The sequence below is a fragment of the Achromobacter aegrifaciens genome (assembly GCF_902859735.1).
GTDB classification, from domain to species: Bacteria; Pseudomonadota; Gammaproteobacteria; order Burkholderiales; family Burkholderiaceae_B; genus Achromobacter; species Achromobacter aegrifaciens.
Window position 1 is genome coordinate 1 of the sequence record NZ_CADIJY010000009.1, and the last position, 55,448, is coordinate 55,448.

Annotated in this window: 57 protein-coding genes and 1 tRNA gene (1 of these 58 running past the window's edge); 35 read left to right on the plus strand and 23 right to left on the minus strand. The window is 65.7% G+C overall.

The window, feature by feature from the left end:
- The 4 genes from HV766_RS21840 to HV766_RS21855 all read right to left on the minus strand — a co-directional run.
- Positions 1-1,076 (minus strand): thiamine pyrophosphate-binding protein (locus HV766_RS21840; RefSeq protein ID WP_254593348.1); only part of this gene is annotated, 1,076 nt, incomplete at its 3' end.
- Positions 1,073-2,809, minus strand: coding sequence for a hydantoinase B/oxoprolinase family protein (locus HV766_RS21845; RefSeq protein ID WP_175181835.1), 1,737 nt, complete (start codon positions 2,807-2,809; stop codon positions 1,073-1,075). The genes HV766_RS21840 and HV766_RS21845, both read right to left, overlap by 4 nt.
- Before the next feature lie 10 nt (positions 2,810-2,819).
- The gene (locus tag HV766_RS21850) at positions 2,820-4,895 is read right to left on the minus strand and encodes a hydantoinase/oxoprolinase family protein (RefSeq protein ID WP_175181836.1); all 2,076 of its coding nucleotides are present in this window, start codon (positions 4,893-4,895) and stop codon (positions 2,820-2,822) included.
- Positions 4,896-5,029: 134 nt separating this feature from the next.
- A complete protein-coding gene (locus HV766_RS21855) occupies positions 5,030-5,974 on the minus strand; it encodes a LysR family transcriptional regulator (protein WP_054453496.1) in 945 nt (314 codons plus the stop codon).
- A gap of 129 nt (positions 5,975-6,103) precedes the next feature.
- Here HV766_RS21855 and HV766_RS21860 point away from each other — a divergent pair, with 129 nt between their 5' ends.
- Both HV766_RS21860 and HV766_RS21865 read left to right on the plus strand, forming a co-directional pair.
- A complete protein-coding gene (locus HV766_RS21860; RefSeq protein WP_054453494.1) occupies positions 6,104-7,075 on the plus strand; it encodes a Bug family tripartite tricarboxylate transporter substrate binding protein in 972 nt (323 codons plus the stop codon).
- 189 nt (positions 7,076-7,264) lie between these two features.
- Positions 7,265-8,770 carry a tripartite tricarboxylate transporter permease gene (locus tag HV766_RS21865; protein ID WP_054453493.1) on the plus strand — a complete coding sequence of 502 codons (1,506 nt, stop codon included), beginning with the start codon at positions 7,265-7,267 and terminating at the stop codon, positions 8,768-8,770.
- A gap of 112 nt (positions 8,771-8,882) precedes the next feature.
- On the opposite strand, the gene HV766_RS21870 is transcribed toward HV766_RS21865, so the two are convergent.
- The 3 genes from HV766_RS21870 to HV766_RS21880 form a co-directional block, all read right to left on the minus strand.
- Positions 8,883-10,232: a heavy metal sensor histidine kinase gene (locus HV766_RS21870; protein ID WP_175181837.1), complete on the minus strand. Its 1,350-nt coding sequence runs from the start codon at positions 10,230-10,232 to the stop codon at positions 8,883-8,885.
- Positions 10,232-10,921: a heavy metal response regulator transcription factor gene (locus HV766_RS21875; protein ID WP_054453490.1), complete on the minus strand. Its 690-nt coding sequence runs from the start codon at positions 10,919-10,921 to the stop codon at positions 10,232-10,234. The genes HV766_RS21870 and HV766_RS21875 overlap by 1 nt, the downstream gene beginning before the upstream one ends.
- A 152-nt stretch (positions 10,922-11,073) precedes the next feature.
- A complete protein-coding gene (locus HV766_RS21880; RefSeq protein ID WP_175161644.1) occupies positions 11,074-11,415 on the minus strand; it encodes a DUF4148 domain-containing protein in 342 nt (113 codons plus the stop codon).
- A gap of 227 nt (positions 11,416-11,642) precedes the next feature.
- Here HV766_RS21880 and HV766_RS21885 point away from each other — a divergent pair, with 227 nt between their 5' ends.
- Genes HV766_RS21885 through HV766_RS21905 form a run of 5 tightly spaced genes read left to right on the plus strand, consistent with a single transcriptional unit; the run spans position 11,643 to position 19,877 of the window.
- Positions 11,643-12,905: a TolC family protein gene (locus HV766_RS21885; RefSeq protein ID WP_175181838.1), complete on the plus strand. Its 1,263-nt coding sequence runs from the start codon at positions 11,643-11,645 to the stop codon at positions 12,903-12,905.
- A 15-nt stretch (positions 12,906-12,920) separates the two neighbouring features.
- Positions 12,921-14,105, plus strand: coding sequence for an efflux RND transporter periplasmic adaptor subunit (locus HV766_RS21890; RefSeq protein WP_119449590.1), 1,185 nt, complete (start codon positions 12,921-12,923; stop codon positions 14,103-14,105).
- A gap of 13 nt (positions 14,106-14,118) precedes the next feature.
- The gene (locus tag HV766_RS21895; protein WP_175181839.1) at positions 14,119-17,289 is read left to right on the plus strand and encodes a CusA/CzcA family heavy metal efflux RND transporter; all 3,171 of its coding nucleotides are present in this window, start codon (positions 14,119-14,121) and stop codon (positions 17,287-17,289) included.
- Between the two features lie 21 nt (positions 17,290-17,310).
- A complete protein-coding gene (locus HV766_RS21900) occupies positions 17,311-18,336 on the plus strand; it encodes a glycosyltransferase family 2 protein (protein WP_119449592.1) in 1,026 nt (341 codons plus the stop codon).
- Positions 18,327-19,877, plus strand: coding sequence for an ArnT family glycosyltransferase (locus tag HV766_RS21905; RefSeq protein WP_175181840.1), 1,551 nt, complete (start codon positions 18,327-18,329; stop codon positions 19,875-19,877). Before HV766_RS21900 ends, HV766_RS21905 begins: the two co-directional genes overlap by 10 nt.
- Here HV766_RS21905 and ggt read toward each other — a convergent pair.
- Together ggt and HV766_RS21915 are read right to left on the minus strand one after the other, a co-directional pair.
- Complete coding sequence (ggt, locus tag HV766_RS21910) at positions 19,826-21,421, minus strand: gamma-glutamyltransferase (protein ID WP_217472166.1); 1,596 nt, start codon at positions 21,419-21,421, stop codon at positions 19,826-19,828. The genes HV766_RS21905 and ggt overlap by 52 nt on opposite strands.
- Positions 21,422-21,446: 25 nt before the next feature.
- Positions 21,447-22,421 carry a Bug family tripartite tricarboxylate transporter substrate binding protein gene (locus tag HV766_RS21915; protein ID WP_054453478.1) on the minus strand — a complete coding sequence of 325 codons (975 nt, stop codon included), beginning with the start codon at positions 22,419-22,421 and terminating at the stop codon, positions 21,447-21,449.
- A gap of 174 nt (positions 22,422-22,595) precedes the next feature.
- Between HV766_RS21915 and HV766_RS21920 the strand changes: the two genes are divergently transcribed.
- Entirely contained in the window at positions 22,596-23,252 is a 657-nt protein-coding gene (locus HV766_RS21920) for a GntR family transcriptional regulator (protein WP_013395291.1), read from the plus strand.
- 52 nt (positions 23,253-23,304) lie between these two features.
- Entirely contained in the window at positions 23,305-23,793 is a 489-nt protein-coding gene (locus HV766_RS21925; RefSeq protein WP_175181841.1) for a cupin domain-containing protein, read from the plus strand.
- Here HV766_RS21925 and HV766_RS21930 read toward each other — a convergent pair.
- Positions 23,790-24,674: a DMT family transporter gene (locus HV766_RS21930; RefSeq protein WP_054453736.1), complete on the minus strand. Its 885-nt coding sequence runs from the start codon at positions 24,672-24,674 to the stop codon at positions 23,790-23,792. The genes HV766_RS21925 and HV766_RS21930 overlap by 4 nt on opposite strands.
- Positions 24,675-24,946: 272 nt before the next feature.
- On the opposite strand from HV766_RS21930, the gene HV766_RS21935 reads away from it, so the two are divergent.
- On the plus strand, positions 24,947-26,209 hold the full coding sequence (locus HV766_RS21935) for an MFS transporter (protein ID WP_054453472.1): 1,263 nt from the start codon (positions 24,947-24,949) through the stop codon (positions 26,207-26,209).
- Positions 26,210-26,291: 82 nt separating this feature from the next.
- On the opposite strand, the gene HV766_RS21940 is transcribed toward HV766_RS21935, so the two are convergent.
- Positions 26,292-27,164, minus strand: a complete 873-nt coding sequence (locus HV766_RS21940) for an NAD(P)-dependent oxidoreductase (protein ID WP_175181842.1) — start codon at positions 27,162-27,164, stop codon at positions 26,292-26,294.
- Positions 27,165-27,323: 159 nt separating this feature from the next.
- Here HV766_RS21940 and HV766_RS21945 point away from each other — a divergent pair, with 159 nt between their 5' ends.
- Entirely contained in the window at positions 27,324-27,752 is a 429-nt protein-coding gene (locus HV766_RS21945; RefSeq protein WP_054453468.1) for a PaaI family thioesterase, read from the plus strand.
- Positions 27,753-27,765: 13 nt separating this feature from the next.
- Here the strand turns inward: HV766_RS21945 and cls are convergent, their stop codons facing one another.
- The gene (cls, locus tag HV766_RS21950) at positions 27,766-29,223 is read right to left on the minus strand and encodes a cardiolipin synthase (RefSeq protein ID WP_175161679.1); all 1,458 of its coding nucleotides are present in this window, start codon (positions 29,221-29,223) and stop codon (positions 27,766-27,768) included.
- Positions 29,224-29,407: 184 nt separating this feature from the next.
- Here cls and HV766_RS21955 point away from each other — a divergent pair.
- A tRNA-His gene (locus HV766_RS21955) sits at positions 29,408-29,483 on the plus strand.
- A 188-nt stretch (positions 29,484-29,671) separates the two neighbouring features.
- On the opposite strand, the gene HV766_RS21960 is transcribed toward HV766_RS21955, so the two are convergent.
- On the minus strand, positions 29,672-30,763 hold the full coding sequence (locus HV766_RS21960; RefSeq protein WP_175181843.1) for a S24 family peptidase: 1,092 nt from the start codon (positions 30,761-30,763) through the stop codon (positions 29,672-29,674).
- 109 nt (positions 30,764-30,872) lie between these two features.
- On the opposite strand from HV766_RS21960, the gene HV766_RS21965 reads away from it, so the two are divergent.
- The 23 genes from HV766_RS21965 (at position 30,873) to HV766_RS22070 (ending at position 45,950) form a co-directional block, all read left to right on the plus strand.
- The gene (locus HV766_RS21965) at positions 30,873-31,703 is read left to right on the plus strand and encodes a YdaU family protein (protein WP_175181844.1); all 831 of its coding nucleotides are present in this window, start codon (positions 30,873-30,875) and stop codon (positions 31,701-31,703) included.
- Positions 31,690-32,433 carry a hypothetical protein gene (locus HV766_RS21970; RefSeq protein WP_125472844.1) on the plus strand — a complete coding sequence of 248 codons (744 nt, stop codon included), beginning with the start codon at positions 31,690-31,692 and terminating at the stop codon, positions 32,431-32,433. Before HV766_RS21965 ends, HV766_RS21970 begins: the two co-directional genes overlap by 14 nt.
- A complete protein-coding gene (locus HV766_RS21975) occupies positions 32,426-32,782 on the plus strand; it encodes a hypothetical protein (RefSeq protein ID WP_054453336.1) in 357 nt (118 codons plus the stop codon). The genes HV766_RS21970 and HV766_RS21975 overlap by 8 nt, the downstream gene beginning before the upstream one ends.
- Positions 32,779-33,039 carry a hypothetical protein gene (locus HV766_RS21980; protein WP_054453334.1) on the plus strand — a complete coding sequence of 87 codons (261 nt, stop codon included), beginning with the start codon at positions 32,779-32,781 and terminating at the stop codon, positions 33,037-33,039. The genes HV766_RS21975 and HV766_RS21980 overlap by 4 nt, the downstream gene beginning before the upstream one ends.
- A 319-nt stretch (positions 33,040-33,358) precedes the next feature.
- The gene (locus HV766_RS21985) at positions 33,359-33,892 is read left to right on the plus strand and encodes a phage neck terminator protein (protein WP_175181845.1); all 534 of its coding nucleotides are present in this window, start codon (positions 33,359-33,361) and stop codon (positions 33,890-33,892) included.
- A gap of 4 nt (positions 33,893-33,896) precedes the next feature.
- Entirely contained in the window at positions 33,897-35,375 is a 1,479-nt protein-coding gene (locus HV766_RS21990; protein WP_175181846.1) for a DUF3383 domain-containing protein, read from the plus strand.
- Between the two features lie 9 nt (positions 35,376-35,384).
- A complete protein-coding gene (locus HV766_RS21995) occupies positions 35,385-35,816 on the plus strand; it encodes a phage tail fiber protein (RefSeq protein WP_054453328.1) in 432 nt (143 codons plus the stop codon).
- Position 35,817: 1 nt separating this feature from the next.
- Positions 35,818-36,252 carry a hypothetical protein gene (locus tag HV766_RS22000; protein ID WP_054453326.1) on the plus strand — a complete coding sequence of 145 codons (435 nt, stop codon included), beginning with the start codon at positions 35,818-35,820 and terminating at the stop codon, positions 36,250-36,252.
- A 168-nt stretch (positions 36,253-36,420) separates the two neighbouring features.
- Entirely contained in the window at positions 36,421-38,085 is a 1,665-nt protein-coding gene (locus HV766_RS22005; protein WP_175181847.1) for a phage tail tip lysozyme, read from the plus strand.
- A complete protein-coding gene (locus HV766_RS22010; RefSeq protein ID WP_175181848.1) occupies positions 38,085-38,729 on the plus strand; it encodes a phage baseplate protein in 645 nt (214 codons plus the stop codon). The genes HV766_RS22005 and HV766_RS22010 overlap by 1 nt, the downstream gene beginning before the upstream one ends.
- Positions 38,726-39,025 carry a phage baseplate plug family protein gene (locus HV766_RS22015; protein ID WP_054453319.1) on the plus strand — a complete coding sequence of 100 codons (300 nt, stop codon included), beginning with the start codon at positions 38,726-38,728 and terminating at the stop codon, positions 39,023-39,025. The genes HV766_RS22010 and HV766_RS22015 overlap by 4 nt, the downstream gene beginning before the upstream one ends.
- Entirely contained in the window at positions 39,022-39,903 is an 882-nt protein-coding gene (locus tag HV766_RS22020; protein ID WP_175181849.1) for a baseplate hub protein, read from the plus strand. The genes HV766_RS22015 and HV766_RS22020 overlap by 4 nt, the downstream gene beginning before the upstream one ends.
- On the plus strand, positions 39,896-40,627 hold the full coding sequence (locus tag HV766_RS22025) for an oxidoreductase (protein ID WP_175181850.1): 732 nt from the start codon (positions 39,896-39,898) through the stop codon (positions 40,625-40,627). The genes HV766_RS22020 and HV766_RS22025 overlap by 8 nt, the downstream gene beginning before the upstream one ends.
- 5 nt (positions 40,628-40,632) lie before the next feature.
- Positions 40,633-40,974: a contractile injection system sheath initiator gene (locus HV766_RS22030; RefSeq protein ID WP_244958706.1), complete on the plus strand. Its 342-nt coding sequence runs from the start codon at positions 40,633-40,635 to the stop codon at positions 40,972-40,974.
- Between the two features lie 7 nt (positions 40,975-40,981).
- Entirely contained in the window at positions 40,982-42,193 is a 1,212-nt protein-coding gene (locus tag HV766_RS22035) for a baseplate J/gp47 family protein (protein WP_175161707.1), read from the plus strand.
- Positions 42,190-42,864: a DUF2612 domain-containing protein gene (locus tag HV766_RS22040; RefSeq protein ID WP_175161709.1), complete on the plus strand. Its 675-nt coding sequence runs from the start codon at positions 42,190-42,192 to the stop codon at positions 42,862-42,864. The genes HV766_RS22035 and HV766_RS22040 overlap by 4 nt, the downstream gene beginning before the upstream one ends.
- Positions 42,854-43,774 (plus strand): gp53-like domain-containing protein, encoded by a 921-nt coding sequence (locus HV766_RS22045; protein ID WP_175161711.1) that lies wholly within the window; start codon positions 42,854-42,856, stop codon positions 43,772-43,774. The genes HV766_RS22040 and HV766_RS22045 overlap by 11 nt, the downstream gene beginning before the upstream one ends.
- A gap of 1 nt (position 43,775) precedes the next feature.
- Complete coding sequence (locus HV766_RS22050; protein WP_175181852.1) at positions 43,776-44,027, plus strand: hypothetical protein; 252 nt, start codon at positions 43,776-43,778, stop codon at positions 44,025-44,027.
- Between the two features lie 74 nt (positions 44,028-44,101).
- The gene (locus HV766_RS22055; protein WP_175161715.1) at positions 44,102-44,410 is read left to right on the plus strand and encodes a hypothetical protein; all 309 of its coding nucleotides are present in this window, start codon (positions 44,102-44,104) and stop codon (positions 44,408-44,410) included.
- 34 nt (positions 44,411-44,444) lie between these two features.
- Positions 44,445-44,855, plus strand: coding sequence for a M15 family metallopeptidase (locus HV766_RS22060; RefSeq protein ID WP_175181853.1), 411 nt, complete (start codon positions 44,445-44,447; stop codon positions 44,853-44,855).
- Positions 44,852-45,253, plus strand: a complete 402-nt coding sequence (locus HV766_RS22065; protein WP_175181854.1) for a hypothetical protein — start codon at positions 44,852-44,854, stop codon at positions 45,251-45,253. Before HV766_RS22060 ends, HV766_RS22065 begins: the two co-directional genes overlap by 4 nt.
- A complete protein-coding gene (gene lysC, locus HV766_RS30380; RefSeq protein WP_437340962.1) occupies positions 45,147-45,440 on the plus strand; it encodes an Rz1-like lysis system protein LysC in 294 nt (97 codons plus the stop codon). The genes HV766_RS22065 and lysC overlap by 107 nt, the downstream gene beginning before the upstream one ends.
- 75 nt (positions 45,441-45,515) lie before the next feature.
- Positions 45,516-45,950, plus strand: a complete 435-nt coding sequence (locus HV766_RS22070; RefSeq protein ID WP_175181855.1) for a hypothetical protein — start codon at positions 45,516-45,518, stop codon at positions 45,948-45,950.
- Positions 45,951-46,035: 85 nt separating this feature from the next.
- Here HV766_RS22070 and HV766_RS22075 read toward each other — a convergent pair whose 3' ends face one another.
- From HV766_RS22075 to HV766_RS22120, 10 genes are all read right to left on the minus strand, one after another.
- Entirely contained in the window at positions 46,036-46,287 is a 252-nt protein-coding gene (locus HV766_RS22075) for a hypothetical protein (protein WP_125472828.1), read from the minus strand.
- Between the two features lie 254 nt (positions 46,288-46,541).
- The gene (locus HV766_RS22080) at positions 46,542-47,504 is read right to left on the minus strand and encodes a Bug family tripartite tricarboxylate transporter substrate binding protein (RefSeq protein ID WP_054453299.1); all 963 of its coding nucleotides are present in this window, start codon (positions 47,502-47,504) and stop codon (positions 46,542-46,544) included.
- A gap of 124 nt (positions 47,505-47,628) precedes the next feature.
- Positions 47,629-48,807, minus strand: a complete 1,179-nt coding sequence (locus HV766_RS22085) for a CaiB/BaiF CoA transferase family protein (protein ID WP_225589088.1) — start codon at positions 48,805-48,807, stop codon at positions 47,629-47,631.
- 24 nt (positions 48,808-48,831) lie between these two features.
- Positions 48,832-50,112: a TRAP transporter large permease gene (locus HV766_RS22090; protein ID WP_054453293.1), complete on the minus strand. Its 1,281-nt coding sequence runs from the start codon at positions 50,110-50,112 to the stop codon at positions 48,832-48,834.
- Positions 50,109-50,693 (minus strand): TRAP transporter small permease, encoded by a 585-nt coding sequence (locus HV766_RS22095; protein WP_175181856.1) that lies wholly within the window; start codon positions 50,691-50,693, stop codon positions 50,109-50,111. The genes HV766_RS22090 and HV766_RS22095 overlap by 4 nt, the downstream gene beginning before the upstream one ends.
- Before the next feature lie 3 nt (positions 50,694-50,696).
- Positions 50,697-51,719, minus strand: a complete 1,023-nt coding sequence (locus HV766_RS22100) for a TRAP transporter substrate-binding protein (protein WP_054453290.1) — start codon at positions 51,717-51,719, stop codon at positions 50,697-50,699.
- A 28-nt stretch (positions 51,720-51,747) separates the two neighbouring features.
- Positions 51,748-52,716 carry an SMP-30/gluconolactonase/LRE family protein gene (locus HV766_RS22105; protein WP_175181857.1) on the minus strand — a complete coding sequence of 323 codons (969 nt, stop codon included), beginning with the start codon at positions 52,714-52,716 and terminating at the stop codon, positions 51,748-51,750.
- A gap of 9 nt (positions 52,717-52,725) precedes the next feature.
- Complete coding sequence (locus HV766_RS22110) at positions 52,726-53,664, minus strand: hydroxymethylglutaryl-CoA lyase (RefSeq protein ID WP_175161727.1); 939 nt, start codon at positions 53,662-53,664, stop codon at positions 52,726-52,728.
- A gap of 189 nt (positions 53,665-53,853) precedes the next feature.
- Positions 53,854-54,756, minus strand: a complete 903-nt coding sequence (locus HV766_RS22115) for a LysR family transcriptional regulator (protein WP_054453284.1) — start codon at positions 54,754-54,756, stop codon at positions 53,854-53,856.
- Between the two features lie 69 nt (positions 54,757-54,825).
- A protein-coding gene (locus tag HV766_RS22120; RefSeq protein ID WP_175181858.1) for a hypothetical protein crosses the window boundary here: on the minus strand, positions 54,826-55,448 show its end. Its footprint extends 1,021 nt past the window's final position; only the last 623 of its 1,644 coding nucleotides appear in the window; its start codon lies off the right edge, out of view — the gene reads right to left on this strand; the stop codon is at positions 54,826-54,828.

The window sequence follows — 55,448 nt, forward strand, 5'->3', positions numbered from 1 at the left end:
AGCGCGGGCGCTGCGGCGGCCGCTACAGCGCCCCGGCGGCGCGGCTGCCAGCCCGGCGTCGGCGCCAGTCCCGATGCGGCCTGGGCGAAGCCGTCCACACTGGCGACCATGCCCAGCGCCGGCGTGCACAGCCGCCCGATCTCGTTGGCGTCCGGGTGGATGTGGATCAGCGTCTGGCGCGGCGTGGGCGAGGCCAGCCATTCATAGTTGATGGTCGTCGGTTCGCACAGGCGGGTGCCCAGCGCGATGACGAGGTCGCTGTCCATGACGGCGCGCTTCTGGTGCGGGGGCATGCTGGCGCTGACCTGGCCCACGAAATTGGGATGGTCGTTGTCGAACAGCTCCAGGCGTCGCCAGGCGGTGGCCACGGGCAGGTCGAAGCGCAGCGCGAAGTCGCGCACGGCCTCGCGCGCGGCTTGCGGCCAGCGCGAGCCGCCCAGCAGCAGCAAGGGCCGCTCCGCCGCTTCCAGCAGGTCACGCAGGCGTAGCATGTCGGCGTCGGCCGGACGGGCGCAGGGCGGCTGTGGCGTAGCGGCCAGAGCCACGTCGGCGACGCTGGACAGCATGTCTTCGGGCAGGGAGAGGACCACTGGCCCGGGGCGTCCGCTAGTGGCGATCGCCCAGGCGCGCGCCAGGTATTCGGGAATGCGGTCGGCCCGCTCGATCTGCGCGACCCATTTCGCCAGCGGCGCGTACATGGCGCGGTAGTCCACTTCCTGGAAGCACTGGCGGTCGGCGGTGTCGCCGCCGACCTGGCCGATGAACAGGATCATGGGCGTGGAGTCTTCCCTTGCGGTATGCACGCCGATCGCCGCATTGGTGGCGCCCGGGCCGCGCGAGACAAAGCAGATGCCCGGCTGGCCGGTCAGCTTGCCATGCGCCTCGGCCATGTAGGCGGCGCCTCCTTCCTGGCGGCAGACCACCGCTTCGATCGCGTCGCGCCGGGCGTAGAGCGCATCGATGCATGGCAGGAAGCTTTCGCCCGGCACCATGAACACGCGCTCCACGCCATAGGCCTGCAGCTGCGCGACCAGCAGTTCGCCGCCGCTGCGGGCGCCGGGGGCAGGCGCGTTCATGCCGCGTCTCCTTGCAGCGCCAGCGCCACGCGTTCCGCGCCATAGTCGCGTTCGGCCGCGGCACGGCTGACCTTGCCGCCCAGCACGTCGTTGCGGATGGCGGTCGCGCTACGGTCAGCGGGCGCGCCGTAGCCGCCGCCGCCGGGCGTTTCCAGGCGCACGGACTGGCCGCTGGCCAGGCCGTGGCCGGCGATCTTGTTGGGCAGGCGCTGCTCGTCGGCGCGGCCGGGGTTCTGGATCACGCGCGAGGTGCCTCCCTCCAGGCCGCCGTTCAGGCCGGCCGCGCCAAACAGCGCGGCGTCGCAGCGGATGGTGCAGATCAGCTGGTCATGCAGCGAACGGATCTGGCGCGCGATGCCCATGCCGCCGCGGTGGCGGCCCGCGCCGCCGCTGTCGTTGACCAGCGCGTACTCCTCGACCAGCAGCGGGTACTCGATCTCCAGCGCTTCGGCGGGCAGGTTGGAGGTATTGGTCACGTGCACCTGGATGCCGTCCATGCCGTCGCCCTGCGCGCGTCCGCCCGCGCCGCCGCCCAGCGTTTCCAGGTAGACGAAGGTGCCCTTGCCGTCCTGCATGGGCACGGAGAACAGCATGGAAGGCATGACGTCGTTGCACGAAGCCATGGCGCGGTCTGGCGGCAACAGCTGGCCCAGCGCGCCGATCACCGTGCCGGCCACGCGCTGCGCGGTGGTGACGCGCGCGCCCACCGCCGCCGGAAAGCGCGGGTTGGTAATGGTGCCCTCGGGGGCGGTGATGGTGATGGGCTGGAACAGGCCGTTGTTGGGCATGAGCTCGGGGTCGAGCATGGCCTTCACCGCGAAGTAGACGCTGGCGTTCAGGGCGCTGGCGGGCAGGTTGAATGCGCCGCGCGCCTGCTTGCTGGTGCCGGTGAAATCGACATGGAGCTGGCCGTCGCGCGCCTCTACGTTGGCCTGGATGGTGACGGGATCGCCGCCCATGCCGTCGTCGTCCATGCGCTCGGTGAAGGTATAGGTCCCGGTCGGCAGTTGTGCGATGCGGTTGCGCAGGCGTCTTTCGGTGTACACCATGATGCTGTCGATGGCGGACAGCACGGTCTCCAGGCCCGACTGCTGCACCAGTTCCAGCATCAGCCTGGCGCCCTTGTCGTTGGTGGCGATCTGGGCGCGGATATCGTGCATGCGGTTGTCCGGTTCGCGCGTGTTGTGCGCAATCATCTCCAGCAGGTCCATGTCCAGCTCGCCCTCGCGCACGATGCGCATGGCCGGCAGGCGGATGCCTTCCTCCCAAACCGTCTTCAGATGGTGCGACGTGGAGCCGGGAACGGCGCCGCCGACGTCGGTATGGTGGCCGATGTTTGCCGCGAAGAAACGCAGCACGCCTTCGTGAAAGATGGGAGTGATGACGGTGATGTCGGGCGCGTGCGTGCCGCCAGCCAGATAGGCGTCGTTGCACAGGAACGCGTCGCCCGGGCGCACGCCGGCCGCGCCGTAGCGCCGCAGCACGGCGTCTATGCCGCCGGACAACGATCCCAGGTGCACCGGCACGTGGGCCGCCTGCGCTACCAGGCGGCCGGCGGCGTCGAACAGCGCCACGGAGCAATCCTTGCGTTCCTTGATGTTGGTGGAAAAGGACGAACGGATCAGCGTGTTGCCCATTTCCTCGGTAATGGACAGCAGGCGGTTGCTGAAGACCTCCATTTCGATGGGGTCGAAGGTGTCCGTGCCGGCAGCGGAAGTCGATCGATTGGTCATGGCGTACGCCTTAGCTGTTGAGGTTGACGACGAGGTTGCCGTATTCGTCGGCGCGCGCCTGCTGGCCCGGCAGCACGACGGTGGTCGAGCTCATTTCCTCGATCACGGCCGGACCGTCCACGGGCACGCCCACCGGCAGCAGGGCGCGGCGCAGAATGGGCGTGTCCACCCAGCCCGCCCCTTCGAAGTACACGTTGCGGCGTTCCTTCACGGCGCCGGCCACGCTTTCGCCGCCTTGCACGCGGGCCAGGGGCGCGCGTGGCACCAGGCCGATGGCGCGCACCCGGCAATTGACGATCTCCACCGGACGGCCGGCGGCGTCATAGCCATACTCGCGCACGTGCGCCGCGCTGAATGCCGCGACGAACTCATCCAGCGGCATCAGCTGCATGCCATCCAGCGGCACGGCGATTTCGAAGTTCTGGCCCTGGTAGCGCGCGTCGATCACGGCGGACAGGCGCTGCTCCGAGTCGTTCACGCCTTCGCTGGACAGCCAGGCGCGCGCCTTGCCGGCCAGGGCTTCCAGCGCCTGCCGCACGGCGGTCCAGCCGTCCGCGGTGGCGTGCGCCATCAGCGTCTGCACGAAGTCCATGGAAATGTCGGACAGCAGGATGCCGCGCGCGCACATGGTGCCCGGCTCCTGCGGAATCAGCAGGGTGCCGATGCCGCAATCGCGCGCCAGTTCGGCGGCATGCAGGCCGCCCGCGCCGCCAAAGGCGCAGAGGGCGAACTTGCGGATGTCATGGCCCCGTTCGGTGGAGACCGCGCGTACCGCGCGCGCCATGTTGGAGTTGGCGATGCGCAGAATGCCGTAGGCGGCTTCTTCCACGCTCAGTCCCAACGGGCGGGCGATCTGCGCCTCCAGCGCCTCGCGCGCCTGGCGCGCATGCACGGCCATGCGGCCTTCCAGCAGCGCGACTGGATTCAGCCGGCCCAGCACGACGTGGGCGTCGGTGATGGTCACGACCTGGCCGCCCCGGTTGTAGGCGATGGGGCCGGGCACCGCACCCGCGCTCTGCGGGCCGACCTTGAGCGCGCCCGCGTCGTCGATGCGCGCGATGCTGCCGCCGCCCGCGCCGATGACGTGCACGTCCACCATCTGGGTCTTGACCGGATAGTCGGCCACCAGGCGGCTGGAGGTGAACAACGGCCGCAGCTCGGCCACCAGCGACACGTCGGTGCTGGTGCCGCCCACGTCAAAGGTGATCAGGTTGGGCAGCGCAGCCACGCGGCCCAGTTCGGTCGCGCCGATCACGCCGGCGGCGGGGCCCGAAACGCAGGTGCGCACCGGAGCCGTCAGCACCGATTCCACCGACATCAGACCGCCATTGGAATGCACCGTGGTCGGCTCGGCCGCCACGCCCATGGCGCGCACCGAACTTACCAGGTTGCGCATGTAGCCAGCCATGCGCGGGCCGACATAGGCATTGAGCGCGGTGGTGGACATGCGTTCATATTCGCGGAACTCCGGCAGGATCTCGCTGGACACGCTCAGATAGACGCCCGGCAGGTGTTCGGCCAGGATGTCGCGGGTGCGGCGTTCGTGGGCATCGTTGCGGTAGCTGTGCATGAAGCAGATGGCGACCGATTCGACGCGGGCTGCGGCCAGCTCGCGCGCCACCGCCACCACCTCGTCTTCGTCCAGCGCCTGCAGCACGGAACCGTCGGCGCCGACGCGCTCGGTCACTTCGAAGCGCCACTCGCGCGGCGCCAGGGGTTGCGGCTTGGTGACGTTGTAGTCGTACAGATGGGGGCGTGTCTGCCGGCCGATCTCCAGCACGTCGCGAAAGCCGCGGGTGGTGACCAGCGCGCAGCGCGAACCCCTGCGCTCGATGACCATGTTGGTGGCCACCGTGGTGCCGTGGCCCACGTGCGCCAGCTCGGAGCCGGCGATCTCGTGTTCGCGGATCAGATGGGCCAGGCCCGTCTGGATGGCCTCGGACGGATCGTGCGGTGTCGAAGGCACCTTGAAATAATGCAGTTCACCGGTGTGCTCGGCGAGCAGGGTGAAATCGGTGAACGTGCCGCCTACGTCGAAGCCGACGCGAAAACGGCGGGCGCCCGGGGCGGATGCGGTCTGGGTCACGCTGGTCTCCAGGATGCTGGCGCGCAAGGCGCCGGGAGTGGGATGACCAGAATGCTATTGACGCACCATCATTCGGTCCAATCAAAGATTGGTATCAGTGATTATCACTGTTGTGAATGATTTGTCGGTACGGATCAGTACGGATGGGACTCTGCCGGCTGCGCCTGGTCGAACACCATTCCTTGCGCCTGGCAGACCTTGAGTATCTCTTCGCGCAGCCAGCGATGCGCGGGGATGTTGTCCGAGCGTTCATGCCAGATCAGGTTGACCGTGCGCGGCGCGAACGGGAAGGGCGCCTCGACGGCTTCCAGCAGATGGCTGTAGGGGCTGTTGCGCACGGTGTTCAGCGGCACCACGCAGATCAGGTCGGTTTCGGCCAGCAGGCGCGGCGCCAGGGCGAACTGGTTGATGGTGAGCACCACGTTGCGCTTGTAGCCGTGGGGCGCGAGCTCATGGTCGATCAGGGTCGGCGTGCCCAGCAGGCTGACCATCAGATGGCGCGCGCGCAGGAAGCTGTCCAGCGTGAAGCGTGGCTGCGCCAGCAGCGGGTGGCCCTTGCGCATGGCGCAGACGTAGGTCAGCGTTTCCAGCGGCAGGGTGCGCAGGGACGAGCCGAAGTTCGAATACACGCCCGCCGCCATGTCGACTTCGCCTTTTTCCAGCAGCACGCCGGCGTTGTCCAGCGAGTAGGGATGCAGATGGATGCGGACATTGGGCGCCACTGTCTGCTGCTCCACGAACAGCGGCCGGATGACCTGGTCCGCCACGTAGTCGGACATGGCCATGCGGAACACGGCCTCGGAACGCGCCGGGTCGAAATCGTTGCGCTCCAGCGTGTCGGCGATGCGGGCCAGCGCGTCGCGGATCGGGGGCCACAGCAGTTCGGCGCGCTGCGTGGGCAGCACGCCGCCCTGGATCTTCACGAACAGCGGATCCTTCAAGGTCAGGCGCAGCCGGTTGATGGCGTTGCTGACCGCGGGCTGCGTCATGTGCAGCGCGGAGGCCGCGCGCGTGACGTTGCGTTCGGTCATGACCGCATCGAAGATGCGCAGCAGGTTCAAGTCCATCGAGGTCAGCATCGCAGTCCTGGGTGATTATCAACATTGGTGATAGAGATCTATTTTAATTGTTGATTAGCCATATAACGCGGGACCGCTTAATCTTCCCCGGTGCAAGCGCAGTCGATACACCACGAGGGGAAATCATTGATGGTCAAGCATCTGAAAACTCTGGCCGCTGCCTGTCTGGCGGCCGGGATCGCCGCGCCCGCGATGGCCGCGGACGCCTATCCCAGCAAGCCGATCACGATCGTCCTGCCCTACGCGACGGGCGGGTCCGCCGACATGCTGGCGCGCTTCGCCGCGCAGGCTTTGCAGACTGAACTGGGCAAGCCGGCCATCGTCGAGGCCAAGCCGGGCGCGGGCGGCGTGCTGGGCACCGAGTTCGTCTCGCGCGCCGAGCCGGACGGCTACACGCTGGCGTTGACCGCCAGCGGCACCATGGCCGTCAATCCCTACGTCTACAAGCTGCGCTACAAGCCGCTGGAAGACTTCAAGCAGATCACGGTACTGGTCGACCTGCCTTTCGTGGTGGTCACGAACAATGAATTCCCCGCCAAGAATCTCAAGGAATTCATCGACTACGGCCGCAAGAACCCGAACAAGATCACCTTCGGCAATGCCGGCCTGGGCACCCAGCAACACCTGACCCAACTCATGTTTGCGCGCGCCGCCGGCATGCAGGTCAACATCGTGCCCTACAAGGGCAGCAGCCCGGCCATGAACGACCTGCTGGGCGGCCATATCGACGCGGTGCTGGACAATACCGGCGTGCAGACGCCCTTCATCAAGGCAGGCAAGGTGCGGCCCTTGTTCGTCACGAACCCGGAACGCGTGGCGGCCTTGCCCGATGTGCCCACCGCGCCAGAAGCCGGCCTGCCCGGGTTCTCCGCGGTCGCCTGGTTCGGCCTGGCCGCGCCCAAGGGCACGCCGGACGAGATCGTCGACAAGATCCAGCAGGCCCTGGCGCGCGAGTTCGCCAAGCCGGAAATGAAGCAGCGCCTGCTGGACCTGGCGATGATTCCGCGCGTGTCCACGCCGGCCGAGACCACGGCCCGTGTGAAGAGCGACCTGGAAACCTTTGGCAAGATCGCCAAAGAGGTCGACCTGAAGCCGATGTGACGGGACGGCTTTGCCGCGTCAGCGGCATGGCCTTCTTGCGCGCCACGGCGGATGGCGCGCGCAGCGTTCAAGCGCGCCGATCCGCCCTGATCTCACCGATCTCCAGTCCGTAAAAACCCGGGTTCCTTGGCTTTTTATATCGTACTACGATCTATTTTCGTATGACGATAAAAATACCAAGGAGCGGGGATGGAACTTATCGATAACCTCATGCTGGGGTTCTCCGTGGCGTTCACGCCGGAGAACCTGCTGTATGCGCTGTTGGGATGTGTCCTGGGCACGCTGGTGGGCGTGTTGCCTGGCTTGGGCCCTGTGCCCACCATCGCGATGCTGCTGCCGATCACCTATGTGCTGCCGCCCGTTGCGGGGCTGATCATGCTGGCGGGCATCTACTACGGGACACAGTACGGCGGCTCGACCACCGCCATACTCGTCAACCTGCCAGGCGAGACATCGGCGGTCGTCACCGTGCTCGACGGCCACCAGATGGCCCGCAACGGCCGCGGCGGCGCCGCGCTGTCGCTGGCCGCCATCGGCTCCTTCTTCGCGGGCTCTGTGGCCACCATGCTGATCGCGGCATTCGCGCCGCCGCTGGCCGAGGTCGCGTTCAAGTTCGGGCCGGCCGAGTACTTCTCGCTGATGACGCTGGGCCTGGTCGGGGCGGTGGTGCTGGCTTCGGGCTCGCTGGTCAAGGCGATCTGCATGATCCTGTTGGGGCTGCTGCTCGGCCTGGTTGGCACGGACGTCAATTCGGGCGTCGCCCGATATGACTTCGGCATCCCGGAGCTGCAGGACGGCATCAATTTCGCGATCGTGGCGATGGGTGTGTTCGGCTTTGCCGAGATCATGAACAACCTGGAACTGAAGGACAAGCGGGTCGAGATCACGGACAAGGTGGGTTCGCTGTATCCCAACCGGCAGGAGGTCCGCGAGGCGGCGCCCGCGATCGTGCGCGGCACCGCGGTCGGATCGATGCTGGGCATCCTCCCCGGAGGCGGCTCGGTGCTGTCGGCCTTCGCTTCCTACACTCTGGAAAAGAAGCTGTCCAAGGAACCCGGGCGTTTCGGCAAAGGCCACCCGGCCGGCCTGGCCGGGCCGGAGTCGGCCAACAATGCGGGGGCGCAGACGTCGTTCATCCCCTTGCTGACGTTGGGCATCCCGGGCAACGCGGTGATGGCGCTGATGGTGGGCGCGATGACCATCCACAATATCCAGCCCGGCCCCCAGGTCATGACCAGCCATCCCGACCTGTTCTGGGGCCTGATCGCATCGATGTGGATCGGCAACCTGATGCTGGTCATCCTCAACCTGCCGCTGGTCGGGCTTTGGGTCAAGCTGCTCAAGGTTCCCTACCGCGTCCTGTTTCCGGCGATTCTGGTGTTCTGCACGATTGGGGTGTATTCGCTTAACTACAACACCTTCGATCTGTACATGACGGCCTTCTTCGGGGTCGTCGGCTACATCTGGAGCAAGCTGCGCTGCGAGGGCGCGCCGCTTCTGCTTGGCCTGGTGCTCGGCCCGATGATGGAAGAGAACTTCCGCCGCGCGCTGTTGTTGTCGCGCGGCGATTTCACGACATTCATTGAGCGGCCGCTATCTGCTTCCCTGCTGGGCGCGGCAGTGGTGCTGGTCGTGCTGGTCGCGCTGCCGAACATCCGCAAGAAGCGCGAAGAAGCGTTCGTCGAAGAGGACTGAGGCCGGGCCGCTTCCGCCTTTCGGGGGACCGGCCGTACTTTAGGCTGAAGACGTCCGGCTCCTGCGATCCGCGGTACAGATTGTCCATGCCCGGGCGCTTCCACAGCGCCAATCAGGTTTTTGTACTGTCGGCCGCCGCGATGCTGAAGCCTATGGTGGTGGTCCGGTTGGCCGATCTGGCGTAGCTGCGGCCGCCGTGCATGCGGGCGATGGCGGCGACGATGGCCAATCCCAGTCCATGATGGTTGGCATCGAATTCGCGGGAGGTGTCGCTGCGGTAGAAGCGGTAGAAAAGCCGTGGCAGATGTTCTTCCGGTATGGGTTCGCCGGTGTTGCGCACGGAGATCAGGATTTCGCCAGCGTCGCCGCGGGAGATATCGACCTCGATCACGCTGCCGGAAGCGGCATAGCGCACCGCGTTCGAGACCAGGTTCGACACGGCGCGCTGGAACAGTGCGCGATCGACCTGGGCCGACGCATCGCCCACTACCGCGATATCGACCCCCGCGTCCAGGGCCTCGGCCTCGTGGTATTGCGTCACCTCCTGGACGATGGCGGCCAGGCTGGCCTGCCAGCTGCCACGGGCCTGCGCGCCGCGGTCGGCCTGCGACAGGAACAGCATGTCGTTGACGATGCTGGAGAGGCGCTGCAGTTCTTCCAGGTTGGAACCCAGCGTTTCGCGCAAGGCCTGCGGCGACGGGCGCGTGCTCAGCGCCAGCTCGGTCTCGCCGATCAGCGTTGCGAGTGGCGTGCGCATCTCGTGGGCCACGTCGGCATTGAATCCCTCCATCTGCACGTAGGCGCGCTCCAGCCGCTGCAGCACGGCGTTGAACTGGCGCACCAGGGGCCGGATCTCGCAGGGCTGGCCGCTTTCGTCCAGCCGTTCGCCGATGCGGTCCGGAGACAGCTGCGCGGCCTGCTTGCCCAGCGCATCCAGCGGCGCCAGTCCGCGGCGCACCAGCAGGGTTCCTACCGCGGCCACGACGATGGCGCCCGCGAGCGCGCAGGCGAACAGGGTCCAGGCCAGCGCCTTGCGCAGCCGGATGTCGCTGGAGATGTCCAGCACCAGTTCGGCGTTCATGGCGTCGCCGGGCGCGCCGGGGAAGGGCAGCGTGAAAGCGATGCGCCGCTCATGCTTGAAGTCGTTGTCGCCGGCGATGGGGCTGCCGTAATAGACCTTTTCGCCGTCGATCTCCAACACCAGCGAGAAGTCGGGGCGGCCATAGAAGAAGTCGCTGAGCTTGTGGCGCAAGCGGGTGGAGTCCTGGCTGGCGGCGTTTTCCTCGACCAGGTGCCGTACGACCTCGACCTTCTGCTGCAGCAAGGCTTCCTGGCGGCTGGCCAGGTTGAGGTTGGTCGCGTAATAGACCACCGCGCACACCAGGCCGAGCGCGATGAAAGTCTGGATCGCCAGCCAGCGCGACAGCCAGCGGTGCAGCGATTTGGGGCGCTGCCCGGGCATCAGTCGCTCCGCGGTTCCAGCACGTAGCCCATGCCGCGCACGGTGTGCAGCAGTTTCTTGTCGAAGGGTTCGTCGACCTTGCCGCGCAGGCGGCGGATCGCGACTTCGACCACGTTGGTGTTGCTGTTGAAGTTGATGTCCCACACCTGTTCGGCCAGCTCCAGCCGCGACAGGACTTCGCCTTGCTTGCGCATCAGCAGGGCCAGGAGAGTGAATTCCTTGGCGGTCAGGTCCAGCCGCACGCCGTCGCGGCTGGCGCGCCGGCGCAGCAGGTCCAGTTCCAGCCCGTCGATGCGCAGCACGTTCTGGGCGATGGTCTCGGTCTGGCCGTGGCCGCTGCGCCGGCCCAGCGCCAGCACGCGGGCCAGCAGTTCCGACAAGGCGAAAGGCTTGGCCAGGTAGTCGTCGGCCCCGTCGCGCAGGCCCTTGACGCGGTCTTCGAGCTTGTCGCGCGCGGTCAGCATCAGGACGGGGACGCGGCTGGTCTTGCGGATCTCGGCCAGCACCGAAAAGCCGTCCATGGCGGGCAGCATCACGTCCAGCAGGACCAGGTCGTACTGGCTTTCACGCACCAGATGCAGTCCGGTGACGCCGTCCTGGGCCACGTCGACCACGTAGTTGTGTTCGGTCAGCGCTCGCCGCAAGTACTCGGCGAGTTTTTTTTCGTCTTCGATTACGAGTACTTTCATGTCAGCGGAAATAAAAAGAGTGCGCGGAAGTCCTCGGATGCTGCGTCTATTCTAGGCGGAATCGTTCTGGGGAATAAACGCAAACAGGGCGGCCCAGCCGCCCTGCGCAGCGCCGGCGGGCACGCGGGGCGCGTGCGCCACGGGCCCGGCGCTCAGCCCGGGGTGTAGATCTCGTCCAGGCGGGCGCGTTCGGCCGGCGTCATGGCTTCCAGCTCCGCCATCGCGTCGGCGCGGGTACGGGAGGTGCCTTGCTTGGCCCAGCCCGGCTTGGCGGCGTTCAGATTGGTCAGAAACCACTGCTTCGGGTCGGACTTGGCCACGGCCAATTCGGTCTTCACTTCGTCGCGTGTCTTGCCGCTGACGGCGTGGTCCGGCGCGATGGCGTAGCCGATCTCCGTGTTGGTCTGGTGCCAGGTGCTCGATGCGCTGGCGGCAAAAGGAAGGGCCAGGGCGGAACCCAGGGCGAGGGCAGCGGTAACGGTCTTGATCTTCATGGATATCTCCCAGGTTGAGCGCGGCGCCGGTCGCGGTGTTGCGTCAGGCGCATACACGCTGTTTGTGTAGCGACGGTGACACTCTACGGACCCATGCCCGTCAATTCGCCGACGCCCTGATTACGTTTTCGTAAGGCCGCGAACCTTACGGAAATGTCATTTTTCTGTCGCTCGATTGACGAACCCGTCTGGATACATTGCCGGCTCGCCCCTTTCCTGGTTGAACCATGCATGTATCCGCTATGCCGCTGATCCTGGCGGCCTCGATGATCGCCGCGTCTGCTGCCGCATCCGCGCAGAACGCGGGCGCAGCCCGAACTTCCGTACCCACGGCGCAGAGCGAGAACGGCGTCGTGCTGACGCTGGAGCGCGCCCTGGCCGCGGCGCTCGAACGCAATCCCGGCTTTGCCGCGGCGAAGAACGAGGCCGCGGCGAGCGAGGGCCTGCTCACGCAGGCGGGCGTGCTGCCCAACCCTTCCATCGACGTGAGCGTGGACGACACGCAATCGGCCACGCGCACCACCACCGCCATGTTGAACGTCCCGCTGGAAACCGGCGGCAAGCGCGCCGCGCGGGTCAAGGCGGCTGAGCTGTCCAGGGACATGGCGCGCCAGGGCGTCGCGGACACGCGGGCCGGCCTGCGCGCGGCAGTCATCGCGGCCTATTTCGATGTGGCGGTGGCGCAGGAGTCCGTGCGCGTGACGCGCGGCACCGTGGATATCGCCAGCGGCGCCTTGCGGCTGGCGGAGAGGCGCGTGGCCGCGGGCAAGGCGCCGCCGCTGGAGGGCAGCAAGGCCCAGGTCGCGTTGGCCAGCGCGCGCATCGAGGCGCGCGCGGCCGAGGCTGCGCTGCTGGGCGCACGCCGCAAGCTCGGCCTGCTGTGGGGCGAAGCAGAGCCGGGTTTTGCCAGCGTGGGCGCGGATCTGAACGCATTGCCGGAACGGGCGTCGATAGACGAGTTGCGGGCAGGCCTGGCCGCATCGCCCAGGATGCAGGGCGGCAAGCTTGCCGTCGACCTGGGGCAGGCGCAGCTGGAAGTCGAGAAGAGCAAGCGCTATCCCGACATCACGCTGAGCGCCGGCGTGGCCCGCGACAACGAAGCGGGCCGCGACAAGGCCCAGCTTGGCGTGTCCATTCCGCTGCCGATCTTCGACCGCAACCAGGGCAATGTCTACGCCGCCACCATGCAGGCCTACAAGGCGCGGGACCAATACCGCGAGCTGGAATCCGGCCTGATGGGAGAGCTGTTGCAGGCCGTGACCCGATTCGATCTGGCAGCGGGTTCCGCGCGCGAGTATCGGAGCGCCGTGCTGCCGGGGGCCACCCAGGCCTATGAGGCTGCGCGCAAAGGCTTCGAGGCGGGGAAGTTCGGCTTCCTGGAAGTGCTGGACGCGCAGCGCACCCTCTCCGACGGAAACATCGCCTACCTGACGGTGCTGGCATCCGTGTACCAGGCTTCCGCGGATATAGACCGCATTCTCGGACGTTGAAACGAGCATAAGAAAATGGCAAAGCACAAGAGCAAGCAACCCCCCAAGATGTGGACCGCGGCCGGCCTGTGCGCGGCGCTGCTGTTGGCGTCCGTGTATCCGGCGCAGGCGGCAGGCGAGGCGGAGCACGGACATGCCGAGACCGGGCAGGGCGAGCAGGCCGAGAAGGAACAGGAAAAAATCGCGCTCACGCCCGAGCAGATCGCGGTGGCCGGCATCAAGTCCGAGGTTGCTGCGCCCGCCGCGCTGGCGACATCGGCGCAGTTCCCCGGCGAGATCAAGTTCAATGCGGACCGGACCGCGCACGTGGTGCCGCGCATGGCCGGCGTGGTGCAAAGCGTGTCGGCCGACCTGGGCCAGCAGGTCAAGAAGGGCGAACTGCTGGCCGTCTTGTCCAGCTCGGCGCTGTCCGAGTTGCGCAGCGAATGGCTGGCGGCGGCCAAGCGGCGCGACCTGGCCGCCCAGACCCACAGGCGCGAACTGCGCCTGTGGCAGGAAAAGGTATCAGCGGAACAGGACTACCAGGCGGCCCGCACCGCGCTGCAGGAGGCGGAAATCGCCGTGCAGAACGCGGAGCAGAAATTGCGCACCGTGGGCGCCGAGCCGCGCTCCAAGGACCTGGGCAGCCTGGAGATCCGCGCGCCCTTTGACGGCGTGGTGGTGGAAAAGCACATCGCGCTGGGCGAAGCCTTGCCCGACAACGCCAGCATCTTCACCTTGTCGGACCTGCGCACCGTCTGGGCCGAATTCGTGATCGCGCCCAAGGATTTGCAGGATGTACGCGTAGGCGAAGCGGCCAGCGTGAGCTCCGCCGCGTTCGCCGGCAGGGCCGAGGGCACGGTCTCGTACATCGGCTCGTTGCTGGGGCAGCAGACGCGCACGGCCACTGCGCGCGTCACGCTGGAGAATCCGGACATGGCCTGGCGTCCAGGGCTTTTCGTTTCCGTCGACGTGGTCACGCGGATGTCGGACGCCGCGGTGACGGTGGCGGCCGACGCGGTCCAGACCATCGACAACCAGCCTGCCGTGTTCGTGGAGGCGCCCGGCGGCTTTGTGGTGCAGCCGGTGAAGCTGGGCAAGGCTTCGAATGACCGGGTAGAGGTGCTGTCTGGGCTTGCCCCCGGTACGCGCTATGCCGTCGAGAACACCTTCGTCCTCAAGTCGGAGCTGGGCAAGGCCGGCGCCGAGCACGCACACTGAGCCGGGGCGGAACATGTTTGAACGCTTGATCCGTTTCGCCATTGAGCAGCGCTGGCTGGTGCTGTTCGTCACCCTGGGCATGGCCGCCATCGGCGTCTACAACTATTCCCGGCTCGCCATCGACGCAGTGCCGGACATCACCAACGTCCAGGTCCAGATCAATGCCGGGGCGCCTGGGTACTCGCCGCTGGAGACCGAGCAGCGCATCACCTATCCGATAGAGACGGTGATGGCCGGCCTGCCGGGGTTGCAGCAGACGCGCTCGCTATCGCGCTATGGCCTGTCGCAGGTGACCGTTATCTTCAAGGACGGCACCGACATCTATTTCGCCCGCCAGCTGGTGAACCAGCGCCTGCAGGAAGCGAAGGAAAACTTGCCCGAAGGCGTGACGCCCATGATGGGGCCGATATCCTCGGGCCTGGGCGAGATCTACTTGTGGACGGTGGAGGCGCAGGACGATGCCAGGAAACCCGACGGCACACCCTACACCCCCATGGACCTGCGCGAGATCCAGGACTGGATCATCAAGCCGCAGCTGCGCAATATTCCCGGCGTCACCGAGATCAACGCCATCGGCGGCTATGCCAAGGAGTACCAGGTAGCGCCCAGCACCGAGAAGCTGGCCTCCTACGGACTGGCGCTGACCGACATCATGGCCGCGCTGGACAGGAACAACGCCAACACCGGTGCGGGCTACATCGAACGCAAGGGGGAGCAGTACCTGATCCGGGCGCCCGGGCAGGTCCGGTCCATGGACGACATCCGCGACGTGGTGCTGGCAACCGTGGAGGGCCAGGCGATCCGGATACGCGACGTGGCCGAGGTGTCCATCGGGCGCGAGCTGCGCACGGGGGCGGCTACCAGCAACGGCGAGGAAGTGGTGCTGGGCACGGTGTTCATGCTGATAGGCGAGAACAGCCGCGCGGTGTCCCAAGCCGTGTCCGTCAAGCTGGAAGCCATCAATAAATCGCTGCCGGCGGGCGTGCAGGCGGTGACGGTCTACGACCGCACCACCCTGATCGACAAGGCCATCGCCACCGTCAAGAAGAACCTGCTGGAAGGCGCGGCGCTGGTCATCGTCATCCTGTTCGTGTTCCTGGGGAACATCCGCGCGGCGCTGATCACGGCGATGATCATCCCGCTGTCCATGCTGTTCACCTTCACCGGCATGGTGACCTACAAGGTCAGCGCCAACCTGATGAGCCTGGGTGCGCTGGACTTCGGCATCATCGTCGACGGCGCGGTCGTCATCGTGGAGAACTGCGTGCGGCGCCTGAGCCACGCGCGGGAGCACCATGGCAGGCCGCTCACGCGCAGCGAACGCTTCCACGAGGTGTTCGCGGCCGCGCGCGAGGCCCGCAGGCCGCTGCTGTTCGGCCAGTTGATCATCATGGTCGTGTACCTGCCGATCTTCGCCCTGAGCGGGGTGGAAGGACGCATGTTCCATCCCATGGCGCTGACCGTGGTGCTGGCGCTGCTGGGGGCGATGATCCTGTCCGTGACCTTCGTGCCGGCCGCCGTGGCGCTGTTCATGGGGAACAACGTCTCCGAAAAGGAGAATCGCCTGATGGCCTGGGCCAAGCGCCGCTACGAGCCCCTGCTCGACGTCGCGCTGCGCCGCACGCCGCTGATCCTGGCGGGAGCAACCGTCTTGGTGGTGTTGAGCGGGGTGCTGGCGGCGCGCATGGGCAGCGAGTTCATCCCCAACCTGAACGAAGGCGACATGGCGATCCAGGCGCTGCGGATCCCGGGCACCAGCCTCACGCAGTCAGTCGAGATGCAGAAGCAACTGGAGACCAGGCTGAAGCAGAAGTTCCCGGAAATCGAGCGCGTGTTCGCCCGCACCGGCACGGCGGAGATCGCCTCCGATGCCATGCCGCCCAGCATTTCCGACGGCTACATCATGCTCAAGCCGATGGACCAGTGGCCCAGCCCCAGGAAGACCCGCGCCGAACTGCTGGCGGCGATCCAGGAGGAAGCCAGCCAGGTTCCCGGCAGCAACTATGAGTTCTCCCAGCCCATCCAGCTGCGCTTCAACGAGCTGATCTCGGGCGTGCGCAGCGACGTGGCGGTGAAGGTGTTCGGCGATGACAACGACGTGCTGAATCGTACGGCAGCAGAGATCGCCGAGGTCTTGCAGACGATACCGGGCGCTTCGGAAGTGAAAGTCGAGCAGACCACCGGGCTGCCGATGCTGACGGTCAACATCGACCGCGCCCGCGCCGCGCGTTACGGGCTGAGCATGGCGGACGTGCAGGACACGCTGGCCATCGCCGTGGGCGGTCGAGAGGCGGGGACCTTTTTTCAGGGAGACCGGCGCTTCGACATCGTGGTGCGTCTGCCCGAAACCGTGCGCGAGAACCTGTCCGCGTTGAAGAAGCTGCCCATTGCCCTGCCCAGGCAGGACGGGCAGGTGCAGGCCGCCTACATCCCGCTGAGCGAGGTCGCCACCTTCGATCTGGCGCCGGGCCCCAACCAGATCTCGCGCGAGGACGGCAAGCGCCGCATCGTGGTCAGCGCCAACGTGCGCGGCCGCGACCTGGGCACGTTCGTGTCCGAGGCCACCGCGGCCATCGGGCAAAAGGTGCAGGTGCCGGCGGGCTACTGGACCTCCTGGGGCGGCACCTTCGAGCAGTTGCAATCCGCGGCCAAGCGCCTGCAGATCGTGGTGCCGGCGGCGCTGGTGCTGGTGTTCGCGTTGTTGTTCGCGATGTTCGGCAACGTCAAGGACGGGCTGCTGGTGTTCACCGGCATCCCCTTCGCACTGACCGGCGGCGTGATCGCCTTGTGGATGCGCGGCATACCGTTGTCCATAACCGCCGCGGTGGGCTTCATCGCGCTGTGCGGCGTGGCGGTGCTGAACGGCCTGGTGATGCTGTCGTTCATCAGCGGCCTGCGCGTGGAAGGCAAGTCCGTGGCCGAGGCCGTGCGTATCGGGGCGCTGACGCGCCTGCGTCCGGTGCTGATGACGGCGCTGGTGGCCTCGCTGGGCTTCGTGCCGATGGCGATCGCCACCGGCACGGGCGCCGAGGTCCAGCGTCCGCTGGCCACCGTGGTGATCGGCGGCATCATCTCTTCCACCATCCTCACGCTGCTGGTACTGCCGGCCCTTTACCGCCTGGCGCACAGGAACGACGACGCCGACGAACTTGAACTGTCGAAACCGGCCTTGGCCCGGGAGTAGGTCCGTTACGGAGGCGATCCGATGAATGCCAGACCCGATCTCGATATCGCTGTGCTGGGCGCAATCAGCCCGATACAGCTATCCGTCATCATTCCATTCCTCAACGAAATGGAGGTGCTGCCGGCCTGCCACGAACGCCTGCGGCGGGTCTTGAAGACGTTGGGGCTGTCCTACGAGATCGTGTTCGTCGACGACGGCAGCAGCGACGGCAGCGCCGAATACCTGCAGACCCTGCTGCGCGAGGAACGCGGCATCAAGCTGGTCAGGCTGAGCCGGAATTTCGGCAAGGAGGCCGCGATGACAGCAGGGATAGAACATGCGGCCGGAGCCGCGGTCATCATGCTGGATGCCGATCTGCAGGATCCGCCCGAGGCCATCCCCGCCATGGTGCGGGCCTGGAAAGAGGGCGCCGACGTCGTCAGCATGCGGCGACGCAGCCGCGCGGGGGAAAGCGTCCTGAAGCGGTTTTCCGCCTATGCCTACTACAGGCTGCTGAGCCGCTTGAGCAAGGCCGCGATCCCGCCCGACACCGGCGATTTCCGGCTGATGAGCCGGCGCGCCGTGACGGCGCTGCTGCAGCTGCCCGAACGGTGTCGCTACATGAAGGGCCTGTACGCCTGGGTGGGCATGCCGACCCGGATCATCGATTACGACCGCGAGCCCCGCGCCGCTGGCGTCACCAAATGGAGCTACCTGGCGCTGTTCCGCCTGGCCATGGAAGGCATCACCTCGTTCTCCACCGCGCCCCTGCGCTGGGCGACGGGGCTGGGAGCGGCCGCGGCCCTGGGCGGCGCGGTCTTCGGCGCCGCCATCATCTTCAAGACCCTGATGTTCGGCGATGACGTCGCCGGCTATCCCTCGCTGATGGCGATGATGACCTTCATGGGCGGCGTGCAACTCATCACCATCGGTCTGTTGGGCGAGTACGTGGGCAAGACCTATATGGAAAGCAAACAGCGGCCGGTCTATCTGGTGCGCGACGTGCAACACAGCGGAGCGGCGGGCATGGCGGCATCGGGCCATGGGAGGGATGCGGCTTGCAGCTGAGCGCGCGGACCATGGCCGCCGGGCTGGCGGCGATACTGGGCGTGCGCCTCTTGGCGATGGTCCTGGTGCCATTCGCCGACACGTCCGAGCCGCGCTATGCGGAGATCGCCAGGCTGATGGCGGAAACGGGCGACTGGATCACGCCCTGGTTCGCACCGGGCGTGCCGTTCTGGGGCAAGCCCCCATTGGGGTTCTGGGCCGAGGCGCTGTCGATCCGGTTGCTGGGGTTGAGCGAATTCAGCATCAGGCTGCCGTCGCTGCTGGCCACGGCGGCGACGCTTGCCATTCTTCATGCGCTGGGGCGCCGCCTGTTTACGCTACAGGCCGCCAGATGGACCGTGCTGGTGTACGCATCCATGTTCCTGCCCCTGGTCGCGGCCGGGGCAGTGTTGACCGATCCGTTCCTTGCCCTGGGCGTCACGCTGAGCATGGCGTCATTCATCCTGGCGCGCGGGCCGGCGGCGGGGTTCTGGCGCTACGGATTTTTCCTGGGACTGGCGATCGGCCTGTTGTCCAAGGGACCGCTGGCCGTGGTGTTGGTGGCGGGCGCCATCGTGCCCTGGATGCTCTGGCATGGGAACGTCCGGGCCAGCCTGCGGCGCCTGCCATGGGCAGCGGGAAGCGTGATGACGGCGGTCCTGGTGCTGCCCTGGTACGTGGCGGCGGAGATCAAGACGCCGGGCTTCATCCAGTACTTCATCGTAGGCGAGCACTTCCTGCGCTTCGTGGATCCGGGCTGGACCGGGGATCTCTACGGCTCGGCGCACAGCCGGCCCTACGGCGCCATCTGGCTGGACGGGATCGTGGCGTCGTTGCCTTGGGGAGTGTTCGGCGTCTGGCTGCTTGCCCGACGCTGGCGCGGGCCGGTGCGGCGGGCCGGCAGATGGCTGCGCCGGCCACGCTGGACCTATCTGTTGGCCTGGGGCGCGGCCACGCCGCTCTTCTTCACCCTGTCGGGCAACATCCTGTGGACCTACGCGCTGCCGGCCTTGCCGCCGCTGGCCTTGGCGATAGGCGCATGCCTGAGCCGCGCCCGCGCCCTGGCGCCAGCCCGCGTGGCGACGGCCTGCATGGCGTTGGGGCCGATTGCGGTGATTGTTTTCTGCGGCTTGCTGCTGGCCCAGCCGGAGCGGCTCAAAACGGAAAAACACCTTGTCGCCCGGGCCGATGCGCTGATGGCGCCCGGCGAAAAGCTCTACTTCGTCGACAGCCTGCCGTTCTCGGCGCGCTACTACTCGCGGGGCGCGGCCGCACGGGTGCCGCTGGAAGGCTTGGAGGCCGTATTGCCCAAGGACGGCAGGGTATTCCTGGCAGTGGAAAAAGCGGATCTGCGGCGGGTGCGCGAGCAGACGGGAGTGGAGCTTGAGCCGGTCTACACCAGCCGGCGCTACGTCTTGGTGATCGCCGGTACGCCGGCAGAACGCCGCCGGAGGCCGGCGGCGATGGCTTTATCGTCAAGGGCCGGGCCTGGATCCGGGCCCGGCCAGACTCAGAAGCCCACGGCCTGGCCGTCGCGGCGCGAGTCGGACGCCGCCACGTAGCCGCCTTGCGGCAGGCGGCAGATCAGCTGCGCCGAACCGAATTCCAGGCTGTCGGCGGGCGCCACGGCGACGTTGTGGCCGCGTGCGCGCAGCGCGTCGACCACGTTCGCCGGCAAGTGCGATTCCACATTGACCACCGGGCCTTTTTCCACGCGGAAGCGCGGCGCGTCGCTCATGGCCTGCGGGTTCTGGCCGAACGCCGCCAGGCGCGTGACCATTTGCAGATGGCCCTGGGCCTGCATCGATCCGCCCATCACGCCGAACGACATCAGCGGCTGGCCGCCGCGCGTGACGAAGGCGGGGATGATGGTGTGCATCGGCTTCTTGCGCGGCGCGACCTGATTGGCGTGGCCGGGCGTCAACACGAAGTTCAGGCCGCGGTTGTGCAGGCTGATGCCGGTGTCGGGCACCACCACGCCGGAACCGAAGCCGTGGTAGTTGGACTGGATGAAGGACACCATGGTGCCGCTGGCGTCGGCCGCCGTCAGGTACACGGTGCCGCCGGTGGCGGGCGTGCCCGCGACCGGCACGCTGGCGCGGTCCATGGAAATCTGGCGCGCGCGCTCGGCCAGGTAGCTGCGGTCCAGCAGGGCGGCGGCGCTGGTGCGCATGTGGCGCGGATCGGCGACGTGGTGGTGCAGGTCCGCGAAGGCCAGCTTCATCGCTTCGATGCTGACGTGGTAGTAGTCCGCGCTGTCGCGGCCCATGCTTTCCAGGTCGAACTGTTCCAGCATGCCCAGCGCCATCAGCGCCGAGATGCCCTGGCCGCTGGGCGGGATCTCGTGCAGTTCGTAGCCGCGGAACGATTGCGAGATCGGCGTGACCCATTCGGGACGGTGCTCCGCCAGGTCCTCGGCACTGAGCGCGCCGCCGGTCTGGCGCGCGAAGTCGGCGATCTTGCGGGCGAGCTCGCCGCGGTAGAAGCTCTCGCCGCCGCTTTCGGCGATGGCGCGCAGCGTCTTGCCCTGCGCGGGAAAGCGCCACCATTCGCCGGCCTGCGGCGCACGGCCCTCGGGCAGGAAGGCGGCGGCAAAGCCTGGCTCCTGCGCCAGCTTGGGCGCTTGCGTGGCCCACTGGCGGGCGATGGTGGGCGATACCGCAAACCCTTCCTCGGCATAGGCGATGGCGGGTTCGAACAACTGCGCGAAAGGCAGCTTGCCGAAGCGCTCCGACAGCGCCTTCCATCCCGCGACCTGGCCCGGCACGGTCACCGTGCCCCAGCCGGTGCCGGGCATGGCGTCGCGGCCGGCGAAGTACTCCGGCGTCCACGCGGCGGGCGCGCAGCCGCTGGAGTTCAGGCCATGCAGCTGGCCGTCATGCCAGACCAGCGCGAACATGTCGCCGCCGATGCCGTTCATGACGGGTTCGACCACCGTCAGCGCGATGGCGGTGGCGATGGCGCTGTCCACGGCGTTGCCGCCGGCCAGCAGCATGCGCAGCCCGGCTTGGGCCGCCAGCGGCTGGCTGGTGGCGACCGCGTTGGCGGCCAGGACCGGCATCTTCCGGGATGCGTAGGGGAAAGACCAATCGAAGGGTAAGGACATGGAAACGGGGAACTCGTAGTGAAAATTACTGCGGCGTGATGCCGGCCTGATCGATCAGCTGCTTGGTGCGCGGGATTTCGGCCTTGATGAAGGCGGCGAATTCCTCGCGGCTGCCGCCGCGGGGCTCCGCGCCAGCTTCCGCGAGCTTACTGCGCAGCGCCGGATCGGCAAGCACTTTGTTGACGGCGCGGTTGAGCTTGTCGAGCACCGGAGCGGGCGTGCCTTCGGGCGCGACCAGACCGTACCACGGCGCGATGTCGTAGCCGGCGTAGCCCTGTTCCGCGATCGTGGGAATCTCGGGCGCCAGCGCCGAGCGCTTGGCGTTGGACATGCCCAGCGCCAGCAGCGCGCCGCTCTTGGCCTGGGGCAGGCCGGTCATGATGGTGTCGAAGTACATCGAGACCTGGCCGCTGAGCAGCGCGGGGATGGCTTCGCCGGCGCCCTTGTACGGCACGTGCAGGATGTCGATGCCGGCCACGGACTTGAGCATTTCGCCCGCCATGTGCGAAGTCGTGCCGGTGCCGAACGAGGCGTAGGTCAGTTTGCCCGGGTTGGCGCGGGCGTAGGCCACCATTTCCGGCAAGGTCTTGAACGGCTGCGACGGATTGGCCAGCAGGATGTTGGGGGTGTACGCCACCATGGATACCAGCGCGAAGGCGTCGGGGTCGTAGGACAGGCGCTTTTGCAGGAAGCGGTTGGTGACGATGGCGGCAGGGCCGCCCATCAACAGCGTGTAACCGTCGGGCGTTGCGCGTGCCACCGAAGCGCTGCCGATAGCAGCCGCGGCGCCCGGACGGGCTTCGACGACGAAGGGCTGGCCCAGTTCCGTCGACAGCGCGGCGCCCAGCTGGCGCGAAATCAGGTCGGTGGCGGAACCGGCCTGGAAGGGCACGACGATGCGCACCGGATGCTGCGGCCAGTCGGTCGCCTGGGCGCCCGCTTGGGCGGCAAAGGCCACGGCGGCGGCGCCTGCCAGCGCCCGGATGAAACGAAACTTCATGAATTCCCCTTGATCGCGTTATGGAGTGCGTGCAGGGATTAGACGCAAGCGGGCGCTGCAAGACCATTAGGATTTGCATCCATGGATCACTGGATCCAATTTGTGTTATTTTTGCGGTTATCTATCATGGCGGCTTTCGTGGGCCTATCCGTCGGCCCTAGCCCCGGGACTCCAATGCTGCAATTCCAAAAGACAGCCATCAGCGCCGAAGACGAGGCCTACCTGCATCTGCAGCGCGAAATCCGCCTGGGCCGCTACGCGCCCGGCCAGCGCCTGGTGCCCGAGGTGGTCGCGGCCGAAATCGGTACCAGCCGCATGCCGGTACGCGGCGCGCTGCGCCGGCTGGCCTCGGAAGGATTGGTCGAGATCCGCGCCAACCGCGGCGCGGTGGTGCGCGGCCTGAATCAGCAGGAAATGCTGGAAGTGTTCGAAATGCGGTCCGTGCTGGAAGGCCTGGCCATGCGTAACGCGGTGCTGCACATGGGCGCCGAGCATATCCGCCGCCTGTCGCTGCTGCTGGAACAGCTGGAGCAGGGGCCGGGCGAACACCTGGACTGGATCACCGCGCACCGCGAATTCCACGAATACCTGTGCAGCTTCTGCCAGCAGCCGCGCCTGCTGCGCCAGATCTCGGAGCTGCATTCCGTCGTCGAGCCCTATATGCGCCTGTGGGTGGCCCAGCCCGGCCGCGTCCTGCGCGTGCGCGAATCGCACCAGGAATTGATCGCCGCGTTGCAGACGCGCGACCCGGCGCGTTGCGAAGCGGCCATGCGCCAGCATGTGCTGAACACGGTGCCCGCCCTGCAGGCGTTTCTGGAGCAGGCGGCCTAGGACGCGCGGCTTTGCTCTAGACTGGCGCCATCCTCTACGCGCCCGTCCCGTCATGACCGCATCCGCCGATCTCATCCGCCGCCTGGACCTGCTGCCGCACCCCGAAGGCGGCTACTACCGCGAAACCTATCGCGCCGCCGATGCCGTGACGCGCGGCGACGGCGCGCGCCGCTCGGCCAGCACCGCCATCTACTACCTGCTATGCGACGGCGCCTGGTCGACCTGGCACCGCATCCGGTCCGACGAACTCTGGCATTTCCATGCGGGCGGGGCGCTGCTAGTCCACGTGCTGGCGCCGGACGGCGCTTACCGCTGCCTGCGGCTGGGCGACGCGCTGAAGGACCCTGAGGCCGCGTTCCAGGCGGTCGTGCCGGCCGGCAGCTGGTTCGCGGCAGAGCTGGCCGACCCGGCCGGTTATGCGCTGGCCGGCTGCACGGTGGCGCCGGGCTTCGAGTTCAACGAGTTCGAATTGGCCGACGCCGCCGATCTGCAACGGCTGTACCCCGCGCAGGCCGGATTGATCGCGCGCCTGGCCCGCTAGTCGGCGCCCTGTGCTTGCGGCTTTTTCCTGCGGGTGAACTTGGCCTCGCTTGCCAGCACGCCCGCCACGATCAGGCCGGCGCCTACCAACGCCAGCGCGGGTAGCCGGTCGCCGGCCAGGCGTCCCACGATGCCGCCCCACACAGGCTCGCCAGCATAGATGACCGTGGCCCGGGTTGGAGACACCGACTTCTGCGCCCAGTTCATGGTCAGCTGGATGATGGCACTGGCCAGTCCCAGGCCGATGGCCGCGCCCGCCCACAGCCATGAGAATTCGGGCACCGCTTCGCCCAACACGGGCATCAGCGCGAACGACACCAGGCCTGCCGTCAACAACTGCACGAAGGTGACGCGGCGGCTGTCGACCTTCTTGGCATAGTGGCCGATCAGGATGATCTCCGCGGCGATCGCCGCGGCCCCGGCAAGCGTCGCCGCTTCGCCCACGCTGAAATTCAGCGCGCCTGCCTGCGGACCCGCCAGCAGGATCAGGCCCGCGAAGGCCAGCGCCACACCCACCCAGCTCATCAGGCCTGGCGGCTTCTTCAGTACGGCCCATTGCAGCAGCGGCACGATGGGCACGTACATCGCCGTGATGAAGGCGGACTGGCTGCTGGTGATGGTCTGCAAGCCGTAGGTCTGCAGGAAGTAGCCCAGGAACAAGGCGCAGCCGATGGCGATGCCGGCGCCGACCTCCTGGCGGGTGATCGCAGCCATGTGCTTGCGGAACATCAGCAGCGCCATCAGGCCGGCGATGGTGAAACGCACGCCCACGAAGAACAGCGGTCCGCTGTGCTGCATGGCGATGTGGATGATGAGGAAGGTGCTGCCCCACAGCATGGTGACCAGCACCAGCGCGATTTCCTGGCGGGACAGGGCGAACATCGAGGTCTTGGACTTCACGGTCTGCTTCGGGCGCAACGAAATGGCGAGCACTATACAGCGCTTCGGTGACCGCTCACCGAACAGATTCCCGGATTCCGGGCGGAGCAGGCATATAGCCAGGAGTAATATGACGCGTCCGGCGTCGTCAGGCCGCCGGAGACGACAAGCCGGTGCACGCCTCGTTCTTCCCGCTCCCGCCGCGCCTTTTTGGGCGGCGCTGGCGAACCTGGGCGCGCCAAGCGGCCACAAGAAGATATCGAGGAGAAGCGCAAGTGGAGAAGCAAGAGTCGGGCGGCTGGTATTTCGGCTGGAACATCGTAGGCGCCGCTACGGTACTCACCCTGTTGACGGTCGGCCTGCGCATGGGGGTCGGGCCGTTCTTCCTGCCCATCGCCGACGCCCTGGGCTTCACGCGCAGTACGCTGTCCGGCATCGTCGCGATCGGCATGCTCTGCTATGGGCTGGCCATGCCGGTAGCGGGTTATCTGGTCGGCACGCGCGGCACCCGCTTCGTGCTGCTGACCGGCACCGCCATCGTCGTGTTGTCGATCATCTGGACGGTCTACGCGCGCGGCCCCATCGAATTCCTGCTGTCCTTCGGCGTGGCGCTGTCCATCGGCCTGGGCTTCACCAGCCCGGTAGCGTTGACGCCGGTGATCAGCCGCTGGTTCACGCGCCAGCGCGGCATGGCGCTGTTCTTCCTGTCCACCGGTTCCATGGCCGGCATCGCGCTGATGACGCCGACCCTGACCTTCGCGATCTCGGCCGTGGGCTGGCAGGAAACGCTGCTGGGCTTCGCCGCGCTGTTCGCGCTGCTGACCGTGCCGATGGCGCTCTTCGTCATGCGCGATGAGGCGCCCGAGCACACCGACCTGCTGCCGCACCAGATCATCGACAAGGCGGGGCCGGCCAAAGCTGCGGCGAAGCAGCCGGCGCCCAATGTGCGCGCAGCGCTGAACTCGCTGCCGTTCTGGCAGGTGGCGCTGGGCCTGTTCGCCTGTGGTTTCAGCATGAACCTGCTGGGCACGCATGGCGTGCCCATGCTGATGGACCATGGCTTTGACGCCACCACCAGCTCACTGGGCATAGGCCTGATCGGCCTGGTCGCCATCTTCAGCACCCTGGTGCTGGGGCGCATGTCCGACCAGGTCGAACGGCGCGCCATCCTGGCCGCGATCTATCTGGTGCGCGGGCTGGGTTTCTTCGCGCTGGTCATGGTGGGCGCGCATTGGGAACTGTACGCAGCGGCCACTCTGGGCGGCATCGCGTGGGCTGGCAGCATCGCCCTGTCGTCGGCCATTCTTGCCGACGTCTACGGCGTGCGGCTGGTGGGCGTGCTTTACGGACTGGTCTACCTGGGCCACCAGGTTGGCGGCATGATCAGCTCATGGCTGGGCGGCTGGGCCTACGAGACCTTCGGCACGCATTGGGTGGCCTTCGGGGCAGCGGGCGCGCTGCTGTTGGCGGCGGCCCTGATTTCCTTGCGCCTGCCGGCGCGGGGCCTGCCGCGCGCGGTAGCGGTGGCCGGCCGTTGATCCCCGCGGACTGTGGGCGATGCCGTCCGCAGCGTTTGCCATCGCATCCGTGACGCCGGATGCGATGGTCTCCAGGACCGTCCTAGCGGTCCTTCAGCAGCGATACCAGTTCCGGCACGTAGCGGTCGCCGCCGCCCTGAGTGACGGCCTGGTCGAACGTGTGCTGCACGGCCGCGCCGATTTCCCGTACCGCGCCCGTTTCCGCGGCCATGGTGTTGTAGTAGGACAAATCCTTCTGCGCATTCGACATGAAGAACCGCAGCGAGGACGGATCCTGTTCCAGCAGGTAAGGCTTGATGCGTTCCAGCGCCACGCCGCCGCCGCCGCCCTTGGCCAGCACGTCGGCGAACACCGCCGGATTGATCTCCGCGCGCAGCGCGCAAGCTGCGGCTTCCGACAGCAGCGCGACCACGCCCAGCGACACGTAGTTGTGCAGCAGCTTCATGCGATGGCCGGCGCCGATCGGGCCGGCGTGCGTGATGTTCTCGGCGAAGCAGGCCAGCAGCGGCTTGCATTCCTCGAACAGCGCGGCGTCGCCGCCCACCAGCAGATTGAGCCGGCCCTCGGCGGCTTCCTTGGGGGTGCGCGTCATCGGCGCATCGAGGAAGCGGCCGCCGGATTCCGTTACGGCCTGCGCCACCTTGACGGTGGAAGAGGGGATCGCCGTCGAGCAATCGATGATCACCGTACCGGGACGCAAGCCCGCCAGCACGCCGCCCTCGGACAGCAGCACGGCCTCGACCTGCGGGCTGCCGGTAACGCAGAGGATGATCACGTCAGACTGGGCCGCCAGCGTGGCGCCATCGGTCACGCTGGTTGCGCCCGCGGCCTTCAGCGCGTCCAGGGGCTGATTGCCCGGGTGCTCAAGCACGGTCAGCGCGTGCCCGTGCTTGACCAGATTGCTTGCAATGCCATGGCCCATGAGGCCGATACCAACCATGCCGACTTTCGCCATCTTCCACTGCTCCTGCCATGTAGGGGTTTGTTATGGCGTAAATCTTACTCTGACTTGCGGATCGTCCGCGCCGCGATCACAGGTATGCGGATAGCGGTGCCGGCAGCAGACTTCTTTGCGATACTCGAGGTATTCCGCGTGAAAAAACCAGGCTTGAGCATGACAGACTCCATTCCTTCCGGTTTCGCGCCTTGGCGCCCCAGCAGCCCCTTCATGGAACATCTGGCCGACCTCGGCGCGCTCTACAAGCGCGATGCCGATTGCGTCCTGGCCCTGCGCGTGGGGATGGCGCACACCAATATGCACGCCATCGCCCACGGCGGCCTGCTCGCCACGCTGGCCGACAGCGCGCTGGGCCATACCATCGCCGAGCAGGCGCAGGCCTCGGTGGTCACGGTGCAGATGTCGGTGGAATACCTGAATCCGGTCAAGCCCGGGGACTGGCTCGAAGCCCATGTCCGCATCGACAAGCAGGGCCGCCGTCTGATCTACGCCACCTGCCTGCTGCAGGTCGAAGGCCGCGTCATGCTCAAGGCCAACGCGGTCTTCGCGGTGCGCGCCGCGCCCGCACCGGCTTCCGACGGTTGAGCTTCTTGCGGGTCTACAAGTAAGGCGTAGCCAGCCAGATCACCTTGTTGCGCAGGCGCTTGGCGAACGGCGCGCGCAGCAGGTTCTCCAGCGTCTCGCGCTGGCCCTGCGCGATCAAGCCGTCGACCCGCGCGCCGATCCAGCGCGCCACGCCGGGATCGTAGATTTCAGTATCCAGCTCGAAGTTCAGCCGCAGGCTGCGCGGATCCAGGTTGGACGAACCCACATAGGCCCAGGCGTCGTCCACCGTCATCAGCTTGGAGTGGTCGAACGCGCCATGCGAACGCCAGACCCGGCAGCCCGTGCGCACCACCTGGTCCAGCTGGGCCGTCATCGCGTAGTCCACCAGCCGCAGGTTGTTCTTCCCGGGAATCACGATGTCCACCACCACGCCGCGCCGCGCGGCCGTGGCCAGCGCGCCGATCAGCGTCTGGTCCGGCAGGAAGTAGGGCGACTGGATGCGCACGTGGCGCTGCGCCACCGCCAGCGCGCCCAACAGCATATTGTGCGTGCTGCCCAGCGCGCGGTCCGGACCGGACGGCACGCAGCGCATCGGCACGTCGCCTGTGGGGGGCAAGGCCTCGGGATCGAACCAGGGCCTGGCCGGCAGCGATTCGTGCGTCGTGAAGTTCCAGTCGTGCGCAAACACCGACATCAGCTGCGTCACAATCGGTCCTTCCACTCGGAAGTGCGTATCGCGGTTGGTGCCATCGCCCGCCAGCGCGCTGACGAAGGCCGCGCGCACGTTCATTCCGCCGGTAAAGCCCAGGCGCCCGTCCACCACCAGCACCTTGCGGTGGCTGCGCAGGTTGGCATAGGGCATGCGCAGTACGCCCAGCGGATTGGTCATGAAGCGCGCCACCGGCACCCCGCCGCGCGACAGCATGCGCACGATGGGCGGGCGCGAATACTTGGAACCGATGGCGTCGATCAGCACCCGCACCTCGACCCCGCGCTCGCGCGCCTCGATCAGCGCCTGCGCCATCTCCCGCCCGATCGCGTCGTTGTCGAAGATATAGCTCTGCATCGCCACCGCGTGGCGCGCTTCGCGGATCGCCTGCAGCATCGCCGGATAGGCCTCGTCACCGCCGGCCAGCGGCCGCACCGCGTTGCCGCCCAGCAGGCGGAAACGGCTGACGCGGTCGCCCAGCACCTTCAGCGACGCGAACTGCTGGCCCGAGATCGGCGCCACGTCCACCGGCGCGGTCTCGACCTGCTCCGCATCCACCACCATCGCCTCATCGCGCTGCTGCGACAGCCGCGTCTTGCGGATCCGGTTGATGCCCGCCACGAAATAGAACAACGCGCCGAACAGCGGCGAAAACAGCGCCACCCCCACCCAGCCTATGGCCGCCCGCACGTCCTGTTTGGTCATCGCGGCATGCACCGCCGCGCCCGTTCCCGCCACGATGCTGATGGCAAACACCAGATGGGGCCAGTAATCGATCAAGATTGCATGTATGCGGTCCATGGCGATGGCGTAAGCGCGGCCTCCGTAGATGATCAATGGCGAAGGATAGCAAGGTGGCCCGCGCTGGCAAGTGGGCCGGCGGGGCCGGTTTCACACGGATTAAAAAAACGTGCTAGAATTCGGCCTCTTCGTTGTTGAGCAGCTTTCAAAAGCAGCGCGGCAAGGAAGAAAAGCAGTATCAGAGGTGGCTGTAGCTCAGTTGGTAGAGTCCCGGATTGTGATTCCGGTTGTCGTGGGTTCGAGCCCCATCAGCCACCCCAAAGAATTCAATGAAGATAAGGCACTTTCGCGAAAGCGAAGTGCCTTTTTTCATTTGCTGGCGCTTTACGCTTTCGGCGCATCTTGTGCTTCGCTTGCTCAGCAAGCGCGGGCTGAATTCCAGTCAAGAAAAAGCCATCCGGAGATGGCTTCTACGACTACCCGCAAGGCGAGGCCCCGAGACTTTCCATCACTCAGCCCGCCACTGCCCCGCCTCATCATCCCGCAACCTTGCCCCCGCCCACACAACCCGCCCCAACACCCGCACCGATGCCCCGTTCTCCAGCGGGATGTCATCGTGCAAGGGATTGAACGACCGCGCCACCCATTGCCCGGTTAGCCGTTCCCGGGCCACCGTCTTCACGATCATCTTGCCGTCGTAGTTGATGGCATAGACCCCGCCGGCGGCGATGTCTTGCAGCGTCAGGCTTTCATTCGGAACCACCAGCAACGCAGCGCCGTCGCGGATGACGGGCTCCATGCTGTCGCCCTTCGCATACACCACGCGGCCTCGGCCGTTGTCCGCGCCTACCGACCTGAGGAAAGACTTGCGGAACTGGATCATGCCGGTCTGTTCTTCGGCATGGTTTTCGATGGGGTCGCCCGCAGCCAGGCGCACGTCGGCCAGTTCCGGGACCTTCTCGAACCTGTCGTTGGCCGCGGGCGGTTCGCCCACGCCCACATTGGCGACCACGCCTTTCTGGGTGCTGATCCGGACCCTGCCTTCGCGTTCGGCCTGGCGCGTGGTCTTGCCGCCTTCCCAGGGCGCCGCAGGCAGGCCATCGATGCGCATGGGGAACTCGTCCCGGGCCAAATAGGTGTCCACCAGCGAGTCGCTGCGCAGGACCGTCGGCATTTGTGGCGCGGCGGTAGCAGGGGAGACGTCAATCCCCAGCTTCAATTGCGCGATCGCCAACGCAATCGCGCCCTGTAATTTGTTCAGCTGATCCGGGGGCAATGCCCGCACCTGTTCTTCCGGGATGCCGGGGAAGGGCCACGGAGGGGGCGCCAGCACCGCTGCGGCCAGGGATCCATCGCTCGCAGGCAGTTTCGGGGCGGTGCCGTCATATAGCCATTGCGCGTTCACGCGCAGCAGCGGGGCGACCTTGATGCAGGTCGCCATATCCATGCCGTTGGACCCATTGAACCAATGCGTCGCCGCGCCGGAAGAGGCGCCGGCTGCCTTCCATAGGTCTGTCTTGGTAAGGCGCGGTTCGGCCGCGTCCGCCCGGCGGGCCGCTTCCTCGTTGAACGCCTGTGTGATTCGCTTCTGAAAGGTCATCTTAGGATGCTAAACAAAAACAATCTTAGTTGGCTTGCATTTATAATCTTAGCATTCTAAGATTTAAAAATGATAGCGAGGTAAGACTGGCGGGGATGCAAAAACACGCATGAACTACTACAGCCACAACATCGGTGACTATGCGCAGGCCACGGCGCATCTGAGCTTGCTTGAAGATGCCATCTACAGCCGCCTGCTGCGCCGGTACTACGCCGAAGAGCAGCCCATCGTGGACAACCTGCAGCAGGTATTCCGGTGGGTGGGGGCCCGTAGCGAAGAAGAAAGAGAGGCGGCCGCGCAGGTGCTGGCCGAGTTCTTCGTGTTGCGCGATGGCCATTGGCACAACAAACGGGCGGACGTGGAGATTGCCGCGTATCACGTCAAGGCCGAGACTGCCAAGGCCAACGGCCGGCGAGGCGGCCGGCCCAGGCTGGCAGAGCGCAATCCGGAACAACCAAGCGGGTTTCCCATGGGTTTCGACGAGAAACCCGGCCATGGCCCGGCAGATGGCGGATCGGAAGCTAACCAAGAACCAGGAACCAAGAACCAGGAACCAAAAGAACACACCTCCCGCAAGCGGGGGACCGGATTCGACGCGTCCGTGATCGAACTGCCGGATTGGCTGGACCGCGAGGACTGGGTCAGTTGGATTGCCGACCGCAAGGCGCGCAAAAAGCCGGTGACGCAGGAGGGCGCCAGGCGTCAGCTGCAACAGCTTGCCGCCTATCTGGCCGCAGGGCATCCGCCAGGGGCCGTGATCGCGAACAGCATCGCGGGCGGGTACCAGGGCCTCTTCCCTCCGCGCACGCCTGCTACAGCGGGCCATCCGGCAGGCAGGGCGCAACGCCTGGCCGACTGGACCGAGGAGCTGCGAGAAGTACTGGCCGACGACGGCCGGCCGCGCGAGCGGTTCATGGGGACGATAGATGCAACCCGCTGACATCCCTTCCGCCGCCATGGGCGCGCTGGTGGTCAATGAAATGCTGCTGATGTACGGCGCCAAGTTCGCGCAGCAATGGCAGGGCCTGACTGCCCGTGAACTGAAGGATTCATGGAACCAGAAATTGGCGGGCCTGGACGAGGTGCAGGTGCGTCGCGGCCTGGTCGCCTGCCTGACCCAGGAATGGCCGCCGACGCTGCCGCAGTTCATCAAATTATGTTGCCCGTGGATGGTTCCCGAAGTGGCCTATCACGAGGCCGTGCGTGGCTTGTCAGCGCGCAGGCGCGGCGAGCCCGGTGTCTGGTCGCATCCGGCGGTGTACTGGGCCGCGGTGGGCGTCAGCACGGTGGATCTGCTGGGCTGCACCTACGGCGCCATCAAGGCGCGCTGGGAGAAGACGCTGAACGAGGAGCTGGCGAAGGGCGTGTGGGCGGATATCCCGCTGCCTCGTCCGGCGCTGCCCGCGCCCGGCCAGACGCTGGCCACGCGCGCAGAGGCCGAGGCGGCGCTCAAGAAAATGGGCGCGCAGAAGGTGCTGCGGGACCGTGGGTGCCCGCCTCGGAGCTGGATCGAAAAGTGGGAGGCGCGCATCGCGCGCGGCGACCACCCGAGCAAAGGCATCGCCGACATGCTCAAGCGCGCCAAGGGCGAAAGCCAGGATACGGAGGGCCGTCTGCAGAACGGTTCCAGCGGCAAGACAGGTAAACAATGCGAGGTGGCTGATGAGTAAATTGACGGGTGACGATCTGATCTGGAACTGGGCCCGCTGGACCTGGTCCGGCGCTACGGTGGGAAACATGGAGGTGTACCTTTCCGAAGAGGAGGACTACCGGCCCATCAACCATCACCACGCCATGGAGGTCGAGGCGATGCATGCCGCGCTGCCCTGGCACGAGCGCATGATCATCATTGCCGAATACCCGCAGAAGAATGTGATGTTCGGCCAGCTGGATGGCCGCGCGCGCCGCGCCAAGGCGCTGGACTGGATTGCCGATACGACCGGCGTGGCCCTGACCGAAACCGAATACAAACTGTACCTGGGTCTTTTCCGCAGCCTGGTGGAAAGGAGGCTGGCGTGAAGTACGCACACGAGGTGATGGATCTGATGGCCTGCTATCCCGGCCGCTCATTCCGTTTGATGGAGCTGGTCCGTCATGTGTCGCGCGGCCGGCCTTTGTCTGTTCCCGAAAAGACGCGCCTGCAAAGAGGCATCCAGCGGGCCATGGATGCGCTGCAGGATACCGGCAGCGTGCTGATTCAAGAGCCCGAGAAAGGCGGGCACGGGCGCACCTACGCGTGGCGTGTGACGGTTCCCTCACAAGACCGCGCCCCATAGGTCACGCAATCGGTCACAATGGGTCCGGGGCATTGCGCCCCAAGCAAATGCAGCCCTGGCCACGCGCCGGGGCTTTTTGTTTTGGGCGCGTGGCCCCGGCTTTTTCACTGCTGGGGCAGGGGGCGAACTTCTTTGCACTGCATGTGACGGAACCGTCACAAGACCCCGCCCCAACGGTCACGCAATCGGTCACAATTTGTCCGGGGCATTGCGCCCCTGACAAATGCAACCCCGAAATGCAGCCCCGGCCACGTGCCGGGGCTTTTGCATTTGGGCGCGATGTTTCGGCGCCAGTCTTCTTCAGCAGGAATCCAACTCCATGAACGTTCAGATCAGCATCACTGAAAACCAGCTGGTAGAGGACCTCGCCGCATTCTTCAAGACCTTGGTCGACTGCGACGTAGTCCGCGGTCTACCCGGTTGGGTTCCCGCGCCACCGCGCGAGTGCGTCGTCATCACTCCGCTGGCGGCGCAGGGACTTTCCGTGCCGGTCATGGCCTATGCCGATCCGTCGCCCGCGGCGGGGAAGCGGATCATGACCCAGGCCTCGCAATGGTCTGCCCGCGTGGATGGCTACGGGGCGCGGGCCCTGGACCTGGCGCTCACGCTCTCGATCGCCCTGCGCAGCCAGTACGGGTGCGAGTTCCTGGGGAATCTGGGGCGAACTCAGCCGCTGTACGCGGGCGAGCTCAAGCAAGTGCCCTTCGAGAGCGGGGAAAGCCAGACCTTCGAGCGGTGGTGGTTCGACGCCGTCCTGCAGTTCAACCCTTCCATCAGCATGCCGCAGCAGTTTGCGGATCACCTTCACGTGGGCCTCATCGAGGCCGACACCACCTACCCTACGGGAGCTTAATCCTATGTCCATTCCCGCCAGTGAAATCGTCCAGGTCGTGCCTGGCGTGATCTCCGCCGGCGGATCGGCGCTCGATTTGAACGGCCTGATCCTGACCCACGATACCGCCGTCCCCATCGGCACCGTCCAGAGTTTCGCGACCCCGCGCGACGTACAGCGCTTCTTCGGTCCGACCTCGACCGAGGCCGCCCTGGCCGACGTCTACTTCAACGGCTTCGACAACTCGACCCGCAAGCCGGGCAATCTGTTGTATGCCCAGTATCCGGCGGCAGCGGTTTCCGCCTATCTGCGCGGCGGCTCGATGGCCGCGGTAACGCTGACCCAGCTGCAGGCGCTGTCCGGCATCCTGACGGTCGCCGTGGACGGCGTGGCGAAGACCTCCGCCAGCATCGACCTGTCGACGGCAACGAGCTTCTCGAACGCCGCCACGATCATCGAAGCCGGGTTCACCGCCATGGGCGCCACCTGCACCTACGATGCGCAGCGTGCCGCTTTCGTGATCGTCTCGGCCACCGATGGCGTCGCCAGCACGATCTCCTATGGCAGCGGCACCCTCGCGTCGGGCTTGAAGCTGACGCAGGCCGCTGGCGCCAAGGTGTCGCTGGGTGCCGCGGCCGGCATTCCAGCGGTGGACATGGGCCGGATTACCGACCTGACCCAGAACTGGGCGGCGTTCATGACGACCTTCGAGCCCGATACGGCCGGCAAAGTGGCGTTTTCGGCGTGGACGAATGCCCAGGGCGACCGCTACGCCTACGTCGGCTGGGACACCGATATCACCGCTACCCAGCAGGGCAACACGTCCAACTGGGCGGCTGTCGTAAGCGCCAATGAATACTCGGGCTCCGTGCCGGTCTACAAGGACGTGCTGCATGCAGCCTTCGTCCTGGGCGCCGTTGCATCGCTCGACTTCGAACGTACCAACGGCCGCGCCACCCTGGCGTTCAAGGGCCAGTCGGGCCTCGCGTTCTCCGTGACTGACGCGACCACCGCTCAGACGCTGATCGACAACGGCTACAACTTCTACGGCGACTACGCCACCAGCAACGACCGCTTCCGCTTCCTGTACCCGGGCCAGATCAGCGGCAACTGGAAATGGGTCGACACCTACGTCAACCAGATCTGGCTGAACGCGGCGTTCCAGCAGGCGCTGATGAGTTTGCTGACCCAGGTGAACGCCATTCCCTACAACATCGACGGCTACACGCTGATCGACGCTGCCTGCCTGGACCCGATCAACGCCGCGGTCAACTTCGGCGCCATCCGCGCCGGCGTGACGCTGTCGAGCCAGCAGAAGGCGCAGATCAACAGCCAGGCCGGCGTGGATATCTCCGACACGCTCCAGACCCGCGGCTGGTATCTGCAGATCAAGGACGCGACGCCGCAGGTGCGAGAGGCCCGCGGCACCCCGCCCATGACGTTCTGGTACCTGGACGGCGGTTCCGTCCAGCAGATCACCCTGGCCTCGCTGGCCATTCTTTAAGGATTCAACATGGCGACTTTGACCAGTGCCAACTCGGTTCTGATGCTTGCGGTGGGCGGCGTTTTTCCGGTGCCGCAGAAAATCGAGGGCTACGCTTCCGACAGCGCCTTCACCTTCGAGGCTGCCAAGCCCGCGCAGGTAACCATGGGCGTGGACGGCCGCATGTCGGCCGGCTACGTGCCGGTTCCCCGCGTGCAGACCATCACGATCCAGCCCGACTCCCCGTCCATGCGCGTCTTCGAGATCTGGATGGCAGCCAGTGAAACGGCCCGCGAAGTGTTCTATGCAAACGGCACCCTCAACATCCCGTCGATCGACCGCAAGTACACGCTGACCCGCGGCGTGCTGACGCAGATTCCGCCGGCGCCGGATGCCAAGGCGATGCTCCAACCCATGGCGTTCCAGATCACCTGGCAGAACGTCTCTCCGGCGCTGGTGTGACATGGCCAGAAAGCAAATAACCCTGACCATCGGCGCCGAAGGGCGCGACAAGGGCAAGGTGTTCATCCTGACGGAGCTTTCTGCCTACGACGCCGAGGAATGGGCCGGTCGGGCGCTGTTTTCGTTGATGAACGCCGGGGTGGAAATCCCGGACAACATCGCAGAGGCCGGGCTGGCCGGCGTGGCCGCCATGGGCATGAAGGCCATCGCCAAGCTGCCTTTCGAGAGCGCCAAGCCGCTGCTGGAAAAGATGATGGATTGCGTCCAGATCCAGCCCAGCCCGAACGTGACGCGCGAGCTCATGTCAGGCGATGTCGAGGAGGTGGCGACGCTGTTCGCGTTGCGCAAGAAAGTCCTGGGCTTGCACCTGGATTTTTTTACGGCCGCCGTCCCATCGACTTCGGGCTCCAAGTCCACGACGGCGGCGCGCGCCTGATTCGCTACGCCAATATCCCCCGGATCATTGGCGTGGTGATTTCCCGGCACCCGGGCCTGCTGCACGACCTGCAGACGGTCTACGGTGCCGAAGACCTGTACAACCTGCTTGAGGTGATTGCGGTGGACGCACACAACAGGCGCGTCCTAGCTGAACCGAGGTAATTGCATGGCCACCATCATCGACGCCTTGCTCGTCACCGCGGGTTTCGATCCGAAGCGTTTTGCGGCGGATAGCTACTCCGGTGCGGCCGGTCTGAGCCAAACGGCCCAGAATCTGGACATGAGTACCGAGCGGCTGTCCGCGTGGCAGAAGGCGGCCGAGCGGGCAGGCGGAACTGCGGAAGCCATTTCCGCCCAATTGAGGGAATCCTCGGTCGAGGTAGCCAGATTCAACCGCGGATCCGCCGCGGACTCGCTACCCGGGTTCTTCCGCAACGGCGGCAATGTCGGCGACCTCAAGGACGGGAACACCTACCTTCTGGCCAGGTCGAGGATCATTGCTGATCTTTACCAGAAGGACAGGGCCCAGGCCGCGCTGGCCGCCCAGGACATGGGTATCAACGAGGGCCTGTTCAATCTGTTCAAGCGCGGGCCCGATGAGCTCGAGCGGTTGCTTCAGGTCCAGGAGAAGCGCGCAGCCATCTCCGGTAGCGATGCGCAAGCTGCCTCGCAGCTGCGCGACCGTTACCTGGATCTGCGCGATACCTTTGAATCGGTGAGCGTCAAGGTGCTGCTGGCGCTCATGCCGGCGTTCGAGCGGCTTATCTCGCTCGCACAGGGCTGGGGCGATTATCTGCTTGAGAACCGAGACGAAATCGTCGAGTGGGTCGACGGCGCGGCGCAGGCCATCGTGAAGTTCATTGATGCAGTCGATTCGGCGGCGCAGGCGGTGGGAGGATGGCAAAACGTCCTGCTAGCGCTGGGGGCGCTCAAGATTCTTTCCTGGGCAAATTCGCTGCTGAGCCTGGCATCTGCCTTGGGGGCCGTGGCTACGGCTCTCGGAACCCTTGGTGGCGCAGGCGCGGCGCGTGGACTGGGTGCGTTGAGAGGCTTGGGACCTGCGGCGTTGAAGTTGGCTGGGCGTGCGGCGGCTGGCGCTGCGCTGTTCCTGTTTAGCGAAGATCTGAATGGGGGCGAGCAAGAAGACCTGGCCGCGATGAGAAATCCCGCGCTGAAGCGCAAGGAAGTTCTCGACGCAGTCAGGTACTTCGAGGCCAAGGGCTACACCCGGGAGGCGGCCGTGGGGGTGGTGGCCAACCTGCAGGCCCAAAGCAACCTGGACCCCAGGGCCGTGGGCGCTGATGGCGTTTCCGCCGGCATCGGACTATGGAATCCGCGACGCCAGGCCGACTTCAAGCGCATATATGGCATGGACCTGCGCGAGTCCACGGTTGAACAGCAACTGGATTTCGTCGCCAATGAGTTGGAAAGCACCAAGCGCAGGGCGGGAGTACATCTGGCCGCTGCCACCACCCCGGCCCAGGCCAGCGTGGCCGTGTACCGCCACTTCGGATTGAACAAGTCCGAAGGGGCCAGCTCAAGCGAAGAGCGCAAGCTCGCCGCCGCTGCCGGGGCAATTTATGGGACGCTTTTCCTCGAAGATCAGGAACGAGGCGCCGCAACTGCGGCTACGACGGCCGCAGTCGCCCAAGCCAGCGCTGCCGCCATCCCGAGCAGCACGGCAACCACCAGCAATACGTCCGAAACCCATATCCACGGCCCCATTACGGTTATGACGCAAGCGACGGACGGCGAGGGAGTCGCCCGTGATTTGGGGCGTGTGGGGCGCTCCCAGAATCTCGTCCAACAAGGCAATACGGGGATGTTCTGATGCCGCTTATTCCTTTTCCCGATGTTCCGAGCAGTCCGGGCGTCCCCGCAGTCTTTCGCGCCGCGTTCCTTTCTTCGGTCTCCGAACCGGCAAGCTTCGAACTTGCGGCGCTGACCGACAGGATCTTCGGTCCTCCTCGCTGGGGGCTGTATGGCGTCGATGGGCAGCAGATGCTGGTCTTCGAGACATTCCTTGGAATTACCTTCAATCAGAGCGGTCAGATATCCAGCTATCCGGTTGAGCAGGGCGGATTCTCGTCCTTCAACAAGGTCGATGCGCCGTTCGAAGCGACCATCAAGCTGGCGCATGGCGGCGATCCAGTGTCGCGCAAAGTCATGTTGTCCGTGCTGGAGCGCATCGTCGGCAGCACGGAGCTGTATTCAGTGGCGACGCCAGAGATCGTCTATCCGTCGGCCAACCTGGTGAAGTACTCATACACCCGCGCCGACAAGAACGGCTCCAGCCTCCTGATCGTTGAACTGACTCTGCAGGAAGTCCGGCAGACGGCCGTCCAGCTATCGCCGGCCACGCAGGACCCCAGCGGCGCGAATGAAGTTAGCAATGGCCAGGTACAGGCGTTCGAGATTGACGCCTATCCCCGGCGCGATCAGAACAAGGTGGCCGATCTGGAGCCGATCCAATGAAGAGAATTCCCTTGAGGCCCGTTCCCGCGCAAACGCTCAGCGTCGTGCTGTCCGGGCAGAACTGCCAGATCGCCGTCTACCAGAAGTCGACCGGACTTTATCTGGATCTTGAACTCGACAATGCGCCCATTGTGACGACGGTGCTTTGCCATGATCGAGTACGGCTGGTGCGGTCTGCTTACCTGGGCTTCGTTGGGGATCTGGCCTTTGTGGACACCCAGGGCCACGCCGACCCGCAGTATCAGGATCTCGGATCGCGCTTCGTCCTGGCCTACCTGGAGCCGCTGGAACTATGAGCTTCATCAAGCGCCGGTTGGACGTGACCATCAGCCTGGGTAAAGGAAAGTTCGGCGACGAGCAGGGGCCGGACGTAACGCTCAGCGGCTACCGGATGTCGGTGACCATTCCTGCCTATACGACCTTCGAAAACAGTCCGATGACCCTGCTGATCCACGGACTGAATCAAGACCTGATGAACAAGCTGACGACGATAGGGCCCGTCATGACGGAACGCCGGGGAAAGAATCTTGTCCGGATCGACGCAGGGGGGGAATCCGGTGCTCCCTGCCTGGTCTACGAGGGGGACATCGTTGAGGCCTGGGCTGGCTACGGAATGGGTGCAGAGGGCAAGGCGGCCGCAGGGGGCGTATTCACGGTCAAGGCCGAGGTGGCCGGGGCCAGGCAGGTGAAGCCCGCATCCGCCAGGTCGTTTCCCGGTGCGAAAAAAGCGCAAGAAATCATGTGCGATATCGCTGAATCGATGGGATACAAGGGCGAAAAAAGCGGGGAGGACTATGTGTTGGCCGATCCCTATTTTTCCGGAACCGACATGGACCAATTGCGCAGCTGCGCGAAGGCCGCCCGGGTCAACTTCACGATAGACCGCGGCGTCCTGTCAGTCTGGCCGGAGCGCGGATACAGAAAGGGCGATCCGATTCTCGTGGCCCCGGAAACGGGGTTGAGCGGATATCCGGCTTTTACGAGCAAGGGGCTCCAACTGACGACGCTCTACAACCCGCATCTCGGATTGGGAAAAAGAGTGCAGGTCATCAGCACCGTCGAACCCGCGCATGGCGAGTGGATCATTGTGAGCTTGTCCCACAAGCTGGATGCGGAGGTCCCCGGCGGCGTCTGGCAGTCGGTGGCGGTGTGCAAAAGGAACCTCAATGCCTGAGCAATACGGATACGCAGGGCTGGCGCAAGCCGGCCAGGGTGACAGCGAGTTCGGCGCCTTGCAGTTCCTGATCAGCCAGGCCCTGAATCGAGTCAGTACCGCGACGCTGGTCAAGGTGGTGTCGGTGACGAATGCAGGCGGGCTATCGCCCGTGGGCTTCGTCGATGTGCAGCCGCTTGTCAACCAGCTCGATGGCGCCGGCAATGCCGTGCCGCATGGCGTCCTGCATCGTCTTCCCTACTTTCGCCTTCAGGGCGGAGCGGACGCCATCATCCTGGATCCGAAGGTCGGGGACATCGGGATGGCGGCTTTCGCGAATCGGGACATCTCGCTGGTGAAGACCTCGAAGGCGCAGAACAACCCCGGTTCCTGGCGTTCCCACGACATGGCGGACGGGCTGTATTTCGGCGGTCTGTTGAATGGAACCCCGGTGCAGTACGTGCAGTTCACGGCGGACGGCATACACATCGTGTCGCCCTCCAAGGTGACGGTGGCCGCGCCCAATATCGAACTGAACGCCAGCGCGCAGTGCGCATTGAATTCTCCACGGATCGTGCTGAACGGGACGGTGCAACAAGGCGGTGGATCCTTCGGCGGCACGTCTACCTGGCAGGGCGACATGCACACGCTGGGTACGCTGCGCAACAACGGCAAGGACGTGGGCAGCACCCACACGCATTCCGGCGTGCAGAGCGGGCCGGCAAACACAGGAGCGCCCAATTGAACACGATGCTGCTAGACCGGACGGCCTGGGACCTGGTGCTCGATGCCGCGGGGAATATCGCACTGGCGTCCAAGCCCTACGCCGTGGCGCAAGACGTCGCCAGCGCCATCAAGCTCTTCAAGGGGGAGCTGTTCTACAACACCGCCTCGGGCGTTCCGTACTGGGAAGAATTCCTGGGCCATCAGCCGCCGCTGGCGCTGGTGCGGGAACACGTCCGGCGAGCCGCGCTCACTGTCCCGGACGTGGCCGACGCGGGCTGCACGCTGACCTCCTATACCGACCGCGCCCTGGCGGGCTATGTCGCAATCACCCTGCAAGACGGAACGACGCAAACCGTCAGCTTCTGAGGAAACCATGCCGAACATCTCGAAAGTGCCGCGCGTGCAGTTCACGCCGGAAGGGCTGGTGCTGCCCAACGAATCCGCCATCCTTGCCGGCGTCCTGTCTGACATGGACTCGGCCTTCGGTGGCGGGCTGAATCCCGCGCTGGAAACGCCCCAGGGCCAGCTGGCCTCCAGCACCACCGCCATCATCGGCGACAAGAACAACGAGTTCGCGTCCTACGTGAATCAGGTCGACCCGGCTTATGCGCAAGGGCGGATGCAGGACGCCATCGGACGGATCTACTTCCTGGACCGCAAGCCCGGTACGCCCACCGCCGTCATCGCCACCTGCACGGGCCTGGCGGGCGTGACGATACCGGTGGGCGCGCGCGCGCAGGCGGTGGATGGCAATCTGTACCTGTGCACGCAGGCGGGAACGATACCGGCCAGCGGACGCGTCGACCTGCCATTCGCCTGCTCGGTCGACGGGCCGGTGGATTGCGCGCCTGGCGCACTGAACCAGATCTATCAGGCCATTCCCGGTTGGGACTCGGTGTCGAACGCGGATGCCGGGACGGTGGGCAGCCATGTGGAAAGCCGGGCCGAGTTCGAGGAGCGCCGGCGGCAGTCGGTGGCGCTGAACGCCCGTGGCTCGATCCCCGCAATCTACGCCAACGTGGCGAACGTGGAGGGCGTCATCGACGCCTACGTGACGGAGAACGATCTCTCCGTGCCGAAGACGGTAGGCGGCGTCGTCCTGCGTCCGCACTCCATCTGGGTCGCGGTGACGGGCGGCGAGGCGGCGGACATCGCGGACGCCATCTGGCGCAAGAAGAGCAATGGCTCCGACTACAACGGCAACACCTCGTACACCGTGGAGGACAAGGAGGGATATGCCTATCCCTACCCGTCGTATGTCGTGACATGGGAAACCCCTGCCGCGTTGCCCGTGCGTTTCGCGGTGCAGCTCGCGGACAACCCAGCCCTGCCATCGGACATCGTTGCCTTGACTAAGCAGGCGATCATGGACGCCTTCAACGGCGGAGATGGCGGGCAGCGCGCACGCATCGGATCGACCATTTATGCCAGCCGGTTCTACGCGCCCATTTCGGTGCTCAGCCCCGTGGCCTCCATCCTGTCCTTGCTGCTGGGCTCCGACACGCCATCGGCCGCCAGCCTGGCCGTTCCGATCAACCGCCGGCCGACGATCACGGCCAACGACATTGCGGTGACATTGATATGAGCGTCGTGCCTAAGCCGGGGCTGGCGGCCCGGACCCTTATCAGTCAATACGCCAACAGCCCCACGCTCGTCCAGTTGATCAACAACATGGACGACTACATCAATCCCGACGCCGATTTCGACGCGTTCCATGACTTCGTCTGGAACGTCGAGACCGCGCAGGGCTTCGGGCTGGACATCTGGGGCAGGATCGTGGACGTCGGCCGGATGCTGACGATACCGGGAGACGTCACCTATCTGGGGTTTGACGAGGCGCTGAATTGGCAGCCCTTCAATCAGGCGCCGTTTTACACAGGCGAGCAGGCCACGCAGACATATCGGCTTGCCGATGACGCGTATCGCACGCTGATCCTGGTCAAGGCGCTGGCCAATATCTCGGATTGCACTTCGCCCAGTTTGAACCGGCTGCTGTCGAACCTCTTTGCCGGGCGGGGGCGTTGCTACGTGTCGGACACCGGGAGGATGGAATTCCGCTACGTGTTCGAGTTCGCGCTGGCGCCGCACGAAATCGCCATCCTGACTCAGTCAGGCGCGATTCCCAAGCCGGCCGCGGTGCTGGCGAACATCCTGCAGGTCGATCTTTCTACTACGTTCGGATTCAACGAGGCGCTGATGCAGCCGTTCGGCTCGGGCGTACTTTTCACTTCTTCGGGGCTTATCAATGCAAGCTAGCAATGCACCTATCAAATCGGCCGTCCCGTTTGCGGAAAGCGGGACGAAGAACACTATTCCGGTTGAGTCGCAGATTGGCGTGACGCCGGGGGCGGCGTCTTTCACGGATGGCTTTCCGCCGCTGACGATGACACCGTTGGCTGCGGGTGGCGTCCCGCCATACGGTGCTGACTTCAATGGCATCCTGAACTTTCTTAGCGCTGCCGCACGATGGCAACAGGCAGGAGGGGCGTATCCCTATGACTCTGCATTCAGCACAGCCGTTGGCGGGTATCCGCAGGGCGCGATGTTGAGAAAGTCGGTCGGCGCAGGCTACTGGCTGAACCTGGTGGAGAACAACACCGCAAACCCGGATGCGGGTGGGGCGAATTGGATCGCGCTGCCTGCGGGGATAGCCTCCACCGCGGAAGCAGAGGTAGGCACGGATGACACAAGAGCGATGACGCCGTTCAAGGTGTTCCAGGCCATCGCAAGAAAGGTGGTGCAAGCCACCGAAAGCGTGATAGGCGTCGCCAAGGTTGCCACGCCGGCGCAGACGAATGCCGGTGCCGATGACGCGACCATTGTGACGCCGAGAAAATTACGGCTCGGCGTGGCGATGTCGCTGGGCATCAACGGATACCTGGCGCTGCCTTCCTGGCTTGGTGGTGTCATTATCCAGTGGGGACGCGGTAGCGTGAACATGGGTACTGCGACCGGCAGCTACTACTCCGGATCTGCTTCTGTCTCGTTTCCATTGGCATTTCCGACGGCCGCTTGGGTGGCAATACCGCAAATCCAAAACAGTCCGAATGTCATGGATAGCATCAGCGTCGCGTCTTTCACCAACTCCTCGCTGCAGGTAGTCGGGTGCACCAGCTATGAAACCGGACAGGCGCCGGAATTCTATTTCATCGCCATAGGAAACTAGCATGGCCGAGACCTTCCAACCAATCCAGACCGAATTCCTGGACTACGATCCCGCTCTCCCTAATGTCTTTGATGCCAACACCCGAGCGCTTTATGCATTCGTCCTTCGGTCCCGCTATCGGGAGTCGGGTTCCTGGCCCGTAGACGGCCTGCCGGTACCGGAAGAATCGGCCCATGCATATATGAATGACCCGGAAAGGGACGTGAAAACCATTACCAAGTCCGGCAGCTCATTCACTATCACGGATGCGTAGCTGCGTCGTTCAGGTTCAACCGGTATCAAATGCCAGTCCGCCGCAAGGCGCTTTTTTCCATGAGGGAGGCGAAATTGGACCTCCAAGATTTCGACGCCCTTGCGGCAAAACTCGCAGGCGTGCTGGGCGCGGTGGTATCCATGCGCTACCTGCAGGGGTCGTGGCCGGCGCGTCTAAGCATGGCGGGTAGCGGCTCATTGGTCGCCTATTACTCATCGCCGTATCTGGCACTGCTGCTCGGCATCCCAGAAGGGTTGGCCGGCTTTCTGACCGGCATGTTCGGCATGGCCATCGTCTCCCGCGGATGGGAGGTGGTACAGACGGTCCCCATCGGCGCGCTGTGGCAGGCTGTAATCGACCGGGTACGCGGAAAAGGGGTTTGAGGTGCATGGTTCCATTCGTCCGGAGACTACATCCGTGGGCATGTTTCAGCTGTCCCAACGTAGCTTGAGCCGTCTGGTTGGCGTACATCCTGACCTGGCCGCAATCGTCAAATTGGCGATTCAGCGCACGCCGATGGATTTCACCGTGGTGGAAGGCGTTCGAACCCTCGCGCGACAGCGCGAGAACGTAGCCAAGGGTGCCAGCCAGACGCTGGCCAGCTACCACTTGCCGCAGGCGGATGGTTTGAGCCATGCCGTCGACCTGGCGCCTTTGATCGCTGGAGCGATTCCCTGGAACAACTGGCAGGCCTTCGCCGATCTGGCTCAGGTGGTCAAGGCCTGCGCGGCCGAACTCGGCGTTCCGGTGGAGTGGGGCGGCGACTGGAAGACGCTCAAAGACGGCCCGCATTTCCAGATTCCACGCAACTGGAAGGGTCGCGCATGAACGCATCGCTGCGCGCGTTGGCGCCGTATCTGATCGGCACCGTCCTGGTGGCCGCCGCCTTCCTGTGTGTGCGCTGGTATGGCGCCGTTCAGTACCGCGCCGGAGTCGATCAGGCAAACGCCGACTATACGCTGGCCGAGCTCACCGAGTTCCAGCGCCAGACCGCGCGCCTGGGCGGAATCTCCGAATCCCTGGAAGTCGCGCTTGCCGCGTTGCGCGACGCCAGGCCCAAGATCATCGAAAGGTACACCCGTGTCGAAGTCCAGAGTCCCTTACCTGCTGGCTGCCACATTGACGCTGAGCGGCTGCGCCACATCAACGAGGCCGGCCGCCTGGCCAATTCTGCCGGCCAACCTGGCGCAGCCGTGCCCGCCAGTGCCCGAGGTGACGAGCGATAGCTGGGACGATCTGGCGCGCAGCTATATCGCGCTGGTTGCGTTGTACGGAGAGTGTGCGGCACGGCAACGTGCGGCGGTGCAGAGCTGGGAGAAATCCCGGTTCGGCCCGTCGCGAGGCTGCGATCCGCTAGGTCATGCTGCAACAGATAGCCCGCACTCCGCGGGCTTTTTTTCGTCCATCCAATAGAAAGCCATGTAGACCGGATACGCGAACAGAGAATGCCCCCTGGCCCAGCAGCGGCAAATTTCCCGGAGATATCACATGACGATCAGAACTCTTTCCCTACAGCAACTGAAGCGCTCGGCCGAGAATTCGGCAGCAATGAAGCATCATGTCGATGATGGTGCAACCGTTCTTGCGGAACCTCGCACTTCCAGTGCTCCGGGCAACATGACTGGGTATTCTGTTCAAGTCCAGGACCATGGCCCGATCGCGGATGGCACGCTCCATACGCTCGCGGAGCGTTACGCCACGTTGTCGGCCGCCCAAGTCGATTATCCTTTCGTAACCTCACTGGCCGAATCTATCTGCGACAGCGCGGAGCAACCCGCAATGGTCAAGGCCGACATTACGACCACCACCGGAACGCTGGGACAGATTTGGGGCGAACAGAGCACCGCGTCGGGGCAGTGGCGAGCCACGTACTACGGTACGCCGGCCGCTGGGAATACTTTCGTCATCACCACGCGGGCTTGAGCATGGCCTGAGTGCCACGTTGTGGCGGGCAGTTGCCCGCCTCCCAAACAAAAGCCCGCAGGCGCAAGCCGCGGGCTTTTCTTCGCTACCCTTCAAAAGGACTCTTTTTCTTCCGCCGATTCACTGGTCTGAGGATTTCGCCTGACTTCAGCCGGTACACATCTTTCCCTTCCCAGATCACGGCGCCGCCGGTGGAGAGGCGGCATTGCAGCACTATGTGTGGATCGGGACTTTCGTCCGTCGCGGGTTCTTGAATGATATGTCGCTCGATCCGGTACTGGTCTCCTGCTGCCGAGACCGCAATCACATCCTCCAGTCGTCTGCATGAGATTGACATGATGAGCCTCCTTCACTGGCGCCACGTTGAAACCTGTGGCGCTGAGGTCATCGTCTCGACTGGCAAAATTCCTGTCAATGCTGCTGCGGCCCATCATCCAAGCGCATGCGCGGCGCGTCCCAGGGAAGCGTCGTGCAAAAGCATGAGGCGATGCATGCGTATGGTCTAGGCTATTTTCGAGGCCGCGTGCGCGTTGAAATGCTGCGGCGGTTTGAGGTATTGATCGATGGCCGCAGCAAGACCTGGATCAAAGGCTATTCAAGCTTCACGTTGGCGGACTGGATGACGCCGCGCCACTTCTTGTAATCCGCGGCGATGGTCTGGGAGAACTGCGCGGGGGTGGTCGGCATGGCGGTTGCGCCTTGCGCGGCCAGCGCATCCTGGACGTCTTTCATTGCGAGGATCTTGTTGAGCTCCGTGTTCAGCGTCTGGATGATGGGCTTGGGCGTGTTGGCGGGTGCAAGCAGTCCGTACCATACGCGCACGTCGAAGTCCGGATAGCCGGATTCTGCGACGGTGGGCACATCCGGCATGGCGGGGCTGCGCTTGAGGGAGGTCACGGCCAACGGGACGGCGCTGCCGGCCTTGATCTGCGGCGCGGCCGAGGGGATGGACGTGAAAATGACGGGGACCTGCCCGCCCAGCAGGTCGGCCATGGCCGGACCCGATCCCTTGTAAGGCACATGCACGAGCTTGATGCCCGCCTGGAGCTGCAGCAGTTCAGCGGCCAGGTGCGTGATGGTGCCTGCGCCGGGCGAGCCGTAATTGATGGTCCCGGGCGCCTTCTTGGCGGCGGCGATCAGGTCCTTGAGGGATTTGTACGGCCCGTTCTTGCTTGCGACGACCACCAGGGGGGCTTCGCCGACGATGCCTATGGGTTCGAAGTCCTTGACCGGGTCATAGGCCAGCTTGGTGTAGAGCGAAGGCGCCACGGCCAGGTTGTCGACCTGGCCCATGACGATTTCGTAGCCGTCGGGCTTGGCGCGCGCGGCGGTGGTGATGCCTATGGTGCCGCCCGCGCCGGGCCGGTTCTCGGCGACGACGTTCCATTTGACCGAGTCGGACAGCTTGGCGGCGACGGTGCGCGACAGGAAGTCGGTGCCGCCGCCAGGCGTGAACGGCACAATGACGCGGATGGGCTGGTTCGGGTACTGCTGCGCGGCGGCGGGGGCGCAGGCGGCGAGCGCGCAGGCCGAGAACATTAGGGCACGTAGCATGGTTGTAGTCTCCATTCCTTGGTGGGCGCGTCCGGTCGTGATCGCCAGACGTCGGTTGCTGCGGATGCTGCTGACGCGTACTGCGGATTCGGTTGCGGCGGGCGGTTTCAAGCTCCCTGTTTGGCTAGACGGTTCCTTGTTCGCGTAGTTCCCTGATTCGGTCGCGCGACAGGCCCAATTCCTCCAGCACCGCATCGGTGTCCGCGCCCAATGCGGGCGCGGCGCTGCGGACCTGGCAGGGCGCTTCGGCGAACTTGATCGGAAAGCCCAGCATGCGCACCTGCTGGCCATCGGGATGGGCGACGTCCATGGCCATCTGCTGGTCCGCTACCTGCGGGTCGTCGAATACTTCCTGCAGGTTCAGCACCTGCCCGCAGGGCACGCCGTACTGGTTAAGGCGTTCGATCCAGTAGTGGCTGTCCTTCTGGCGAGTGCGGGCCTCGATGGCAGCCTTGATGGATGCGCGGTTCAGCATGCGGTCGGCGTTGGCCTGGAATTCCGGATGCACGCGCAGTTCGGGCAGTTCCAGCGCGTCCAGCAGCTTCTCGTACATGGCATCGTTGGACGGAGCGATCGCGACCTGGCCGTCGGCCGTCTCGAACAGCCCGTAGGGCGCGACGATGCCGTGGTCGTTGCCGGTGCGCGGAGGCAGCTCGCCGCTGGCGAAGTAGTTCGATGCCTGGAAGCTGAGCAACCCTATCATGCTGGAGAGCAGGCTGACGCTGATGGAGTCGCCGCGGCCGGTGCGCTCGCGGCGCAAGAGCGCGGCCACCACGCCCAGCGCGCCGTTCAGGCCGGCGGCCAGGTCGCTGATGGGCGGCCCCGCGCGCATGGGCGGATCGTCTTCGCCGCCGTTCAGGCTCATGAAGCCGCTCATGGCCTGGGCGATGAAGTCGAAGGCGGGCCGGTCGCGATAGGGACCGGACGCGCCGAAGCCGTTGATGCTGCAATGGATGATGTCCGGCCGCAACGCCTTCAGCGCTTCATCGCCGAAGCCCATCTTGTCCATGATGCCGGGCCGGTAGTTCTCGATCACGACGTCGCAGTGGGGTATCAGCTGGCGCAGGATGTCCTTGCCTTCGGCGCTGTACAGGTCCAGTGTCACTGACCGCTTGTTGCGGTTGTAGTTGGCGAAGTACCAGCTCAGGCCGTCCTTGAGCACGCCCTGGCGGCGAATGGGATCGCCTTCGCCGGGCGCTTCGATCTTGATCACTTCGGCGCCCATGTCGGCCAGTATGGATGTGCAGTAAGGCCCGGAGATGATGCGGGTCAGGTCCAGGACGCGGATTCCGGTAAGTGGCATGGTTTGCATCTGCTTGGATTTTGGTCAGCCGCCCAGTCGCGGCAGCCACAAGGTCAGGGGAGGAAAGGCGCAGATCAGCGCGAGCACGATCAGCGACCAGATGAAGAAGGGCACGATTTCGCGCACGATGGGGCCTATCGGCGTGCGGCCCACGGCGGACGTGACGAACAGCAGGATGCCGACCGGCGGCGTCAGCATGCCCGTCATCAGGTTCAGGATCAGGATCATGGCGTACTGGATGGGGTCCATGCCGAGCTGGGCGCCGATAGGCAGCAGCGCCGGCAGCGTGATGATCATGGCCGGCAGCGGCTCCAGGATCTTGCCCACCAGGATCAGGAACACGTTCACCGTCAGCAGCACCACCCAGGGCTGGTCGGAGATGCCCAGGATGCCCTTGGCGATGGTGGCCGCGACGCGCGATTCGCTGATCAGCCAGCTGAAGGGACCGGCGGCGGCCAGCAGGAACAGCACCACGGCCATGGTGCGCCCGGCCGAGTAGAACGCCGATCCCAGCTCGCCCGGCTTCAGTTCCCGGTACACGGCCAGACCCACGAGCAGGGCGTACACGGCCACGAACGCCGCGGCCTCTGTATCCGTCAGCAGGCCGAAGCGTATGCCGGCGATGATCAGGACGGGCATCATCAAGGCCCAGATGGACGCGCGCGTCACCCTGGCGCGCTCAGGCCAACTGGCCCGCGGACGCGATTGGTAGCCGTGGCGCCGCGCCTGCCAGGCGCATATGGCCATGTAGCCCGCCAGCAGCATGAAGCCGGGAATGATGCCCGCCAGGAACAGGCGGATGATGGACAGGTTGGCCAGCACCGCATAGACGATCATCGGGATCGACGGGGGCAGGATGGGACCCAGCATCGCCCCGCAGGCGATGACCGCCTCGGGGTAGCCGCGCCGGTAGCCCTCGCGCTTCATCGAAGGGATCATGGCGGTGCCGATGGCGCTGGCGTCGGCCACGGCGGAGCCGCTGATGCCTGCCATGACCAGGTTGGTGGTCAGCGAGACTTGCGACAGGCTGCCGCGCATATGCCCGACCATGGCCATGGACCAGTTGATGAGCCGCAGCGTGACGCCGCCGCGGTTCATCAGTTCGCCGGCCAGGATGAAGAGGGGGATCGCGACCAGGGCGGTCTCGTCTATGCCGCCCAGCATCGACAGCGGCGCCTGGGCGATATCGACCCCGCCGCCGCCCTTGAACAGCATACCTATCAGGGCGGCGGTGATCATTGCGAAGCCTATGTCCAGACCGGCCAGGATGAGCACGACGAAAAGCACGACGGAGAAGAGGATCATGGATGCGTTCCCGGGGTGTCGGACTCGCCGCGCGCGAAGGCGTCCTGCGGCGCGGGGGCGTCGGGGATGAGCAGACGCAGGGCCAGGAACAGCATGAAGAACACCATGCCCACGGTCAGCGAGGCGTAGCTGACGGCGTAGGTGAAAGGCGTTCCGACGATGTCCTGGAAGTTGCCCACGGCGACCACGTCCAGGCCCTTGTAGAACAGGGTGGCGGCCAGCGCCAGCAGGCAGGTGTCGAACAGGCGGTCGCGCGCGCGCCGCACGCGTTCCGGCAGATGGCGGTCGATGATGTCTATGACCACGTTGCGGCGCTCGCGCAACGCCATGGCCGCGCCGACAAACGCGCACCACAGCATGCCGATGCGCGCGACCTGGTCCCAGGCGTCGAACTGCGTCTTCAGCAGATAGCGGTCCAGAACCTGGGCGAAGCAGAACACCAGCACCATGGCCAGGGTCAGGGCGACCGCCAGCCGGCCGATCCAGCACACGGCGCAGTCGGCGCTCAGCGCCAGGCCGCGCCAGCCGGAGGCCGCGTGGGACGAGGCGCGCACGGTCGGCGCGGGCATGGGCGCGGCCATGGCTTACTCCTGCATCTTCTGGATGCGTTCGACCATGCCGGCCGGCCAATCCTTGCCTTCGTACTGCTGGTAGACGGTAGCCAGCGCCGCCTTGAACGCGGCCTTGTCGGGCTGCGTGTAGGTAACGCCGGCTTCCTTCAGGAGCTTGACTGCGTTGTCGTCCAGCTCCTGGTCCAGGCGGGTGGCGACCTTGCCGCCCGCCTTGGCCGCCTCGGTCAGCGCCTGGCGCTGCCTGGCGTCCAGGCCTTGCCAGACGCGTTCGGAAATGAACCAGCCGGTCAGCTCATAGGCGTGGTCGGTCGCCGCCCAGTATTTGGCTTCCTCGTGGAAGCGCAACGGGATCGACAGGTCGAAGCCGTTGTCCTGGCCGTCTATCATGCCGCGGCCCAGCGCGGTGTAGATTTCGGTCATACCTAGCGGCACGACCTGCGCACCCAGCTTTTCGAAGGTGGACTTCAGGATGGGAATGGCGGGAATGCGCAGCTTCAGGCCCTTGACGTCTTCGGGCTTGTTGATGGGCCGCGATACGGTCTGCAGCGCACGCGGCGAGCGTATGCCGAAGGCCGCAAACACCCGCACGCCGGATTTCTTGGCCACGTCGTCGAAGATCTGCGCGAACTCGTCGCTGTTGATGATGCGCTCGGCCTGCTCGCCGCTCTTGAACAGATAGGGCGCATACAGGATGTTCAGCGGTTGGGCGCCGCGCAGGAACACCACGGACCCGAGGCCGAAGTAGCCCATGTCCAGCGTGCCCAGCTGCATGGATGAGAGGATCTTGCTGATGTCGCCCAATTGCCCGTCCGTGTAGACGTGCACCTGCAGTTCGTTCTGGGATTGCCTGGCGGCCTCTTCGGCAAAGGCGCGCATGGCATGGTCCCAGGGACTGTTGGAGGCGGCGATGGTCGCGATCTTCATTTCCCGCGCCTGCGCCTGGCCTGCGGGCGCGAACGCGCCGGCGGCGGTGATCGAAAGCGCCAGCAGGGCTGCCGAGGCGCGGACCAGTTGCTGCGATATTTTCTTGTGCATGATGTCTCCTCCGGGATGCGGATCCGGCCTACCAGTTCCAGTGCACGGGCTTGAGCCCGGCGACCGGCGAATCGAACACCGCCAGGCGGGACCCATTGATGCAGCCCATGTAGGCGGTCTTGCGCTCTGGGCCCCCGAACGCCAGGCTGGTGATGTTCTGCAGCCGCTTGCTATGGTTGTCGTAAACCATGGGGCGGCTCAGGCGATTGGCCAGGTATTCGGCTTCCAGCCTGTCGATGTGCGCGGCGTCGCCGTCCTCCAGCATGAGCTGCTGCTGCCCTTGCGGGCTGACGCGTATGACCCGGTTGGAGACCACGCTGACCACCCAGATGTGGCCCTCTTCATCGACCGCCATGCCGTCGGGATAGGTACCCTTGCCGAATTCGGTGATGACGGCGCGTTCGCTCAGGTCGCCGTTGGCGCCGATGCGAAAGCGCAGCAGGCGCCGGCCGAAGGTTTCGTTGACGTACAGGTGCGTGCCGTCCGGATCGGTGCGGCATTCGTTGGTCCAATGCACGTCCTGGGCCACGACGCGGGTGCCGCGCTCGTCGCGCACGGCGATGAAGCCGTCGGCGATGTCGCGGCGGAACTGATGGTCGCCGCGACGCACGGTGCTGACGCAGATCCACAGGCGTTCGCGCTCGTCCAGCCAGACGAAGTTGACGCCGGGCAGGGCCACGCCGTCGATCTCCATGATGTAGGGCTCCGCCGTGCCGTCGCGCTGTACGCGCCAGACGCCGCCGTCGTCGGCCAGGTTGGCGACGGCAAACGAGCCGTCGCGCAACAGGGCGAAGCCGTTGGGTATCAGTCCGGACTGGGCGCCGATCAGGCGCGCGTCGCCGTTGGGCAGGATGTGGCTTATGCCGCCGGCCTTGTCCGACACGTAGAGATCGCCCGCGGCCGTGCTCAGCACGCATTCGGGGCGGTTCAAGTTGACGCCGGTCTCGCGCACCGCCGACAGGTCCAGGACCGCGCCGCCATTCGATTTGCTGTCCATGGGGGCTCCTCAGCCGATCGCGCCGGCGGCTACGGCATAGTCATGCAGGCGCAGGCGCGGCCCTGCCTTCATCAGCTGGCCGGGCAGGCCACGGCCGACGATGCCTTCCAGCCGCTGGGCTACCTTGATCAGCGCGCCCAGGTCGATGCCGCTGTCCACGCCCATCTCGTCCAGCAGGTAGACCAGGTCTTCGGTGCAGATGTTGCCGGTGGCGCCCGGCGCGAACGGGCAGCCGCCCAACCCAGCCAGCGAGGATTCGTAGGAGGTGACGCCGGCGCGCAGGCCTTCCACCACGTTCACCAGGCCGATGCCGCGCGTGTTGTGGAAGTGCAGCGATATCTTGACGCCGGGATGGTCGGCCCGCAGCGTCTCGACCGTGTCGCGCACCAGCCGGGGCGTGGCCATGCCGGTGGTGTCTCCCAACGTCACGGCGTCAAAGCCCTGGCGTGCAAAGTGGTCGAAGATGGTCCGGATGCGGCCCAGGTCCACGTCGCCCTCGAAGGGGCAGCCGAAGGCGACGGCAATGGCGCCCTTGCGCTTGATGGGGTGGTCTTTCAGCAGCTGCGCGATGTCCTCGATGTCGCGCAGCGACTGTTCGACCGGGCGGTTCAGGTTCTTGGTGTTGTGGCTCTCGGTGGCCGACAGGAACACGACGATCTCGTCGGCCTGCGACTGCAGCGCGCGTTCGACGCCCTTGCGGTTGGGCGCCAGCGCGCCCAGCACCACGCCCGGACGTTTGCGCACGCCCTGCAGGACTTCCTGCGCGTCGCGCATCTGCGGCACGGCGCGGGGTGAAACGAAGGAGGTGGCTTCGAAGTGCCGCACGCCTGCGTCGATCAGCGCGTTCAGGATCTGGATCTTGGTGTCGGTGGGCACGAACTCGGATTCGATCTGCAGTCCGTCGCGCATGCCGACTTCCACGATTTCGACTCGGTCTGGAAGGCTCATGGCTTGTCGTCTCCTGGCGCCCGGATCCTGCGCCCGCGAGGGCTTTGCGCGGCGATGTCCGGGACATGGGTGGTCGGCCACCATCTTCTGCGATGGACCCGGGCAGGACAAATCGTCAATCTTCGGCGGGGGATCGCGAAACGCGATGGCTCGGGGGCCAGGCGTCGCGCATGGGCAGGCTCGCGCGTCCTATTGCTGCGTTGCGGCTTCGGCGATCAGATGATCCAGCAGCAACCGGGCGGCGCCCGATAGCGATTCATTGCTGCGCACGCACAACTTGAGCTGGCGGTGCGCCCAGGCGTCAGTCAGCGGAATGATGCAGAGCGCGTCGCACACATAGGCGGACAGGGCCTTGGTGGGCACGATGCCGACTCCCAGGTCCGCGCGCACCATGGACACCAGCGCGTCGTAGGAGGTGACCTGGAAGCGCAGTCGCAGAGAACGGTTCATGGACGCGGCTTCGCGCGTGAACAGGTAGTTCGCGGCGCTGCCTCGGTGCATACCGACGTGGTCATAGTCCAGCGTATCGGCGAACGATACCTGCCGGTGTCGCGACAAGGGGTGTCCCGAGGGCGTCACCAGCGCCATGACGTCGCGGTGGTAGGGATATATGTCCAGCCCGTTTTCGTCGTCGGATTGGGTGTAGACGCCGATGTCGGCGGCGTTGTCGATCACCGCGCGGGTGACGCCGGCGCTGACGGACTCTTCCAGGTCGATCTGCACGTTGGGGTGCTGGGTCAGGAAGCGGCGCAGTTCCATCGGCAGGAACTGCGCAATGGAAGACAGGTTGGCCGCGACGCGCACGCGGCCGCGCAGGCCGGCGGAGTAGTCGCGGATTTCGGCGGCCAGGTCCTGGGTTTGATGTAGCAGCGTGCGTGCGCGCCGCGCCAACGCGTGTGCGGCGCTGGTCGGTTCGACGCCGCGCGCATGGCGCTGAAACAGTGGGACGTCCAGGACGCGTTCGAGTTCGGACAGGCGCTTCGATAGCGCCGATGGCGCGATATGTTCGCGCGCGGCGGCCGCGGCGATGCTGCCTTCTTCCAGCACGGCCAGGAACACCTGCAGGGTATACAGATCCAGACGAGGGGTCATGGGAAGTCGCGGATAGATACGTCCGCGAGGATAGCGGCAGTCGCGGGCCGCGGGCCTAGGGGATTACGCTTAGCCGATTTCCACCCATTCCTGCGCCGCGCCGCGCGCCAGCAGTTCGTCGACCGCGATGATGGAGATCCGGCCATCTGCCGTTCCCAGAGCCAGTTTTTCCTCATGGGCGTCCAGCGCGAAGACCAATGCAGGCAGGCCTTCCAGCCGCATCCTGGCGCGCAACCGGATCTCGCCCGACGCGGCATCCAGCAACAGCAGCCCGCCGTCCAGGAACGCGGCGGCGATCAGCCCGGGGCAGGGCATGAAGACGACCGCGCTGGCGGAGGCAGTGGTGGAATGTCGCCAGAGTTCGCGGTCACGGTCCAGCGGTTTGCGGTAAATGAAGCCGGCGCAGGCGACGTTGACGGCGGGAGCGTAGTGCCGCCCGCTGATGACCAGGCCAGCGCCTTGCGCGTCGTCGACGTAGCAGCCGGCAAGTTCCATGGCGTGGCTGTCGGGCTTGCCGTTGGCCTTGAGCACCGGCCACAGCGGCTTGGTCCGGCCGTCGGGCATGACCATGCACAGGCGTTTGGCCTCGTGGGAGCTTGCAGGCGTGCCTTGGACGCAGAACGGCGACGGCGCGCCGCTGATGCGGATGTAGTGATTGAAGCAGTCGTAGTGGCCCAGGTCCACGCGCCGTT

What these genes read in the sequence shown, in the direction of transcription:
- HV766_RS21845 (WP_175181835.1), bottom strand. Translation starts at nt 2,809, where the DNA reads ATGACCAATCGATCGACTTCCGCTGCCGGCACGGACACCTTCGACCCC.
- HV766_RS21855 (WP_054453496.1), bottom strand. Translation starts at nt 5,974, where the DNA reads ATGCTGACCTCGATGGACTTGAACCTGCTGCGCATCTTCGATGCGGTC.
- HV766_RS21860 (WP_054453494.1), top strand. Translation starts at nt 6,104, where the DNA reads ATGGTCAAGCATCTGAAAACTCTGGCCGCTGCCTGTCTGGCGGCCGGG.
- HV766_RS21865 (WP_054453493.1), top strand. Translation starts at nt 7,265, where the DNA reads ATGGAACTTATCGATAACCTCATGCTGGGGTTCTCCGTGGCGTTCACG.
- HV766_RS21870 (WP_175181837.1), bottom strand. Translation starts at nt 10,232, where the DNA reads ATGCCCGGGCAGCGCCCCAAATCGCTGCACCGCTGGCTGTCGCGCTGG.
- HV766_RS21875 (WP_054453490.1), bottom strand. Translation starts at nt 10,921, where the DNA reads ATGAAAGTACTCGTAATCGAAGACGAAAAAAAACTCGCCGAGTACTTG.
- HV766_RS21880 (WP_175161644.1), bottom strand. Translation starts at nt 11,415, where the DNA reads ATGAAGATCAAGACCGTTACCGCTGCCCTCGCCCTGGGTTCCGCCCTG.
- HV766_RS21885 (WP_175181838.1), top strand. Translation starts at nt 11,643, where the DNA reads ATGCATGTATCCGCTATGCCGCTGATCCTGGCGGCCTCGATGATCGCC.
- HV766_RS21890 (WP_119449590.1), top strand. Translation starts at nt 12,921, where the DNA reads ATGGCAAAGCACAAGAGCAAGCAACCCCCCAAGATGTGGACCGCGGCC.
- HV766_RS21895 (WP_175181839.1), top strand. Translation starts at nt 14,119, where the DNA reads ATGTTTGAACGCTTGATCCGTTTCGCCATTGAGCAGCGCTGGCTGGTG.
- HV766_RS21900 (WP_119449592.1), top strand. Translation starts at nt 17,311, where the DNA reads ATGAATGCCAGACCCGATCTCGATATCGCTGTGCTGGGCGCAATCAGC.
- ggt (WP_217472166.1), bottom strand. Translation starts at nt 21,421, where the DNA reads ATGTCCTTACCCTTCGATTGGTCTTTCCCCTACGCATCCCGGAAGATG.
- HV766_RS21915 (WP_054453478.1), bottom strand. Translation starts at nt 22,421, where the DNA reads ATGAAGTTTCGTTTCATCCGGGCGCTGGCAGGCGCCGCCGCCGTGGCC.
- HV766_RS21920 (WP_013395291.1), top strand. Translation starts at nt 22,596, where the DNA reads ATGCTGCAATTCCAAAAGACAGCCATCAGCGCCGAAGACGAGGCCTAC.
- HV766_RS21925 (WP_175181841.1), top strand. Translation starts at nt 23,305, where the DNA reads ATGACCGCATCCGCCGATCTCATCCGCCGCCTGGACCTGCTGCCGCAC.
- HV766_RS21930 (WP_054453736.1), bottom strand. Translation starts at nt 24,674, where the DNA reads ATGTTCGCCCTGTCCCGCCAGGAAATCGCGCTGGTGCTGGTCACCATG.
- HV766_RS21940 (WP_175181842.1), bottom strand. Translation starts at nt 27,164, where the DNA reads ATGGCGAAAGTCGGCATGGTTGGTATCGGCCTCATGGGCCATGGCATT.
- HV766_RS21945 (WP_054453468.1), top strand. Translation starts at nt 27,324, where the DNA reads ATGACAGACTCCATTCCTTCCGGTTTCGCGCCTTGGCGCCCCAGCAGC.
- cls (WP_175161679.1), bottom strand. Translation starts at nt 29,223, where the DNA reads ATGGACCGCATACATGCAATCTTGATCGATTACTGGCCCCATCTGGTG.
- HV766_RS21960 (WP_175181843.1), bottom strand. Translation starts at nt 30,763, where the DNA reads ATGACCTTTCAGAAGCGAATCACACAGGCGTTCAACGAGGAAGCGGCC.
- HV766_RS21965 (WP_175181844.1), top strand. Translation starts at nt 30,873, where the DNA reads ATGAACTACTACAGCCACAACATCGGTGACTATGCGCAGGCCACGGCG.
- HV766_RS21970 (WP_125472844.1), top strand. Translation starts at nt 31,690, where the DNA reads ATGCAACCCGCTGACATCCCTTCCGCCGCCATGGGCGCGCTGGTGGTC.
- HV766_RS21975 (WP_054453336.1), top strand. Translation starts at nt 32,426, where the DNA reads ATGAGTAAATTGACGGGTGACGATCTGATCTGGAACTGGGCCCGCTGG.
- HV766_RS21985 (WP_175181845.1), top strand. Translation starts at nt 33,359, where the DNA reads ATGAACGTTCAGATCAGCATCACTGAAAACCAGCTGGTAGAGGACCTC.
- HV766_RS21990 (WP_175181846.1), top strand. Translation starts at nt 33,897, where the DNA reads ATGTCCATTCCCGCCAGTGAAATCGTCCAGGTCGTGCCTGGCGTGATC.
- HV766_RS21995 (WP_054453328.1), top strand. Translation starts at nt 35,385, where the DNA reads ATGGCGACTTTGACCAGTGCCAACTCGGTTCTGATGCTTGCGGTGGGC.
- HV766_RS22000 (WP_054453326.1), top strand. Translation starts at nt 35,818, where the DNA reads ATGGCCAGAAAGCAAATAACCCTGACCATCGGCGCCGAAGGGCGCGAC.
- HV766_RS22005 (WP_175181847.1), top strand. Translation starts at nt 36,421, where the DNA reads ATGGCCACCATCATCGACGCCTTGCTCGTCACCGCGGGTTTCGATCCG.
- HV766_RS22010 (WP_175181848.1), top strand. Translation starts at nt 38,085, where the DNA reads ATGCCGCTTATTCCTTTTCCCGATGTTCCGAGCAGTCCGGGCGTCCCC.
- HV766_RS22015 (WP_054453319.1), top strand. Translation starts at nt 38,726, where the DNA reads ATGAAGAGAATTCCCTTGAGGCCCGTTCCCGCGCAAACGCTCAGCGTC.
- HV766_RS22020 (WP_175181849.1), top strand. Translation starts at nt 39,022, where the DNA reads ATGAGCTTCATCAAGCGCCGGTTGGACGTGACCATCAGCCTGGGTAAA.
- HV766_RS22025 (WP_175181850.1), top strand. Translation starts at nt 39,896, where the DNA reads ATGCCTGAGCAATACGGATACGCAGGGCTGGCGCAAGCCGGCCAGGGT.
- HV766_RS22030 (WP_244958706.1), top strand. Translation starts at nt 40,633, where the DNA reads ATGCTGCTAGACCGGACGGCCTGGGACCTGGTGCTCGATGCCGCGGGG.
- HV766_RS22035 (WP_175161707.1), top strand. Translation starts at nt 40,982, where the DNA reads ATGCCGAACATCTCGAAAGTGCCGCGCGTGCAGTTCACGCCGGAAGGG.
- HV766_RS22040 (WP_175161709.1), top strand. Translation starts at nt 42,190, where the DNA reads ATGAGCGTCGTGCCTAAGCCGGGGCTGGCGGCCCGGACCCTTATCAGT.
- HV766_RS22045 (WP_175161711.1), top strand. Translation starts at nt 42,854, where the DNA reads ATGCAAGCTAGCAATGCACCTATCAAATCGGCCGTCCCGTTTGCGGAA.
- HV766_RS22050 (WP_175181852.1), top strand. Translation starts at nt 43,776, where the DNA reads ATGGCCGAGACCTTCCAACCAATCCAGACCGAATTCCTGGACTACGAT.
- HV766_RS22065 (WP_175181854.1), top strand. Translation starts at nt 44,852, where the DNA reads ATGAACGCATCGCTGCGCGCGTTGGCGCCGTATCTGATCGGCACCGTC.
- HV766_RS22070 (WP_175181855.1), top strand. Translation starts at nt 45,516, where the DNA reads ATGACGATCAGAACTCTTTCCCTACAGCAACTGAAGCGCTCGGCCGAG.
- HV766_RS22075 (WP_125472828.1), bottom strand. Translation starts at nt 46,287, where the DNA reads ATGTCAATCTCATGCAGACGACTGGAGGATGTGATTGCGGTCTCGGCA.
- HV766_RS22080 (WP_054453299.1), bottom strand. Translation starts at nt 47,504, where the DNA reads ATGCTACGTGCCCTAATGTTCTCGGCCTGCGCGCTCGCCGCCTGCGCC.
- HV766_RS22085 (WP_225589088.1), bottom strand. Translation starts at nt 48,807, where the DNA reads ATGCCACTTACCGGAATCCGCGTCCTGGACCTGACCCGCATCATCTCC.
- HV766_RS22090 (WP_054453293.1), bottom strand. Translation starts at nt 50,112, where the DNA reads ATGATCCTCTTCTCCGTCGTGCTTTTCGTCGTGCTCATCCTGGCCGGT.
- HV766_RS22095 (WP_175181856.1), bottom strand. Translation starts at nt 50,693, where the DNA reads ATGGCCGCGCCCATGCCCGCGCCGACCGTGCGCGCCTCGTCCCACGCG.
- HV766_RS22100 (WP_054453290.1), bottom strand. Translation starts at nt 51,719, where the DNA reads ATGCACAAGAAAATATCGCAGCAACTGGTCCGCGCCTCGGCAGCCCTG.
- HV766_RS22105 (WP_175181857.1), bottom strand. Translation starts at nt 52,716, where the DNA reads ATGGACAGCAAATCGAATGGCGGCGCGGTCCTGGACCTGTCGGCGGTG.
- HV766_RS22110 (WP_175161727.1), bottom strand. Translation starts at nt 53,664, where the DNA reads ATGAGCCTTCCAGACCGAGTCGAAATCGTGGAAGTCGGCATGCGCGAC.
- HV766_RS22115 (WP_054453284.1), bottom strand. Translation starts at nt 54,756, where the DNA reads ATGACCCCTCGTCTGGATCTGTATACCCTGCAGGTGTTCCTGGCCGTG.